Annotated in this window: 63 protein-coding genes, 5 pseudogenes, 1 riboswitch and 1 other annotated feature (1 of these 70 only partly in view); of the genes and pseudogenes, 44 read left to right on the plus strand and 24 right to left on the minus strand. The window is 43.8% G+C overall.

Translation table 11 applies throughout. The features are described from left to right. Positions 1–138 precede the first annotated feature (138 nt). A complete protein-coding gene (locus tag ABHN01_RS16415; protein WP_429876423.1) occupies positions 139–645 on the minus strand; it encodes a helix-turn-helix domain-containing protein in 507 nt (168 codons plus the stop codon). Positions 646–977: 332 nt separating this feature from the next. On the opposite strand from ABHN01_RS16415, the gene ABHN01_RS16420 reads away from it, so the two are divergent. Continuing rightward, entirely contained in the window at positions 978–1,751 is a 774-nt protein-coding gene (locus tag ABHN01_RS16420) for a GDSL-type esterase/lipase family protein (protein WP_290398354.1), read from the plus strand. 53 nt (positions 1,752–1,804) lie between these two features. Here the strand turns inward: ABHN01_RS16420 and ABHN01_RS16425 are convergent, their stop codons facing one another. From ABHN01_RS16425 to ABHN01_RS16450, 6 genes and pseudogenes are all read right to left on the minus strand, one after another. After that, positions 1,805–1,975, minus strand: coding sequence for a hypothetical protein (locus tag ABHN01_RS16425; protein ID WP_429876424.1), 171 nt, complete (start codon positions 1,973–1,975; stop codon positions 1,805–1,807). A gap of 268 nt (positions 1,976–2,243) precedes the next feature. Further along, positions 2,244–2,564, minus strand: coding sequence for a hypothetical protein (locus tag ABHN01_RS16430; RefSeq protein WP_429876425.1), 321 nt, complete (start codon positions 2,562–2,564; stop codon positions 2,244–2,246). A 15-nt stretch (positions 2,565–2,579) separates the two neighbouring features. Continuing rightward, positions 2,580–2,856 (minus strand): annotated as a pseudogene (locus tag ABHN01_RS16435) (PadR family transcriptional regulator). A 224-nt stretch (positions 2,857–3,080) separates the two neighbouring features. After that, the gene (locus ABHN01_RS16440) at positions 3,081–3,278 is read right to left on the minus strand and encodes a KGG domain-containing protein (RefSeq protein ID WP_290398355.1); all 198 of its coding nucleotides are present in this window, start codon (positions 3,276–3,278) and stop codon (positions 3,081–3,083) included. 133 nt (positions 3,279–3,411) lie between these two features. Next, positions 3,412–3,717 (minus strand): DUF3243 domain-containing protein, encoded by a 306-nt coding sequence (locus ABHN01_RS16445; RefSeq protein ID WP_429876426.1) that lies wholly within the window; start codon positions 3,715–3,717, stop codon positions 3,412–3,414. Between the two features lie 103 nt (positions 3,718–3,820). Next, a complete protein-coding gene (locus ABHN01_RS16450) occupies positions 3,821–4,561 on the minus strand; it encodes a TrkA C-terminal domain-containing protein (RefSeq protein ID WP_429876427.1) in 741 nt (246 codons plus the stop codon). 182 nt (positions 4,562–4,743) lie between these two features. Here ABHN01_RS16450 and ABHN01_RS16455 point away from each other — a divergent pair, with 182 nt between their 5' ends. After that, a complete protein-coding gene (locus ABHN01_RS16455) occupies positions 4,744–6,024 on the plus strand; it encodes an ArsB/NhaD family transporter (RefSeq protein WP_429876428.1) in 1,281 nt (426 codons plus the stop codon). A gap of 39 nt (positions 6,025–6,063) precedes the next feature. Here the strand turns inward: ABHN01_RS16455 and ABHN01_RS16460 are convergent, their stop codons facing one another. Beyond that, positions 6,064–6,729, minus strand: a complete 666-nt coding sequence (locus tag ABHN01_RS16460) for a L,D-transpeptidase (protein ID WP_429876429.1) — start codon at positions 6,727–6,729, stop codon at positions 6,064–6,066. Between the two features lie 221 nt (positions 6,730–6,950). Between ABHN01_RS16460 and ABHN01_RS16465 the strand changes: the two genes are divergently transcribed. The 6 genes from ABHN01_RS16465 (at position 6,951) to ABHN01_RS16490 (ending at position 9,788) form a co-directional block, all read left to right on the plus strand. After that, positions 6,951–8,102: an acyl-CoA dehydrogenase family protein gene (locus ABHN01_RS16465; RefSeq protein ID WP_429876430.1), complete on the plus strand. Its 1,152-nt coding sequence runs from the start codon at positions 6,951–6,953 to the stop codon at positions 8,100–8,102. A gap of 98 nt (positions 8,103–8,200) precedes the next feature. Next, positions 8,201–8,422 (plus strand): hypothetical protein, encoded by a 222-nt coding sequence (locus ABHN01_RS16470; RefSeq protein WP_290398360.1) that lies wholly within the window; start codon positions 8,201–8,203, stop codon positions 8,420–8,422. A 136-nt stretch (positions 8,423–8,558) separates the two neighbouring features. Beyond that, a complete protein-coding gene (locus ABHN01_RS16475; protein ID WP_425589552.1) occupies positions 8,559–8,876 on the plus strand; it encodes a metal-sensitive transcriptional regulator in 318 nt (105 codons plus the stop codon). A gap of 23 nt (positions 8,877–8,899) precedes the next feature. Further along, positions 8,900–9,106 (plus strand): copper chaperone CopZ, encoded by a 207-nt coding sequence (gene copZ, locus ABHN01_RS16480; protein WP_290399044.1) that lies wholly within the window; start codon positions 8,900–8,902, stop codon positions 9,104–9,106. Positions 9,107–9,139: 33 nt separating this feature from the next. Next, a complete protein-coding gene (locus ABHN01_RS16485) occupies positions 9,140–9,295 on the plus strand; it encodes a hypothetical protein (RefSeq protein WP_429876431.1) in 156 nt (51 codons plus the stop codon). Positions 9,296–9,470: 175 nt separating this feature from the next. Next, complete coding sequence (locus ABHN01_RS16490) at positions 9,471–9,788, plus strand: hypothetical protein (protein WP_429876432.1); 318 nt, start codon at positions 9,471–9,473, stop codon at positions 9,786–9,788. A 5-nt stretch (positions 9,789–9,793) separates the two neighbouring features. On the opposite strand, the gene ABHN01_RS16495 is transcribed toward ABHN01_RS16490, so the two are convergent. After that, positions 9,794–10,678, minus strand: a complete 885-nt coding sequence (locus tag ABHN01_RS16495) for a sulfite exporter TauE/SafE family protein (RefSeq protein WP_429876433.1) — start codon at positions 10,676–10,678, stop codon at positions 9,794–9,796. A 223-nt stretch (positions 10,679–10,901) separates the two neighbouring features. Then, a riboswitch (SAM riboswitch) is annotated at positions 10,902–11,010 on the plus strand. 203 nt (positions 11,011–11,213) lie between these two features. Here ABHN01_RS16495 and ABHN01_RS16500 point away from each other — a divergent pair. The 10 genes and pseudogenes from ABHN01_RS16500 (at position 11,214) to ABHN01_RS16545 (ending at position 18,753) form a co-directional block, all read left to right on the plus strand. Next, complete coding sequence (locus ABHN01_RS16500; protein WP_425589553.1) at positions 11,214–11,330, plus strand: YezD family protein; 117 nt, start codon at positions 11,214–11,216, stop codon at positions 11,328–11,330. Between the two features lie 95 nt (positions 11,331–11,425). After that, complete coding sequence (locus ABHN01_RS16505) at positions 11,426–12,127, plus strand: phosphoadenylyl-sulfate reductase (protein WP_429876434.1); 702 nt, start codon at positions 11,426–11,428, stop codon at positions 12,125–12,127. A 30-nt stretch (positions 12,128–12,157) separates the two neighbouring features. Next, complete coding sequence (gene sat / locus ABHN01_RS16510) at positions 12,158–13,306, plus strand: sulfate adenylyltransferase (RefSeq protein ID WP_429876435.1); 1,149 nt, start codon at positions 12,158–12,160, stop codon at positions 13,304–13,306. Between the two features lie 11 nt (positions 13,307–13,317). Next, entirely contained in the window at positions 13,318–13,917 is a 600-nt protein-coding gene (gene cysC, locus ABHN01_RS16515) for an adenylyl-sulfate kinase (RefSeq protein WP_290398367.1), read from the plus strand. Between the two features lie 16 nt (positions 13,918–13,933). Continuing rightward, positions 13,934–14,542: pseudogene (locus ABHN01_RS16520) on the plus strand (nitrite/sulfite reductase); the annotation flags it as partial. 21 nt (positions 14,543–14,563) lie between these two features. Continuing rightward, complete coding sequence (locus ABHN01_RS16525) at positions 14,564–14,785, plus strand: DUF3906 family protein (protein WP_429876436.1); 222 nt, start codon at positions 14,564–14,566, stop codon at positions 14,783–14,785. A 15-nt stretch (positions 14,786–14,800) separates the two neighbouring features. Beyond that, a complete protein-coding gene (gene cobA / locus ABHN01_RS16530; protein WP_429876437.1) occupies positions 14,801–15,583 on the plus strand; it encodes a uroporphyrinogen-III C-methyltransferase in 783 nt (260 codons plus the stop codon). After that, positions 15,584–16,330: a sirohydrochlorin chelatase gene (locus ABHN01_RS16535; protein WP_429876438.1), complete on the plus strand. Its 747-nt coding sequence runs from the start codon at positions 15,584–15,586 to the stop codon at positions 16,328–16,330. It begins immediately after the preceding gene. Between the two features lie 302 nt (positions 16,331–16,632). Next, entirely contained in the window at positions 16,633–17,169 is a 537-nt protein-coding gene (locus ABHN01_RS16540) for an NfeD family protein (RefSeq protein ID WP_429876439.1), read from the plus strand. Between the two features lie 23 nt (positions 17,170–17,192). Then, positions 17,193–18,753 (plus strand): annotated as a pseudogene (locus ABHN01_RS16545) (SPFH domain-containing protein). A gap of 44 nt (positions 18,754–18,797) precedes the next feature. On the opposite strand, the gene ABHN01_RS16550 reads toward ABHN01_RS16545, so the two are convergent. Together ABHN01_RS16550 and ABHN01_RS16555 are read right to left on the minus strand one after the other, a co-directional pair. Next, complete coding sequence (locus tag ABHN01_RS16550) at positions 18,798–19,124, minus strand: LysE family transporter (RefSeq protein ID WP_429876473.1); 327 nt, start codon at positions 19,122–19,124, stop codon at positions 18,798–18,800. Then, complete coding sequence (locus ABHN01_RS16555; protein ID WP_429876440.1) at positions 19,076–19,435, minus strand: LysE family translocator; 360 nt, start codon at positions 19,433–19,435, stop codon at positions 19,076–19,078. The genes ABHN01_RS16550 and ABHN01_RS16555 overlap by 49 nt, the downstream gene beginning before the upstream one ends. Before the next feature lie 102 nt (positions 19,436–19,537). On the opposite strand from ABHN01_RS16555, the gene ABHN01_RS16560 reads away from it, so the two are divergent. Beyond that, positions 19,538–20,152: a VOC family protein gene (locus ABHN01_RS16560; RefSeq protein ID WP_429876441.1), complete on the plus strand. Its 615-nt coding sequence runs from the start codon at positions 19,538–19,540 to the stop codon at positions 20,150–20,152. A gap of 180 nt (positions 20,153–20,332) precedes the next feature. On the opposite strand, the gene ABHN01_RS16565 is transcribed toward ABHN01_RS16560, so the two are convergent. Continuing rightward, positions 20,333–21,547, minus strand: a complete 1,215-nt coding sequence (locus ABHN01_RS16565) for a cytochrome P450 (protein WP_429876442.1) — start codon at positions 21,545–21,547, stop codon at positions 20,333–20,335. 207 nt (positions 21,548–21,754) lie between these two features. On the opposite strand from ABHN01_RS16565, the gene ABHN01_RS16570 reads away from it, so the two are divergent. The 4 genes from ABHN01_RS16570 (at position 21,755) to ABHN01_RS16585 (ending at position 24,826) form a co-directional block, all read left to right on the plus strand. Continuing rightward, on the plus strand, positions 21,755–22,522 hold the full coding sequence (locus ABHN01_RS16570; RefSeq protein WP_429876443.1) for a class I SAM-dependent methyltransferase: 768 nt from the start codon (positions 21,755–21,757) through the stop codon (positions 22,520–22,522). 252 nt (positions 22,523–22,774) lie between these two features. Then, positions 22,775–23,422: a hypothetical protein gene (locus tag ABHN01_RS16575; RefSeq protein WP_429876444.1), complete on the plus strand. Its 648-nt coding sequence runs from the start codon at positions 22,775–22,777 to the stop codon at positions 23,420–23,422. Beyond that, positions 23,398–24,189 carry a lipid II flippase Amj family protein gene (locus ABHN01_RS16580; protein ID WP_429876445.1) on the plus strand — a complete coding sequence of 264 codons (792 nt, stop codon included), beginning with the start codon at positions 23,398–23,400 and terminating at the stop codon, positions 24,187–24,189. Before ABHN01_RS16575 ends, ABHN01_RS16580 begins: the two co-directional genes overlap by 25 nt. 118 nt (positions 24,190–24,307) lie before the next feature. Further along, complete coding sequence (locus ABHN01_RS16585; RefSeq protein WP_429876446.1) at positions 24,308–24,826, plus strand: N-acetyltransferase family protein; 519 nt, start codon at positions 24,308–24,310, stop codon at positions 24,824–24,826. Here ABHN01_RS16585 and ABHN01_RS16590 read toward each other — a convergent pair. Both ABHN01_RS16590 and ABHN01_RS16595 read right to left on the minus strand, forming a co-directional pair. Continuing rightward, positions 24,821–24,994 carry a hypothetical protein gene (locus ABHN01_RS16590; RefSeq protein ID WP_290398380.1) on the minus strand — a complete coding sequence of 58 codons (174 nt, stop codon included), beginning with the start codon at positions 24,992–24,994 and terminating at the stop codon, positions 24,821–24,823. The genes ABHN01_RS16585 and ABHN01_RS16590 overlap by 6 nt on opposite strands. 146 nt (positions 24,995–25,140) lie before the next feature. Continuing rightward, on the minus strand, positions 25,141–26,079 hold the full coding sequence (locus ABHN01_RS16595; RefSeq protein ID WP_429876447.1) for an NADP-dependent oxidoreductase: 939 nt from the start codon (positions 26,077–26,079) through the stop codon (positions 25,141–25,143). A 240-nt stretch (positions 26,080–26,319) separates the two neighbouring features. Between ABHN01_RS16595 and trpE the strand changes: the two genes are divergently transcribed. The 4 genes from trpE (at position 26,320) to ABHN01_RS16615 (ending at position 30,515) form a co-directional block, all read left to right on the plus strand. Beyond that, entirely contained in the window at positions 26,320–27,825 is a 1,506-nt protein-coding gene (gene trpE / locus ABHN01_RS16600; RefSeq protein ID WP_429876448.1) for an anthranilate synthase component I, read from the plus strand. Positions 27,826–27,937: 112 nt separating this feature from the next. After that, on the plus strand, positions 27,938–28,996 hold the full coding sequence (locus ABHN01_RS16605) for a M42 family metallopeptidase (protein WP_429876449.1): 1,059 nt from the start codon (positions 27,938–27,940) through the stop codon (positions 28,994–28,996). Between the two features lie 80 nt (positions 28,997–29,076). Beyond that, entirely contained in the window at positions 29,077–29,889 is an 813-nt protein-coding gene (proC, locus tag ABHN01_RS16610; RefSeq protein WP_429876450.1) for a pyrroline-5-carboxylate reductase, read from the plus strand. Between the two features lie 29 nt (positions 29,890–29,918). Further along, on the plus strand, positions 29,919–30,515 hold the full coding sequence (locus ABHN01_RS16615; RefSeq protein WP_429876451.1) for a DedA family protein: 597 nt from the start codon (positions 29,919–29,921) through the stop codon (positions 30,513–30,515). A 38-nt stretch (positions 30,516–30,553) separates the two neighbouring features. On the opposite strand, the gene spoVB is transcribed toward ABHN01_RS16615, so the two are convergent. Beyond that, on the minus strand, positions 30,554–32,086 hold the full coding sequence (gene spoVB / locus ABHN01_RS16620; protein ID WP_429876452.1) for a stage V sporulation protein B: 1,533 nt from the start codon (positions 32,084–32,086) through the stop codon (positions 30,554–30,556). A gap of 187 nt (positions 32,087–32,273) precedes the next feature. On the opposite strand from spoVB, the gene ABHN01_RS16625 reads away from it, so the two are divergent. Beyond that, complete coding sequence (locus ABHN01_RS16625; protein ID WP_429876453.1) at positions 32,274–32,888, plus strand: DedA family protein; 615 nt, start codon at positions 32,274–32,276, stop codon at positions 32,886–32,888. 107 nt (positions 32,889–32,995) lie between these two features. On the opposite strand, the pseudogene ABHN01_RS16630 reads toward ABHN01_RS16625, so the two are convergent. From ABHN01_RS16630 to ABHN01_RS16640, 3 genes and pseudogenes are all read right to left on the minus strand, one after another. Then, positions 32,996–33,971: pseudogene (locus ABHN01_RS16630) on the minus strand (tryptophan--tRNA ligase). 42 nt (positions 33,972–34,013) lie between these two features. Further along, positions 34,014–34,257 (minus strand) — a binding site (T-box leader). A 50-nt stretch (positions 34,258–34,307) separates the two neighbouring features. Beyond that, positions 34,308–34,967, minus strand: a complete 660-nt coding sequence (locus ABHN01_RS16635) for an SOS response-associated peptidase (RefSeq protein WP_429876454.1) — start codon at positions 34,965–34,967, stop codon at positions 34,308–34,310. A gap of 197 nt (positions 34,968–35,164) precedes the next feature. Next, on the minus strand, positions 35,165–36,631 hold the full coding sequence (locus ABHN01_RS16640) for an NAD(P)/FAD-dependent oxidoreductase (RefSeq protein ID WP_429876455.1): 1,467 nt from the start codon (positions 36,629–36,631) through the stop codon (positions 35,165–35,167). Positions 36,632–36,997: 366 nt separating this feature from the next. Between ABHN01_RS16640 and ABHN01_RS16645 the strand changes: the two genes are divergently transcribed. The 3 genes from ABHN01_RS16645 to ABHN01_RS16655 are packed head-to-tail and all read left to right on the plus strand — an operon-like array spanning position 36,998 to position 39,159. After that, complete coding sequence (locus ABHN01_RS16645; RefSeq protein WP_429876474.1) at positions 36,998–37,912, plus strand: ring-cleaving dioxygenase; 915 nt, start codon at positions 36,998–37,000, stop codon at positions 37,910–37,912. After that, positions 37,909–38,526 (plus strand): alpha/beta hydrolase, encoded by a 618-nt coding sequence (locus tag ABHN01_RS16650; protein WP_429876456.1) that lies wholly within the window; start codon positions 37,909–37,911, stop codon positions 38,524–38,526. Before ABHN01_RS16645 ends, ABHN01_RS16650 begins: the two co-directional genes overlap by 4 nt. Positions 38,527–38,547: 21 nt before the next feature. Continuing rightward, positions 38,548–39,159: a flavin reductase family protein gene (locus tag ABHN01_RS16655; RefSeq protein WP_429876457.1), complete on the plus strand. Its 612-nt coding sequence runs from the start codon at positions 38,548–38,550 to the stop codon at positions 39,157–39,159. Between the two features lie 172 nt (positions 39,160–39,331). Here the strand turns inward: ABHN01_RS16655 and ABHN01_RS16660 are convergent, their stop codons facing one another. Beyond that, complete coding sequence (locus ABHN01_RS16660; RefSeq protein WP_429876458.1) at positions 39,332–39,475, minus strand: hypothetical protein; 144 nt, start codon at positions 39,473–39,475, stop codon at positions 39,332–39,334. 145 nt (positions 39,476–39,620) lie between these two features. Between ABHN01_RS16660 and ABHN01_RS16665 the strand changes: the two genes are divergently transcribed. The 5 genes from ABHN01_RS16665 (at position 39,621) to ABHN01_RS16685 (ending at position 46,579) form a co-directional block, all read left to right on the plus strand. Continuing rightward, positions 39,621–40,178, plus strand: coding sequence for a GNAT family N-acetyltransferase (locus tag ABHN01_RS16665; RefSeq protein ID WP_429876459.1), 558 nt, complete (start codon positions 39,621–39,623; stop codon positions 40,176–40,178). Between the two features lie 79 nt (positions 40,179–40,257). Next, complete coding sequence (locus ABHN01_RS16670; protein ID WP_429876460.1) at positions 40,258–42,285, plus strand: penicillin-binding transpeptidase domain-containing protein; 2,028 nt, start codon at positions 40,258–40,260, stop codon at positions 42,283–42,285. A 75-nt stretch (positions 42,286–42,360) separates the two neighbouring features. Beyond that, on the plus strand, positions 42,361–43,122 hold the full coding sequence (locus ABHN01_RS16675) for a DUF4931 domain-containing protein (RefSeq protein ID WP_429876461.1): 762 nt from the start codon (positions 42,361–42,363) through the stop codon (positions 43,120–43,122). Positions 43,123–43,524: 402 nt separating this feature from the next. Continuing rightward, positions 43,525–45,153 (plus strand): long-chain fatty acid--CoA ligase, encoded by a 1,629-nt coding sequence (locus ABHN01_RS16680; RefSeq protein WP_429876475.1) that lies wholly within the window; start codon positions 43,525–43,527, stop codon positions 45,151–45,153. Positions 45,154–45,211: 58 nt separating this feature from the next. Further along, positions 45,212–46,579, plus strand: coding sequence for a sigma-54 interaction domain-containing protein (locus ABHN01_RS16685; RefSeq protein ID WP_429876462.1), 1,368 nt, complete (start codon positions 45,212–45,214; stop codon positions 46,577–46,579). A 93-nt stretch (positions 46,580–46,672) separates the two neighbouring features. Here ABHN01_RS16685 and ABHN01_RS16690 read toward each other — a convergent pair whose 3' ends face one another. Beyond that, positions 46,673–48,121 (minus strand): PLP-dependent aminotransferase family protein, encoded by a 1,449-nt coding sequence (locus tag ABHN01_RS16690; protein ID WP_429876463.1) that lies wholly within the window; start codon positions 48,119–48,121, stop codon positions 46,673–46,675. Positions 48,122–48,246: 125 nt separating this feature from the next. On the opposite strand from ABHN01_RS16690, the gene ABHN01_RS16695 reads away from it, so the two are divergent. The 3 genes and pseudogenes from ABHN01_RS16695 to ABHN01_RS16705 all read left to right on the plus strand — a co-directional run bounded on the left by ABHN01_RS16695 (position 48,247) and on the right by ABHN01_RS16705 (position 49,517). Next, positions 48,247–48,858 (plus strand): LysE/ArgO family amino acid transporter, encoded by a 612-nt coding sequence (locus ABHN01_RS16695; RefSeq protein ID WP_429876464.1) that lies wholly within the window; start codon positions 48,247–48,249, stop codon positions 48,856–48,858. A gap of 94 nt (positions 48,859–48,952) precedes the next feature. Next, a pseudogene (locus ABHN01_RS16700) lies at positions 48,953–49,120 on the plus strand (sensor histidine kinase); the annotation flags it as partial. A gap of 13 nt (positions 49,121–49,133) precedes the next feature. Continuing rightward, positions 49,134–49,517 carry a hypothetical protein gene (locus ABHN01_RS16705; RefSeq protein ID WP_429876477.1) on the plus strand — a complete coding sequence of 128 codons (384 nt, stop codon included), beginning with the start codon at positions 49,134–49,136 and terminating at the stop codon, positions 49,515–49,517. Here the strand turns inward: ABHN01_RS16705 and ABHN01_RS16710 are convergent. Beyond that, positions 49,512–50,732 carry an ATP-binding protein gene (locus tag ABHN01_RS16710; RefSeq protein WP_429876465.1) on the minus strand — a complete coding sequence of 407 codons (1,221 nt, stop codon included), beginning with the start codon at positions 50,730–50,732 and terminating at the stop codon, positions 49,512–49,514. The two genes, ABHN01_RS16705 and ABHN01_RS16710, sit on opposite strands and share 6 nt — an antisense overlap. Before the next feature lie 456 nt (positions 50,733–51,188). Here ABHN01_RS16710 and ABHN01_RS16715 point away from each other — a divergent pair, with 456 nt between their 5' ends. Both ABHN01_RS16715 and ABHN01_RS16720 read left to right on the plus strand, forming a co-directional pair. Continuing rightward, complete coding sequence (locus ABHN01_RS16715) at positions 51,189–51,533, plus strand: hypothetical protein (protein WP_429876466.1); 345 nt, start codon at positions 51,189–51,191, stop codon at positions 51,531–51,533. Positions 51,534–51,558: 25 nt separating this feature from the next. Next, positions 51,559–51,906: a hypothetical protein gene (locus tag ABHN01_RS16720; RefSeq protein WP_429876476.1), complete on the plus strand. Its 348-nt coding sequence runs from the start codon at positions 51,559–51,561 to the stop codon at positions 51,904–51,906. On the opposite strand, the gene ABHN01_RS16725 is transcribed toward ABHN01_RS16720, so the two are convergent. Together ABHN01_RS16725 and ABHN01_RS16730 are read right to left on the minus strand one after the other, a co-directional pair. Continuing rightward, on the minus strand, positions 51,798–52,040 hold the full coding sequence (locus tag ABHN01_RS16725; RefSeq protein WP_429876467.1) for a hypothetical protein: 243 nt from the start codon (positions 52,038–52,040) through the stop codon (positions 51,798–51,800). The two genes, ABHN01_RS16720 and ABHN01_RS16725, sit on opposite strands and share 109 nt — an antisense overlap. A gap of 104 nt (positions 52,041–52,144) precedes the next feature. Continuing rightward, positions 52,145–52,990: a hypothetical protein gene (locus ABHN01_RS16730; RefSeq protein WP_429876468.1), complete on the minus strand. Its 846-nt coding sequence runs from the start codon at positions 52,988–52,990 to the stop codon at positions 52,145–52,147. Positions 52,991–53,163: 173 nt separating this feature from the next. Between ABHN01_RS16730 and ABHN01_RS16735 the strand changes: the two genes are divergently transcribed. Genes ABHN01_RS16735 through ABHN01_RS16745 form a run of 3 tightly spaced genes read left to right on the plus strand, consistent with a single transcriptional unit; the run spans position 53,164 to position 55,055 of the window. Continuing rightward, positions 53,164–54,018 carry a hypothetical protein gene (locus ABHN01_RS16735; protein ID WP_429876469.1) on the plus strand — a complete coding sequence of 285 codons (855 nt, stop codon included), beginning with the start codon at positions 53,164–53,166 and terminating at the stop codon, positions 54,016–54,018. After that, on the plus strand, positions 54,015–54,269 hold the full coding sequence (locus ABHN01_RS16740) for a hypothetical protein (protein ID WP_429876470.1): 255 nt from the start codon (positions 54,015–54,017) through the stop codon (positions 54,267–54,269). The genes ABHN01_RS16735 and ABHN01_RS16740 overlap by 4 nt, the downstream gene beginning before the upstream one ends. A 15-nt stretch (positions 54,270–54,284) precedes the next feature. Next, positions 54,285–55,055, plus strand: a complete 771-nt coding sequence (locus tag ABHN01_RS16745) for a protein-glutamine gamma-glutamyltransferase (RefSeq protein WP_429876471.1) — start codon at positions 54,285–54,287, stop codon at positions 55,053–55,055. 45 nt (positions 55,056–55,100) lie between these two features. Here the strand turns inward: ABHN01_RS16745 and ABHN01_RS16750 are convergent, their stop codons facing one another. Next, a protein-coding gene (locus ABHN01_RS16750) for a murein hydrolase activator EnvC family protein (protein ID WP_429876472.1) crosses the window boundary here: on the minus strand, positions 55,101–55,980 show its 3' portion. 446 nt of this gene lie beyond the right edge of the window; 880 of the gene's 1,326 nt are visible here — the last part of the coding sequence; its start codon lies off the right edge, out of view; its stop codon occupies positions 55,101–55,103.

The raw sequence follows: 55,980 nt of genomic DNA on the forward strand, positions 1-55,980 counted from the left end.
TCTTTTGGATGGTTTCTTTTGCGTTACTGTATTTGTCAGGACGATTCATTCGCTTTGCTCAATAGTAATAAGTGCTGCGAGGAATACGTGCGATTTTTACAAGGTCAATCACCTTGAATTGATGCCTTAACTCATGGATTACTTGCGACTTGATTTGTTCTGTCGTTTTTCCTTTTCTTGAATTAAGGCTTGTAACTTTTTTAAGTAGGCATTCTCCATTCGCAAACGCTCGTTTTCTTTGCGTAGTGCTTCTTCTGATCCTTCTATTGGCTTTTGTTTTTTCGATTTCTTCATAGGTGGACGCCCCCTTTTTTTAGCTCGGAGAGCGTCGACTCCACCTGTGTCAAATAAACGTTTCCAATTCCATACGGTGGAAACCGAAGGGATATTGAAAACGGAAGAAGTCTCGAAAGTGGACGCTCCTGTATCGTTCATAAAGTGAAGTACGTCCATTTTAAACTCGATTGGATAGTTTGTATATGACTTTTGAAAACCTTTCAGACCATGAATACGATATTTAGCTACCCATTCCTTTAATGAAGTACTGTCTACTCCATAACGTTTTGCCGTATCTTTGTAAGATTCTACTCCATTTAAATAAGCCTGAATGGCGGCTAATTGAGTGTCTAAAGAATAGTTAGTCACAAAAAACTGCACCTCCAATTGTTAGTTGTGTCTAACAATTGGGGTGCAGTTCACTGACTGCGGTTGTTTTTCGTTGATCACGTGTTGGCAGGAATGACAGATGTATGCTGTACGATGAATAACCAAGGATTTATGATCAACTAAGTACTTTGACATAAAATACCCCCGCATTACTCTGACATAACCCTATCCTAACATATTAATGTTGGGGGAATATTGCAAATATTGAAAACCGCCATAAGGTTTCTAAAAGTTTACTTTTATAGAGTGGGGGGAAATCATTTAAGCTATATCGTTAAATCGAACAGAAAATAGCATCCGGAGGCTTCATCATGATCAAAAACAAACTCATTATTGCATCCTGTTTGCTCTTATTCATTGCAGGCATTCTTTTTTCCATCATTAAGCTTAATCTTCCTTCTGTTCTTTCCTCAATGACCCATTCCGGAAAATCAGTCGTAAAAAACGAAGGCAAAGAATTTAATATCATTGCTTTGGGCGATTCATTATCCTATGGTGTAGGGGACGCTGGGAACAGCGGCTATATTGGGAAAGTGGAAGAACGGCTGGAAAATCACATGAAAAGTGAGATTACAGTCAAGGATTACGGAGTTCCCGATGATACAAGCGCCTTATTATTAAAACGTTTAAAGAATGAGCAGCTGCAGTCATCCATCGGCTCTGCCCATATGATTTTTTTAAATATTGGCATGAATGATTACTTAAACAGCCTGATCCTAACGAAGACCCAGCCGGATCGAAAAAAAGTAATCATGATGAAAGCACAGCTGAACTATCAAAACAATGTAAAAAAGGCGCTTACAGAAATGAGAAAAGAAAATCCAAAAGCAAAAATATACTTAGTAGGCATTTATAATCCATTTCCAAACCGCAAAGACCGGCTTCCTGAAAGCAGCCTGGTTCAGCAATGGAACAAAAGAGCGGAGAAAATAACGGCTGAACAGAAAAATGTGCGGTTTATTAATGTGGAGGGCGTCTTCACAGGTAAAAACAAAAAAGATTATTTCGCTGATGAAGTACATCCTAATAAAAACGGATACACCTTAATCAGTGATGAAGTGTATAAACATTTAGAATTAAGTTGAACCGGCATCACAGAAAAATTAATCGCTGCCATCTAAAACGGCAGCCTTATAGGTTAGTCGTTTCTGGTGTTGTTTGTTTGCCGTTTGAATTGAATGACAAGAAGAATCAAGATCACTAGATAACTGAAGAGAGTAGGTAAAATGATCTTCGTTTTATACTCTACAGGAAGGACTCGAATAGCGATTTCCGGGAGATAGACCGCAATGGGAATGATAATGGACACCCATGACTTGCTCCAGATCGAAATCCCAATAAAGATTCCGCATGCAAACGCCGCAGCTAGTCCTCTTCCGATGATACTATCAACCTCCCAAACGGGCTGGCCGACATGTCGATCTAATCATAAGATGGCAACAAAAGAAAGCGTCATGATTATGCTTAAACCTGCAAAGAGACTATACTCAACTTTTTTTGAAGGATTTTTCTTTGCAATAAAATGTAAACCGGTCATGCTGAAAAAAACATAATGAAATAGATCAGAGGATATCCGATTAAAGCATACATGGAGTAATGCATCGAGTTTTTAATGGCATCTCCGAGCAAAGACAAGCAAATGCTCCTGAGATCAAAACAGGAATGACTTTTGACCAACCAAAATAATCGACCTTCATTTCTTTTGCAATACTCTCCATGTATTGCTCAGGGGACTGACCGATGATGTGGGTGATCGATTTTCCATTCCTTTCAGCTTCTCTCAGATGATCTCCTAATTCTTCGGTGATCTCTTCAATTTCCGATTTTTTTCTGCCGCTTGAAAACAAATACAATCGTAAGTTTTGTAGAAACTCTTGGCTTTGTTTGGATAGTTCCAATTTAATTCCTCCTTTTTATTGATCGTTTAATAGTCTGGAAACACTGTCAGAAAGCATCCGCCATCGCTCATCGAAAGCTTTCAGTTCGGCAAGGCCCATAGTTGTTAACGAATAATACTTTCGTTTCGGTCCTGAGGGAGATGGTTTAATAGTGGTGGTAACAAGCGCCTCTTTTTTCATTCGAAGCAGGAGAGGATAAATCAATCATTTCATACCCGTATATTTCCCCTTTAGAGATCACGGCCAACAGGTAGCCTTCCAAAACACCTTTAAGCATTTGACTTGAGGACAAAATAACGCCTCCTAAATGAAGAGTATGTTGCAATGCAAGATAGTGGGTTGCAAAGTTGCTATTTTGTAATACTCAAAGCATAACAAAAATTATTTCATTTAATCTTTTTTTAAATTAAATGGGGAAAGGGCCGGGATGGGCAGCGGATTTCCTAAAGTCAGAACAGTTGTAAACAAAAAAAGATGGGGCTTTTTGCCCCATCTCACAATTTTACAGCTGATTTTTTAATCATTATGGCGTGCTTTTCCGCCTTTGCTTCCAATATCCTCATAAAATTCCCGATCGTGATTCTTGGAGGTGGCATTGCCTCCTTTTTTACCGATCTCTTGATAAAATTCTTTGCTGTGGCTGCGGGAAGTAGCTTCTCCGCCCTTCTTTCCTGCTTCTTCCCTAGACATATTGTGATTATTGTTCTTGGCCATTTGGAATCACTCCTTTGGTAGAATTAATTTTAATTTGGCCTTAGTTTTGTGTTCCCCCTAAGCGTATTTTTAAACATAGGGTGAATCAAAAAGAGCAATGGATAACGGTCCGCTGCTCTTTTATGGTTGACTGTTAAACTACCAGACGGACCAGTATATGAGCGAGTGCATGCTGCTGATCTTTGTCTCCCGTTTTCCATAATTCCTGAAGGAGTTTTTCTTCTGAGTTTCTAGGTTCTTCATGTTCAGCAAGATATCCCGCTACTTTTTCGGCGGCTTTCGCCAGCTGCTCTTCACCTAATCCTAACTTTTGGCCTTTGCTTACTTTGTCTGATAAATATCCTTTAAATTCCTCAAAATCTTGTAAAATTTGATCCTTCTTTTCAGAGTCCATATTTGCTACTTTCTCATCTACATTGCTCACATTTGTGTTAGCCATTGTACATTCCTCCTAAAAGTTGAGATATAGGAGCAGTACCCCGTTCTTCATAGAACGAACCTTGATTTTTATAAAAAGATATTACATAAATTAAACAAATATTTTACATGTCAATTTCATGGTGCTGTGTTTTTGGGGGACGTTCTTCTCTCCGGCTTTCCTTTTTATCAGGAAGCTTTTCATTTTCTTCTTGATTAAACTTATTCTTTATTATCCTCTCATTTCCATAAACAATCAGGCGGTCACCTTCCCGGATCTCTGTCTCATAAAGGTTCTCGCGCAATGGCAAGTCTCCGCGAATCAACAATATGACATGAATATCTTCACCGGGTTCAATCAATGCCTTAACTTCCTTTCCTATTAAGGAAAAGTCTTCTCTTACAAGGATCGCTGTAACAAAGTCTTCTTCGTCAAAATAGAGGACATCTTTGATTGGCAGTTCCGATAGAGGATAGCTATCTTTCGTTTCTTCTTCTACTGTTTGTGTAAAAAAGGTTTGAACGCTCGGAATCTTTAAGATAAGAAGCAGCACGAGCAGGGTGGTAGAGATGACCATCAGTTCGGTCGTCTTAAAATCGTCAGCGAGAATGCTGCTGATGGAGGATATGATTACGGCCAAGGAAAAAGCGCCAAATAGAATAAGAAAAGCACTGATCTTTCTCCGAAGCGGGTGGTCAATAATCAATTTAGATTCGTCGGTCGTAAAGCCGGTTCCGGTTAGCATGGAGATGACTTGATACCTGGATATTTTGCGGTCCAGCCCAGTATATACAAGAAGGGTTGAAGCGATCTCAATGACGAGCCCGACAATGATGAGATATAAAAAAATAAAAATGTAGCCCATACAATAGCCTCCATTCAGTAGGTCTATACAAATATTCCATTCTTTTGTGGATTTGAAACAAAAAGGTGGAGGGAAAAAAGACCATACCCATTGAACATTAGTTGAGCAATACAACGAAACCCATTTACCCGTTCATCGGTAATGAAGTATTATTTAGTTAAGAAAGATGGGGGAGATGAGATATGGGACAACAGGCAATCATAGCGCTCAGTATTTTTTTGATTACATACGGCATCATTATTTCTGAAAAAGTGCACCGTACCATTATTTCCATTCTTGGTGGAGCACTCATGGTCACGCTTGGGGTCATTGACCAGCAAACGGCCGTTCATCATATTGATTTTAATACAATCGGTCTTCTCGTCGGTATGATGGTGATTGTAACCATTACGGCGGAAACAGGATTATTCAAATTTATTGCGATATGGGCGGCAAAAAAAGTAAAAGGAGATCCAGTGAAGACTCTCATAACATTAGGTTTGATTACAGCTTTCGGTTCTGCCTTTCTTGATAATGTAACCACGGTTCTGCTTGTCGTACCGGTTACCTTCAGCGTAACAAGGAGGTTGAACCTGAATCCTATTCCGTTTTTAATGACTGAGATCTTTGCGTCCAATATCGGCGGTACAGCAACCATGATCGGCGATCCGCCCAACATTATGATCGGCAGTGCGGTAAAGGAGCTCACCTTCTTGTCCTTTATTGATAATCTGGCTTTGATCTGCGCTATCATTCTAGTGGTCACCATAGCCATCATGGCTGCCTTTTATAAAAAAGGGCTCAAAACAAAACCAGAGTTAGTAGAAAATTTGATGAGGCTCGATGAAAAGAAAGAAATTGTAGACTATAAACTGCTCCGTAAGTGCTTGTTCGCGCTTTTGGTAACCATTGGCGGGTTCTTCCTGCATCAGTTCATTCATGTGGAAACCGCTACCATCGCTTTGTTCGGCGCCTTTCTTCTTTTGCTTCTTGCCGGTGAAAAACACCTGGAGCACGCTCTTGAAAAGGTAGAATGGACGACTCTGTTTTTCTTTGTCGGATTGTTTGTCATTGTAGCCGGGCTGGTTGAGACAGGAATCATTGCGAGTGTGGCTAAACATGCGATGGAGTGGACAGGCGGAGATTTAAAGGCGGCAACTTTCTTGATTCTATGGATGAGTGCGATTGCTTCAGCTTTCGTGGATAACATTCCGTTTGTGGCTACGATGATTCCGATGATTAAAGAGATGGGTCATATGGGAATCAGCAATCTTGATCCTTTATGGTGGAGCCTTTCGCTAGGGGCATGCCTCGGAGGCAATGGAACGTTGATCGGAGCCAGTGCGAACCTTGTGGTTGCCGGACTTGCCGGTAAAGAAGGATATCATATTTCGTTTGTTAAATATTTGATCATCGGATTTCCCTTGATGATCCTATCCATACTCATATCAAGTGTGTATGTGTATATTCGGTATCTTATGTAATGGAAGAACCTCTCCCAAGCAAAGGAGAGGTCCTTTTCATTATTGCCTGGTGACGTATCCATATTGGCCGGCGATCACGGGGAAAGTTTTATCTGTTTTGGTGATAATGACGGTCGTTTGGACAGTAATCTGGTCATAAAGCCACCTTACCTCTTCATTATGCATCCTGATGCAGCCGGAGGAAACATGCTGGCCGATGGAGTTTTCATTGTTGTTTCCGTGAATTGCGTAGGAGATTTGAGGGTTTACGGATAACCCCATCCATCGGTCACCCAGTGGATTCTTTGGATCACCTCCAGCAATATGTTCTTTGTAATAGGGCCTGTTTTTGATTTTATTGGCAATTTTATAAATTCCTTGGGGAGTGGGGGTAGCAGGTTTACCGGATGCAATCGAAAAGGTTTTTACAAGCATTCCGTTTTTATAATAGGCGAGTTCATTGCTTTGAAGGTTAATGATCAAGAGAGGATAGGAAGAAGGAGTTTGTGCCTCTTGGTTCCTTTCCCTGTTTTTGTTTTGAGATGGTAAGGGTTTCACGGATTGTTTTGGAATGTTTATATGATTCTCATTCGGGTTAACAAGTGTCTGCTTGGCTGAAGGATGAACGGGTTTGGGCGAGCTTAATGGGGAGTGCGGATAAAAATGAAAAGAAAAAGCAAACAGTACAATGGCTAAAAATACAAGAATGCGGTGTCGGAGTTTCAACAGTTGATGTCCTTTCTATCGATGAAATAGAGGAATGGGTTTCTAACTTTAAAAAGATCCATCCCTATTTCATTAGACGTCTTTAGGAAAGGAAAGGTCTCTGTCCGACATAAAAATGAACAAAGGGCCTAAGATTAAAGCATGAAAGTTGCTATGTGTACATAAACGAAGTAGGGTAAATATAATAAAACATACTATTAAAAGGCAGTTGGTGAGACAAGATGGAATTTATCCACACTGAATTTCAGGCTCGCTGGATGAAGAAATTACGCGCGCTTAGCGAGGCATTTGCAGAACGTGCGCCCAAACATGACGAGCAAGGCACTTTTCCGTTTGAGAATTTCAAGGAATTGGGAGAAGCCGGCTACTTATCCTTGACGGTCCCTAAAAAATATGGAGGACAGGAGATCAGCCTTTATGACTATATCCTGTTTCAGGAACAAATTGCCCGCGGAGACGGTTCCACGGCATTATCGGTCGGTTGGCATCTTGGTGTGGTCATGGACTTGGCTGACAGGGAACCTTGGAATCCTCAAGTCTTTGAGAAGCTCTGCGAACGGATTGTTCATTCTCGAAGTTTGATCAACCGCGCTTCCACTGAACCGGCAACAGGAAGTCCGACACGAGGCGGGAAACCTCAAACGATTGCTGAACAAAAGGACGGTCAATGGATCTTAAACGGCAGAAAGTCGTTTACCTCCATGGCTCCTGCTCTTGACTATTCCATTGTGTCGGCGTCCGTTAAAGATTCAGACCAAGTATCATCGTTTCTCGTCTCTCATAAAGTTCCAGGTGTTTCCATTGAAGATAAATGGAATACGCTGGGGATGCGTGGGACTCGGAGCGATGATCTGATATTAAAAGATGTGGCCGTTGAACCGGATGACCTTGTAGAAACGGTGGATCAGGAGAACAATGAGCAGCTTCCAAAAGCCTGGCTGCTCCACATCCCGGCATGTTATCTTGGCATCGCCAGAGCTGCCCGAGACTATGCGGTTACCTTTGCAAAAGAGTATAAGCCTAACAGCTTGAAAGGACCGATTAGTGAAGTTCCCGAAGTGCAAAGAAAGATTGGCCTGATGGATTTGGAACTTTTAAAATCAAGACAGCTCATGTACGGAGTCATTCAACAGTGGGAAAGGTATCCGGAAAAACGACAGTCTCTCGGCAGTGCTCTGGCTGCGGTGAAGTATTCAGCGACAAACAGTGCAACCGATATAGTGGATCTGGCCATGAGGATTGTTGGAGCACACAGTCTGTTTCAGGATAATCCGCTGCAAAGGTACTACCGCGATGTGCGAGCAGGTCTTCATAATCCGCCGATGGATGATGCGGTTATTGCCATGTTTGCGAGAAAGGCTTTGAACGACTAACAGTTATGGGAAATTTTGTTTTATCCTGAAGAAAGGATAATGACAATAAAGCGCAGAATATGTTGTATACAGGAACATCTTGAAAAGGGGTGGACAGGATGGAACGTTATTCTGCAAATGAAGCAGCTAACCTTATAGGTGATGCAGCCGTACAAATGCTGCACAGTAAGGGGCTTCTGGTTGTCAGTGAAGAGGAATGGTCAACTCTTCAACAGGAAATGAATACTTCTGAGCTTGAGATCAGAAGGCTGAAGAAGGAATTGCTTCGTTATGCAAGAAAAATAGCAACCTGGAAAACCTTCGGGAAATCGTGCAGTTAAGAAACGGTTTGTCCGGATAAGAGTATGCATACAAGAAACGGGGAATAATAAACGTGATTTATTGTTCCCTGAATTCCGCCCCTTTGCATAGGGTAGGGGGGTATGGTAAAATAAGTTTGAAAAAGGAGGATGGTTGATTTTGGATAGACAAGAACGGGAGTCGCATTGTTCAACAGAAAGAAAGAGCCACCATTCGGATAAAATGAAAAGCAATCTGGTAACCCGGTTAAATCGTATCGAAGGACAAATCAGGGGAGTTAAGGGTATGATTGAACGCGACACATACTGCGATGATGTTCTGACCCAGCTATCAGCCATTCAATCAGCGCTAAACAGTGTCGGCAAACTTCTCCTGGAAGGCCATATGAGAAGCTGTGTTGTGGAAAGAATCCAGGAAGGCGAGCTGGAAGTGATCGATGAACTCCTGGTTACTGTGAAGAGGTTAATGAAATAAAACATCATCTGGGAGGTTTTATGATGGAGAAAATCATGCTAAATGTTAAAGGGATGTCATGCGGACATTGCGTCAATGCCGTCGAAGGAAGTGTAGGAAAACTTAACGGTGTCCATCATGTTAAAGTGCAATTGGAGGAAGGAACCGTTGAAGTTGAGTTTGATTCCAGCAAAGTAAATCTTGAAAAAATTAAAGAAACCATCGATGATCAAGGGTATGATATTGCCTAATACAAGGAGCCGTGCTTCAGCTATGAAGATGGTGTGATTTCGGTTCAATTAAAAGACAAAAAGGGGATGCCGTTTGATGAGCTGGAGGTAAATCACGAAAAGCTGATGCACTTTATTCTGATCAGTGAAGATTTAAAACAGTATATCATCTTCATCCTGAAAAGACAGGTAAAGGCTCGTTTGAAGTAAAGCACGTACTTCAGCCTGGAATTTACAAGGCATTTGTTGACATCAAGCCAAAAAATAAAGCTTATGCTGTCGTTCCGCTGAAAATTGATGCAGGAGGCCCAGGTATCATACTCACCAGCCCGAATTGAGGGCTGATACCACGTTTGCAAAAACGGTGGGTGGATATAGGGTTACGATGACGCCGGCAGCATTTAATGCTGGCAAACCTGTTACGCTTCAATTTGGTTTTGATGACGCGAAACCAGAACCTTATTTTGGTGCGAGGGCCATGTTGTGGTCTTCAGGAGAGAAAAATGTTCACGTTCATCCTTCCTGCCCTGACAAAACGGCATTTGTGACAGAGTTTGAGGAGCCGGGCCTTTATAAATTGTGGGCTGAGTTTAAGATCAATGGGAAAGTGATCACGTATCCGTTCGTAATACCACAAAAGCTGACTCCATGGAGTCAGCTTTTGTTGATATCAATATGTGACAGCACCACTCAGTGGAGATGATGGTTTCAGCTCGCGCGCCCCGCTGAGAAAGAATGCTTTTTATTTTTCCTTATGCTGAAGAAAATGGCTGCCAGCCAAACGACGACCAAAACGGTATACACCGATTGTAATGCAGCACCAGAAATTCCAGCGGTCTGAAGCAGTGTCCGGGCGTTTGTTACAATAATCAATCCTCCGACTGCCACTCCTAAAATGTGAGAGGGAATGATACGTATAAGCCATGCTGCGATTGGTGCAGCGATTAATCCACCTGCCATAAGAGCAATGACCCACATCCAATTGACCTGCTCCCATCCTAGGGAGATGAGGAAACCGACCGTGGCAGAAAGCGCAACAGCAAATTCACTTGTATCTACGGATCCAATGACCTTTCTCGTTGATGTGCCGTTTTTGGCTAACAAGACAGGTGTGGCTACTGGACCCCAGCCGCCTCCTCCAGTGGCATCGAGGAAGCCCGCAGCAAGTCCGAGCGGAATAAGCTGCTTTCGGCTGAATGCTTTTTCATGATCCACGGGCTTAGTGTTCTTTTTAAACAAAAACCGGTACAGAATAAAGAAACCAAGAAACAGCAGGAAAAAGGAAATATAGGGTTTCACTGCGTCGCCGGGAAGATTGGATAAAAAGCATGCTCCGGTAAAAGCGCCAATCGAGCCCGGAATAATGAGACGGAATATGATTTTACGGTCCACATTACCAAACCTGATGTGTGATGCACCTGAGGCGGCTGTCGTAACAACCTCTGCAAAGTGGACCGAAGCCGAAGCAACCGCCGGGGCGATTCCGAAGGCAAGCAGCAGGGACGTTGAAGTCAGTCCGTAAGCCATACCGAGAGACCCATCGATGAGTTGTGCAATGAGTCCGATCAGGGCAAGGGTGATCAGTTTTTTCATATTTCTCCTCCTAAAAATAAAAGACCCTTAACAGTATAGTTAAGAGCCTTCGGTTTTTCCGATCAGCAGTGTATCTCTTTTCGAATTTAGTATCTACTATATTCAATGGAATCGAAGTCTGTCAATAAAATTTTTGGATATTTCAATAAATATTTTTTAATCCGATAAGAATAATGGGGTTTCCGAAAGCGTAAATGTGTGTTATTATTTAAAAAAATAAAAAAACTTATCCAGAGCGGTGAAGGGAACTGGCCCGATGAAACCCGGCAACCTGCAGTTATTGCAAGGTGCTAACTCCAGCAGAATGTTTATTACATTTTGGAAGATAAGGTAATGTGTTTACCTCGTCAGTCTTTCCGAAATGGAAAGGTTTTTTTATTGCCCAGGTTTTTTATGAAATAAAAAAACTAGTTCGGGTTAAATCAAAAAAACCAAGTTTTTTATTGGGATAAAGAGTATTGTTATTCCTAAAAAACCAACAAAACTTATTGAACAAGGAGGTTCTGATGTGGTAAACGGAAAAAGCCAGGATGAAATCTTTGAACACCTAAAAGAGATGCTAAGCAGCATTAAATATGGGTCCATTACATTAATTGTTCAGGATGGTAAGCTGATTCAGCTGGAAAAAAACGAAAAGGTACGCTTTAAATAATATTCGCTGACTAGAAAACTAGAGGCGGTTTTAACTGAGCAGAATAGATGCTTATGGTTAAAGCTGTCTTTTTTTATATTGGAGAGGTGGTCAATATGCTCAAGTTTGACACATGGGAAGAGCAAGAGTTTGCGTTTCCGGAGGACAGTGAAACAAAGGGGGCACTCGAAGTACTGAAATGGGGCTATGGACAATATGGAGATGAGCTCGTTTATGCATGCAGTTTCGGTATAGAAGGCAGCGTTCTGGTGGATCTCGTCTCTCAGGTGAAGCCGAATGCCAGAGTGGTCTTCCTCGATACAGGGCTTCATTTCAAGGAAACCTACGAGGTGATCGAAAAAGCGAAGAAAAGATATCCAGCCATGAAGATTGAATTGAAAAAACCGTCACTGACACTGGCTGAACAGGCGGAAAAGCATGGCGGCGAGTTATGGAAAAGGGAGCCGAACCTTTGCTGTTATATACGAAAGGTAGCACCTCTCGAGGAAACGCTGAATGGAGCTCCGGCATGGCTTTCGGGTCTCAGGAGAGAGCAGTCGGCTGGAAGGAGCAATGTCCAGTACATTAATAAGGACGACCGTTTTAAATCAGTGAAAATCTGTCCGTTGATCCATTGGACATGGAAGGAAATTTGGAGATACGCATACAAACATGATCTTCCCTACAACCCGCTTCACGATCAGGGGTATCCGAGCATCGGCTGTGAGCCATGTACGCTTCCGGCTGACGGATCGGGGGATTCCCGCTCAGGGCGCTGGTCAGGTCATGGAAAAACAGAATGCGGACTTCATCAATAATTAACTACACTTTAGGAGGAACTAAATAACATGACTACGATTTTACCGCATGGAGGAAAGCTGATTAACCGTTATGAACCAAATTTATCTGTAGACCATATTCAAAAGGAGATTGAACTGGATGCTACATCTTTAAGTGATCTTGAACTGATCGGTGTAGGTGCCTACAGTCCGATTACAGGGTTTCTGCATGAAGAAGATTATCAATCTGTGGTTGACTCCCTTCGACTTGCTGATGGTACGGTTTGGAGCATTCCGATCGTTCTGCCGGTTCACGAAAAGCAAGCAAGGACTCTGTCATCAGGAGATCAGGCGAGGCTCGTGTTTGAGGGAGTAACGTACGGAATCATAGAAGTGGAAGATCTTTATCGTCCGGACATCAAACATGAAGCAGAGCAAGTCTATCAAACTGCAGATATTGAGCATCCTGGAGTGAAGAAGCTGATCGAACGGCCTTCTTACTATGTAGGCGGTCCTATTACTCTCGTAAAGAGGCCGCACAAACAGCGTTTTATAGAGTATCGGCTGGATCCGGCTGAAACCCGCCAAGTTTTCAGGGAGAGGGGATGGAATACGGTCGTAGGATTTCAGACAAGAAACCCTGTACATCGAGCTCATGAATATATTCAAAAAACAGCACTTGAAACCGTTGATGGACTATTTCTGAATCCGCTTGTAGGGGAGACAAAATCAGATGATATTCCCGCTGACGTAAGGATGGAGAGCTATGAGATCCTGCTGGATAACTATTATCCGAAAGACCGGGTGTTCTTGGCCGTATTCCCGGCAGCCATGAGATATGCAGGACCGAGGGAAGCCATTTTTCATGCGATGGTCCGCAAGAACTTCGGATGTACACATTTTATCGTCGGAAGGGATCATGCAGGTGTAGGCAACTATTATGGAACGTATGATGCGCAAAAAATCTTCTCCAGGTTTACGCCGGAAGAACTGGGTATCACACCGATGTTCTTTGAGCACAGTTTTTACTGTACAAAATGTGAAGGGATGGCATCATCAAAAACTTGTCCTCATGACAAAGAAGATCATGTGATCTTGTCAGGTACGAAGGTGAGGGAGCTGCTTAGAAACGGAGAGCTTCCGCCGGCTACCTTCAGCCGAAAAGAGGTCGTTGAGGTACTGATCAAAGGGCTGCAAGAAAAAACAGTGACAGCATAAGGAGGAACACGATGAGCCAGACAAACAATATTACATGGCACGATGCGGCCATTTCAAAAGAAGACAGAAGAACGCAAAATTCCCATCACAGTTTTGTCCTATGGCTGACAGGGCTATCGGGTTCCGGGAAATCCACTCTTGCCAATGAGGTGGCAAAAGAACTTTTTCGAAGGCAGGTGAAAAGCTATGTGCTGGATGGTGACAACATCCGCCATGGCTTAAATAAAGACCTTGGATTTTCAGATGAGGACAGGAAAGAAAACATTCGGCGGATCGGAGAAGTATCCAAACTTTTTGTAGACAGCGGAACGGTTGTGCTGACGGCGTTCATCTCACCTTTTAAAGAAGATCGGGAACAGGCGAGAAAGATGTTGGGAAGTGATGAATTCCTTGAAGTCTTCGTGAAATGCCCGCTCGAAGAATGTGAGAACCGGGATCCGAAAGGACTCTACCAGAAAGCAAGAAAGGGAGAGATCAAATCCTTTACTGGGATCGATTCCCCATATGAGGAACCGGAATCTCCGGATTTTACAGTGGATACGAACGCCTCAACGATTGAGGAATGCACCGCTGAAGTTATCTCTTTTCTTGAAAATAAAAAACTGATCTAAAGGAGAAAGTAATCGTAGAATCTCAAAAATGTATCGCAATGGTGAGATCCGAACCTGTAATTCACAGAACCTGATCATTCCGAATGTACCGGATGAAAGAGTAGACCAACTGCTTCAAGAGCCGATTTTTTTCCGCATTACGGTTCATCCGCGTTCGTTTATCGGCTACTCTGTCTCATGTACCGGGATTGAGTATTGCAACCTGGCACTTGTTGAAACAAAGGAGAGAATGCGCCGTATCGCAGAATTTCTTGATGGGCAGGTGGCGCTGGACGTCCCAGTCAGGCTGCATATGGTCGGATGCCCCAATTCCTGCGGACAACGGCAGATTGCTGACATTGGACTTCAGGGCGTACTGATGAAGACGAAAGATAAAAAAATGGTTGAAGCATTCGAAATATATGTAGGAGGAACATTGGATAACGGCGGAAAATTCAACGACAAACTGAAAGGCAAGTTTGAAGGAGGAACACTGCCCTCTGTGCTGCATGAGTTTTTAACCTACTTTAAAGAACATAAAGAAGCCGGCGAATCCTTCTTTGATTTCGTACAGCGTGTTGGCCTCGAGCCGCTTCAGGAAGAGCTGGATGCCATATCCGGGAGAGTCGGCCAGCTCGTTTCATGATTCGACAACGAGGAGGTACTTATGAATCTATACCGTTTTGAAGTGGCGACGAAGTCAGAGGTAATCGATGTTGTAATTGCCGCCTCCGATGATGAACAGGCTTTTCACTTAGTGGATGTTGAGCTTGAAAAATATTTTTTGAAAGTACCTGAAGTTGAAGACATCACTCTATATGAAAAGAAAAAAATCAGGGACGGCAACGGCTTTGTGATCTATGAACGGGGAACGATACTAAACAGCTGAGGCAGGTGATTGAAATTGAGCAAAGTGTATATAGTAGGTGCTGGACCTGGAGACGCGGAGTTGATTACCGTCAAAGGAGCAAGGTGCATTCAGGAAGCTGATGTTATTCTTTATGACCGGCTGGTGAACAAAGATCTGCTGGATTATGCAAAACCAGGTGCAGACTTGATCTATTGCGGAAAACTCCCTGATCTTCATACGATGCAGCAGGAGACGATCAATCGTTTTCTGGTGAAGTATGCAAAGAAAGGAAAAATTGTAACCCGGCTCAAGGGCGGTGACCCGTTTGTCTTCGGCCGGGGAGGTGAAGAAGCCGAAGCTTTAGTAAAAAACCATGTGGAATTTGAAGTGGTTCCGGGTATTACATCTGGCATCGCTGCGCCGGCTTATGCTGGTATACCGGTTACTCATCGAGACTTTGGAGCCAGCTTTGCCATTGTCACCGGCCACCGCAGAGAAGGAGAGGACGAGAAAGAGAGATGGGAAAGCCTTGCTAAAGGAATTGATACACTTGCGATCTATATGGGTGTCAAGAATCTTCCATACATCTGTGAAAGCCTCATAAAGTATGGAAAGAGCAAAGAAACACCTGCAGCTTTGATCCAGTGGGGTACTTTTGGAGAGCAGCGGACGGTTACAGGAACTTTGGAAACGATTGAAAAAGCAGCCAAAAATGAAGGAATTCAAAATCCAAGCATGATCATTATTGGGGAAGTAGTCAAGCTTCGCGATAAAATCAGCTGGTTTGAGCGGACGCTGATCGAAAAGGAATCTTCTATTATAAGTGAGGCGTTATAAATGAGAGCGCTACTCCTCATCTGCCATGGCAGCAGAACAAAAGCAGGCACGGAAAAAGCATTGGATTTCGCGAAACGGTGCATGGGAGCCAGCGAATATCCCATTAAGGAAGTCTGTTTTCTCGAACTGTCCCCACCTGATATATCCAAAGGGGTCGAAGCATGTGTCCGTCAAGGAGCGACCTCCATCTGTGCTATACCGGTCCTTTTATTAACAGCTGCTCATGCGAAAAAGGATATCCCCGAAGAATTAAAGCTGCAGCAAGAACGCTATACAAATGTAGAAATATCGTATGGGAAACCATTTGGAGTGCATGAATCTCTCTCTCATCTCTTATGGGAAAGGATCACAGAGTCTGTCGATGCGTTTCATAAGGATGCGGTGATCCTTCTTGTTGGAAGAGGCAGCAGTGACCCTGATGTGAAAAGAGACCTCAATGCGATTGCTGCGGACTTGGAAAAGAAATATGATGTCCCACGGGTTGAAACGTGTTTTTTAACAGCTGCCCAGCCTAGCTTTGAGGAGATGCTTAGGCTCTCGGGATGGGGATATCAGCAGATTATTGTTGTTCCCTACCTGCTTTTCCCCGGCATATTGCTCAGCGAGATGAAAAAAGCGATCGCACAACAACAAAAACAGAGTAATCAAAACTTTATCTTATGTGAGGCACTTGGATACCATCCTGTCCTTCAGGACGTGCTCCTCACAAGAATTGAAGAAGCAGAAACCAAAACAGCGGTTGTGTAGACTTTACACAATCATGCTGAATCTCACAAGTCTTAAAGAAAGAGTCTCCATTTATGGAGGCTTTTTTTGTATCGTGAACAATAAATCGCTTCAAATTATTCTTTCAAATGTTAAACTTTTCCATTCGATTCCCGTTTATACAGTTAGAAAAACATGGGAATTTGTGAAAGTTCGACAAATTTTACCAATTATTTCAAACTGTATATGCTACGATGTTCCCAGACAGGGAGAGGGGGAAGGTGGATGGCTGATTACATTCTGTGGTGGTTAAAACCTCATTAAGAAAAGGAGGAGGATGCGTTATGGAGATCATGGGGTATCCGATGGAAACCGTCTATTTAACCGGATTGATTGTATTTGGTTGTATCACCTTTCTGTTTGTTTTGGTGAGTGATCTCATCCACGGAGCATTTGAGGTCTTTTCCCACATACTTAGCCCGACACTCGTGCTTTCCTTCTTTACGATATGGAGTGCAGGCGGATATTTATTGGAGACGATGACGTCAGTAAACAGCTTCCTCGTCTCAGGGATATCTGCAGGATCGGCTTTAATTCTTGTGTCCTTGCTGAATATTTTTGTGCTGATCCTGCTTGCCTCTGCAGAAGCTTCGCTTAATTACGCTGAGGAGGATTTACGGGGGAGAATCGGTAAAGTGATTACTTCCATCCCATCCAATGGCTTTGGTGAAGTGTTTATTGAGGGGATCAGCGGCAATATTGCCAAGATCGCGGTCAGCCATGATAATGAGCCGATCGGGCAAGGATCCAAGATTTTAATCGTGGAAGTTAAAAGCGGGGTTGTTCATGTTATGCCGTATGAACAAACGGCCTTATTGTAACTAAAGAATTGGAGGAATAAGATATGACACCTATTTTTATCGCTGCAGGAATTGTGTTGTTTGTTGTGATTGCACGGTCTCTGTATTTGTTACAAAATATAAGACGGCTGGCCATGATGAAGCACTGATCGTAACGGGCAGTTTCCTTGGCAGCAAGAACGTGAACATCGACGAATCTGGAAACAAGATCAAGATCGTTCGTGGAGGAGGTACTTTTGTATTCCCGGTCTTCCAGCAGTCCGAGCCGCTGAGCCTGCTTTCCAGCAAGCTGGAAGTCCAAACACCGGAAGTGTACACGGAACAAGGGGTTCCAGTTACGGCGGATGGTACGGCCATCATCAAAATCGGAAGTTCAATCGGAGAAATCGAACAGCTGCTGAACAGTTCCTTGGAAAAACCAAGCAGGATCGCGAGCTGGAAGCAAGAGAAGTATTGGAAGGCCATCTCCGGTCCATTCTTGGCTCCATGACAGTTGAAGAAATCTATAAAAACCGCGATAAGTTCTCTCAGGAAGTACAGCGCATTGCTTCTCAGTATCTGGCAAAAATGGGCCTAGTAATCGTTTCTTTTACGATTAAAGATGTAAGGGATAAGAATGGATACCTTGATGCGCTCGGTAAGCCGCGAATCGCTCAGGTAAAACGCGATGCTGATATCGCAACGGCCGAAGCTGAAAAAGAAACGCGCATCAAAAGGGCGGAAGCAAATAAAGAAGCACAGAAATCCGAGCTTGAGCGTGCGACAGAGGTTGCCGAAGCTGAAAAGATCAATCAGCTGAAGATTGCTGAATTCCGCAGGGAGCAGGATATCAAAAGCAAAAGCGGACCAGGCATACCACTTGGAGGAAGCACGAGCCAAACAGGAAGTTACGGAACAGCAGATGCAGATCAAGATCATTGAGCGCCAAAAACAGATTGAATTGGAAGAAAAAGAAATTGCGAGACGTGAGAAGCAATACGATTCCGAAGTAAAGAAAAAAGGGGATGCAGACCGTTATGCGGTAGAGCAGGCGGCGGAAGCGGAAAAGCGAAACAGCTAGCTGAGGCGGATGCCAATAAATACAGAATTGAGGCAATGGCAACGGCTGAGGCTGAAAAAGTACGCCTTGAAGGGATTTCCAAAGCGGAAGCCGAACGAGCAAAAGGGGAAACAGAAGCAGAAGTCATCCGTCTAAAAGGTTTGGCCGAAGCAGAAGCGAAGCAAAAAATTGCAGAAGCCTTTGAAATGTTCGGCCAGGCAGCTATCCTCGATATGATCGTGTACATGCTCCCTGCATATGCAAAAGAAGTGGCTAGCCCGCTTTCCAACATTGATAAGATTACGGTTGTGGATACAGGCAGCAACGGTGAAAACGGCGGAGCCAATAAAGTAACCGGCTATGCGACAAATCTTATGGCATCTCTTCAGGAAACACTCATGGCCTCATTTGGAATTGATGTGAAAGAGCTGATCGAAAATTTTTCAGGCAAAGGCAATGTGAGACAGAGCCTCGATGGACTGCGTTATGAACTTGCTCAAAAAAACAATGAACCAGCCCCGTTTGACCGCAGTGAAGATCCATTGCCGGTAGAATATAACAACTGAGATCCTCCTGTGATTGATAGGGGGATCTTCCTTGTTCCAGAACGTTATAAAGGCAGGTAACGCAAAAGGATCTCTAGATCTTCAATGATCATCTTCCCCCCGTAACCTAAAAAAAGAAGACCGAATAAAAGATCCAAAATCGCTTGGAATCGGGCAATTCCTTCCCGGATAAGCTGCATGCCTATGATAGGGAGAACAGTCAGATACCAGGAGGAATTGCCAGCCAAAAATATAAGTGCGCTGCCGAATGGTTGTGAAGCGATATGCTCTGCGGTCACAAACTGAGGGAAGATACTAAGAAAAAAAAGACTTACCTTTGGATTCAGCAGATTGCTCCAAAAGCCCCGCTGATACGCGAGCGGGTTGATAATGCCATGGACGTAAGGCTAGCTGGGTGGGCAGATTGAGGTGAAATTCTTCGAATCATATTATTGCAGCCTAAATAAATTAAATAAGCCGCTCCCGCCATACGGATAAACAAGTATAATAGAGCTGATTCTTTCAATATGACTGACAGTCCGAGAACGGCGAGAGTGAGATGCAGGATGAAGCTAGTACGATTTCCTAAAAAAGTAGCGTAGCCCATCCGTGTGCCATGGCTTAATGTATGTTTGGTCATTAATAAAAAATCAGGGCCTGGAGAGGCTGCAAGAGCGAGGCCGAGCAAAAATAAAACGAGCATGTTTTGCCTCCAATTGTGATGGCTTGTATACTCTCACTATATGATTGTCTGTAAGGATTCAGACACAGAAAGAATAATTTAGAAGACCCGGGAGTTGGAACTTTGAAACTATTTCATTATCATTTTTGGACAGATAGAGTAGAAGAGACAGAAACTTTTTATCGGCGACTGGGCTTTCGTGTAGAAGGCAGATACGCAATGGAAAGGGGAACGGTAACTCCTTACCATCCTCCATTGGAATGGGATGACTTTCGTGAAAATGCTCTAATCTTCCGCATTATTGAAGTCAGAAAAGGAAATATCAATATAACGTTTGGAGCGGGTAAAAAGCCAATCTTTGACCACATCGGATATTTAGTAAGCGATGAAGAACTGAAGCAGCTTTGCAATCGTGCGGATGTGATGGGATGGAAAACAGAAGTGGGGGCCCGCAGAACATTTATTTATACTCCCTACAGGTTTAAGATAGAGCTGCAAACCCGCAAAGATGCAGTAGACGAGGGAGATGCTTATCTGGCCAGACTGGTAATGGAAAGCCCTGATGAATCATTTGAAAGAGAACTGGAAAGGCTGTTTCACCGGGGAAAGGTGGAAATCAGCTTTGTTTCGGGAGCACAGCTTCACCTTCGGGAGGTTTTTATGAATGGTTTAGAAGGGAGCAGCAAAGATCCGAATAAGGTCATTGTGACGGGTTTAAATGATGAGAAGAGGCACTGATACATCAGTGCCTCCTTTTTTATCATTTTTTTGTTAAGACTTAATGCAGATTTAAGATCAGAGAAACATCTCATACGAAAGGCTGAAACGGATATCTTTATTCTTACAGCAAGGATGGGATCGCTGTCGATTTTATGAGCCAGCTGGTTTGTGAAACAAATGAAGTGCTATCATTTCCAGCTAAAGGACGGTCAGCTTGAACTCCTTTAGTCCGTAAACAAACGTGCTCTGGATCGGTTCAAGCGTAAAATCATCGCTTCTTTTAAATGCAGGGTAGCGTTTTATCCATTCCTGCAGAGCAATCTCCGCTTCAAGACGGGCGAGCGGTGCTCCAAGGCAGAAGTGGATACCTTTTCCGAAGGCGAGATGAGGGTTTGGTTTTCTTTTAATATTGAATCGCCCGGCATCTTTAAACTGCTGCTCGTCCCGATTGGCTGACCCCATCCATGCTACTACGATGTCTCCGGCTTTAATCCGGGCTTCACCAAGCAGGGTATCTTCTTTAGCCACACGGCTCATGGCCTGAACCGGAGACCGATACCGAAGCACTTCCTCAATGGCCAGTGGCAGCGTCCCCTCGGTATCTTTAATTATTTCCTCAAAAACTTCCGGGAATTCTGTAAAGCAGTAAAAGGCATTGCTGATCAAATTCGTCGTTGTTTCATTTCCTGCAACGAGAAGCAGGATGCAGAATCCGATAATCTCCTCTTCTGTGAGCACGGCGCCCTGTGCTTTTGCACCAAGCAAAACAGAGATAATATCTTCTCCAGGGGTCTCCCTTTTATTTCTGACAATCTCTTTAAAATAGACATACAGCTCATGGTACGTTCTTTGCTGATTTTCTTCCAGAAGCCTGATTGCTTCGGGGCTGTTATCCTTTGGCCCTGCAACTACCCAATTCGACCATTCTTTGAATCTGGATTGGTCCTGGAGCGGGACTCCAAGTATTTCAGCGATAACCATGACTGGTAACGGGTAGGATAATTGTTTTACAACATCAATGTCAGCTGCCGGATCGATGTTATCCAGCAGCTGTTTTGCGATGCGTTCGACGCGGGGGCGCCAGTCTTTCATCACTTTAGGTGTAAAGGCCTTGTTTACGAGAGAGCGCATTTGCGTATGTTTTGGCGGGTCAATGCTGATCAGGCTTAATTCGATCGGTGACTTCTGTTGATCATCTTGTTTTTTCGAACGGTTGGAGGAAAAAAATTCTTTTGTTTCGAGAACATACTTTACACTTTGATAGTCAAAGACGTCCCATGCTCCGCGTTTTTCGTCTTTACGGACAGGGCTTTCTTTCCGCATTTGTTCATACCAGGAAAAAGGTTCATATCTTTCTTCTTTCGTCGAGATTTCCTCTACTTGCCGAAAGGCTGTTTGAGTAGAATTTTCCATGGTTCATCCCCTCCAATTTTGGTGGTAGCTACATTTAAAGAATACGGGGTATGAATATAAAGTACAAATAATTTCCATTTAAATTTTTAGTGTTTTAACATTCTGTTCTTATCATTAGTTTTACTTATGGGATTAGCATGTTTATTAGTAATTTTCTTACATATGGCTTATGCATATGATGAAATGGAGAGGAAGGAGAGAGGAAAGATGGATATTAAAGCGAGGGTACAGGAGCAGTTTGGAAAAAATGCTGAAAAATATGTGAGCAGTCCCATTAATGCAAAGGGCAAGGATTTGGAACAAATGGCGAAGATCTCAAATGCTGGTGCGAACGACCGGCTGCTCGACATTGCCACTGGAGGCGGTCATACTGCTAATCTGTTTGCGCCTCTAGTGAAGGAAGTGACGGCATTGGATTTGACGAGCGAAATCTTGGAAGCTGCCAAAACATTTATTGAAGGAAACGGATATCAAAATGTCTCTTTTATAAAAGGGGATGCGGAAAACCTTCCTTTTCCAAAGGAATCTTTTGAGGCAGTTACATGCAGGATAGCACCTCATCATTTTCCAGATCTTCAAGCTTTTATTTCTGAATCGTATCGTGTGCTGGCCCAGGGAGGAACCCTGTTGATCATAGATAACACAGCACCCGAAAAGCAGGAATATGATGAGTTTTATAATGACATAGAAAAACGAAGAGATCATAGCCATTTTCGGGCATGGAAGAAATCAGAGTGGCTGAAATTCTTGGAAGAAGCGGGATTTAAGATTGAGCAGATGCACGTTTTTAAAAAGACATTTTCATTTGACAGCTGGTGCAGCCGGATGCAGATGAAAATAGAGGAAAAAGATCAGCTGATAAGAAAAATGCTGGAGTCGCCGTCTCATTTAAAAAGGTATTTTGGTGTACGGGAGCAGAGTGGGAAAATTCAGGAATTCAGCGGAGAGGCCGTTCTGATCAAAGCGATCAAATAAGGAGCTTACCATTATGACTATTGATTTTCATGCGGCTCCTATGCCTCCAGAACGGCCGCAGCGGGCTGGAAGCAGCTGATCGAGCAACATATCACCCTGAAGGATCGCCTGGCGGTTGATATTGGCTGTGGCGGCGGAATTATACAAAAGCCATGATCGAAATGGGTGCCAGACACGTGACTGCTGTCGATTTTTCCGAGAAAATGCTGGAGGCTGCCGTCTTATTCTGCCGATATGTTGCTGGAACGGGCGGTGATTCATCACTTAAACGGGCTGGAAGGATGTACTGCGGAAGCTTTTCGCTTGTTAAAGCCGGGTGGAACATTCATCGTTCAGGACAGAACACCTGAAGACTGTCTTCTTCCAGGAACAGACACACACATCCGGGTATATTTTTTTGAAAAAGCACCAAAATTGATAGAGAAAGAAATTAAAAGGCGGTTTTCAAGTGAGAAGGTGATCGAAGCTATTGAAAATGCGGGGTTTTCTCATGTGGAAGAGGTAAAGCTATGGGAGATGAGGAAACATTATTCTTCGGTAGGAGAACTTTCAGAAGACCTTAGAAAACGCACTGGACGCTCCATTCTTTTTGAAATGAACAATGAAAAATTGGAGCAGCTGATTTCTTATATTGAAACCAGATTGAGAGCAGATCAGGAAATAAAGCGAGCGGGACAGATGGACCCTCTGGTTTGCCAAAAAAGAGAATGGATAAAAGAAGGAAGGGCAGCGTTAGCCGTCCTTTTTTTTGATTCCAAGAGAGAAGGAATGCTTGTTAAAAGTACGAAATTTATAATAAGATGTATTTCAAATTACGGCAATTTCCGGGGAAATGAAAAAGGAATCGAATTTTGCGTCAGAGGGGTGATCAAGGGATGGAGCATGTATTGCTACAGTTAATTTTGCTGACATTTGTTATTCATATCATTGATACTCTAGGCTATTCTGTAAGACTTAATTCAGTAAAAACGGGGCAAGTGGCATTATCTTTTTCCATTTTTAACCTGTTTGTGCTTGTTTCCAGAACGGCAAATATGTTTCAGGCACCTTTGATCGGGAAAATCATCGGATTTAGCATCGTGAAAAATATTGATCCGCTCAACGATATGAGGTTTGTTATTGCCGCGGCTACAGCTGGTACGCTCGCAGGTTTTTTTGTCATTCCTACCTTTTTGAAAATTTTTCAAATAGGGGTAAAGAAAATTTCTTTGTCAGGGTCTGTTCCCTCTCTCGTGTTTGAAGCATTGCACGCAAACAATCTGAAGAGGATCGTTAAAAAAGCGACCGTTCCCCAAAAGAAGATGCTCCATAAATTGCGTTTTCGAGAAATTCCTAAACGATTTTTGCTTCTTCATGCGGTGGTAACGGGTATCTATACAATAGGAGTACTTGCTGCCAACTATTCTTCATTACTGGTTCCGTCAGAAAACCAGCTGGCAGCGGCCGCTTCATCCGGTATGATTAACGGCGCAGCAACGATCATGCTTACCTTCTTCATCGATCCAAAGTCAGCAATTATTACCGATCAGGCGATCAGAGGGAAGCGGCCGTATGGTGATGTCAAAGCTCTCGTTATTTTGCTCATCACAACTAAGCTGATTGGTACGATGCTTGGGCAGCTGCTTTTTTTGCCGGCTGCAAAAATCATTGCCAGTTTTTATCAGTGAATGAAGAAATATTGAAATGCCTGTTGATAGAAGACGGGCACTGGAGGCCTGGACTATAAAAAGGCTTTCTGTCTTCGGTCTCCTAAAAGTGACATTTACAAGAGAGGAAGTGGGTTCGTTGGAGATAAGAAGAGCCATTCCAGGAGACGAAAAGGGGATTTCCTTTGTACAGGTTGAAAGCTGGAGGACGACGTATAAAGGAATCATTGATGACGATTATTTATACAAGATGAGGGCTGAAGACCGGGAGGATATGTGGATGAACATCATCCAAAAGCCAATGGAGAAGAGTTTTTTATATGTTGCCTGTATTAATCAACAGATTATCGGCTTTTGCTCTGGCGGGCCAAACCGCTCAGGGCGCTTTCCATATGAGACGGAGCTGTATGCGATCTATCTTTTGCATGAATACCAGCGCAGAAGTATAGGCACTAGTCTAATACGCCATCTTGCTCAAACCCACTATGATTTCGGCTATCGGACGATGCTCGCCTGGGTTTTAAAGGACAACCCATCTAAAGCGGCATATGAAAAGCTGGGCGGCATCAAACTGGGGGAGGAAAACATCCAAATCGGGGAGCAGCTGTTGACAGAGGAAGCTTTAGGCTTCGATCTTGTGAAATTGCTGCAATTATAATTCATTTCTCCTCTGAAGTTTATGGCGTATGAAAATTCTCTCCATCAAGGCAATGAGCTGGTTTTCATAGTTCGTCTTTTCCTTTAGGCAATCCGTCTCGTTTATTTTTCTTTTCAGCTGCTTCACCTTTTCTTTTTCTTCAGGTGTTAATTGATGGGAAAGAATCATAATTTTCCTCCTTATTGAAAAGAAAGTGTACGTTTACCTTATCACGTGCTTTGAGAAGCATTCTACTTTTCTGTCAGATATTGTGACACATAAAAAGCCTGGCGAACGTGAACTAATATCGTTCCAGACTTTACTGCGTTTATCATCTAGGATTTCACTTGAATAATGATTTTTCCTTTTGCATGATGAGATTCACTTAATTCGTGAGCTTTTCTGACACCCTCCTGGTTAAGAGGAAAAGTTTCTCCGACAAAAGGTTTAATTTGGCCACTTTCTATCAACTTTCCAATCTCAGCAAGCTGTGCGCCATCCGGCTCCAAAAAAACAAATCCGGCTTTGACAGAATGATTGGTCGCATCTTTCTGTATAGGCGGACTGACAATGGAAACGAGGATTCCACCTGGTTTGATCACTTTATAGCTGTTGTGCTGAACTTCTCCACCGATCGTATCAAACACGATGTCTACAGGATCGATCGCTTCTGTAAAAACTTTTTCTTTATAATTAATAAATTCGTCTGCGCCAGATTCTTTGATGATCTCTTCTGAATCTCCACTGCCCGTAGATATGACATAAGCTCCTTTTGCTTTTGCGAGCTGAATGGCAAAGCTTCCTACTCCTCCTCCGCCCGCGTGGATAAGGATTCTATGGCCTTCCTGAATGTTTGCGAACTCAACAAGGCATTGCCATGCCGTAAGGCCAACGAGAGGAATAGAGGCGGCTTCTTCAAACGTCAGGTTTTTGGGTTTGAACGCAACTAATTCTTCATCTGCAGCAAGCAGTTCAGCATAGGTGCCGTCCCGTTCTGTTGCAGGTCTTGTAAAAACTTCGTCTCCCGGTTTGAACTTGGTGACAGAAGAACCTGCTTCTTTCACGATCCCCGCTGCATCCCAGCCAAGGACGACAGGAAAATTGAAGGATAGGCGGTCTCTTAAGTAACCTTCACGGATTTTCCAATCGACAGGATTTACAGAGGAAGCATGGATTTCAATGAGAACATCTTTCGGGCCTGGCTTAGGATCGGCTATTTTTTTCTCCACAAGCTGATCTCTGCTTCCGTATTCATGGATAACGATGGCTTTCATTCCTTTTCACCTCATTTTAAGTAAACTGCATCACTGGTAACCTTCCCTTTTGAAATAAGGTTGAATCCGCAAAGTAACGGTTGACAGTTTGCCTAATGCATTATATAGTGATTTTTAATCGCCTGAGGCAGTTGAGAAGAGTTGAGAGTTGAGTGAGAACAAAAGAATAGAGCAGAGCCGAGCTGAGATTAGCGGTTATGGTTGCTAATCTTCGTCTCTCGTAAAGAAGGGATGATAGCCATGATACAACCATCATTGGAAGAAGTAAAACAAATGGCAGGAAACTATAATTTAATTCCTGTGAGCATTGAGTTATTCGCAGATGTACATACAGTCATAGAACTGTATCAAACGTATTATAAGGAAGATTATTCTTTCTTGCTTGAAAGTGTAGAAGGCGGCCAGCAATGGGCCCGGTATTCGTATATCGGAAAAAATCCCTTCATGGTGGTCTCGTGCAAGAAGGGTAAAACCATCATCAAGAAAAAAGGCCAGGATGAAACCTTTACTGGGCATCCTATTGATATTTTAAAAACACTCCTCAACCAATTCAAAAGTCCCTCACATAAGAACCTGCCACAATTTACAGGCGGTGCCGTCGGTTATTTCGGCTATGATATTCTGCAATATTTTGAAAACATTCCACCTCACAGCAAAGATATAATCCACACCGATGATATGAAATTTTTATTCGTAGACGAATTGATCGTATTTGATCATTTAAAACAATCCATACAAATTGTCTGCAATCTCCATGTTCCGAAGAACCATACCCAGCAGCAACTCGAAGAAGCATACAAGAAAGCGGAACAGTCCATCCAGAAAACGATGGAACAGCTAGAAAAGAATGTGAGTCATCCTGTTCCCGCCTTTCGATATCTTCCTCAACAGGACGTGGATATAAGCGGTGTACAATCCAACCTGACAAAAGAAGAGTTTTGCAGGATGGTGGAACAGGCAAAAGAATACATTACTGCTGGCGATATCTTTCAGGTTGTGCTGTCACAGTGCTTTGAAAGTGAAGCGAAAGCCGATCCACTAACCGTTTACAGGATACTGCGGATCGTAAATCCTTCTGCTTACATGTATCTCTTGAAAATGCCCGATGAAATGATCGTCGGCTCATCCCCAGAGCTCCTGGTCAAAGTAGAGGGGCAGCAAGTAAGAACCCGTCCCATTGCCGGAACCCGCCCGCGTGGAAAAGATATGGAGGAAGACCAGCACTTAGCGGAAGAATTGCTGGCTGATGAAAAAGAAGTGGCTGAGCATATCATGCTTGTCGACTTAGGAAGGAATGACATCGGCAGGGTTTCCGAGTATGGAAGTGTTGAAGTGTCGTCTTTTATGGAGATTGAAAGGTACTCTCATGTCATGCATATCGTATCGGACGTCACAGGCCGTCTAAGAGAGGATAAAGACTTCTTTGATGCTCTCATCTCCTGCCTGCCAGCTGGAACGCTGTCCGGGGCTCCAAAAATCAGGGCCATGCAGATCATATCCGAGCTTGAGACGCAAGCAAGAGGAACCTATGCGGGAGCCATCGGCTACCTGTCTTTTTCCGGGAATATGGATTCGTGCATCACCATTCGCACCATCCTTTTTAAAAATCAAAAAGCTTATATTCAAGCTGGGGCAGGCATCGTCGCTGACTCTGTTCCGGAGAACGAATACGAAGAGACATTCAATAAAGCGAAAGCCTTGCTGAAAGCCATTCAGGTGGCGGAAGCGATGGAACTCCATGTGTAAAAATGAAAATAATTAAAACGCAAAGGTTTTAATCGTCCGCTCCTTTTTTCATTTACTTTGTAATAAAACCTTCTCATTTTTACCATTCTATAGTTATAGGATGGTGATAGAGTTGGATCTTTTAAAAGAATTAACAGAAACCAATGGTGCTCCAGGCTTTGAAAACCAAATACGAAAAATTATGAAGCGTGAGATCGAAAAGGCCGGTGCACCGCTTGTTTATGATCACATGGGAAGTGTGTTTGGCGAGAAAAAAGGGTCGGCGGATGGCCCTAAAATCATGCTTGCCGGCCACATGGATGAAGTAGCTTTCATGATCAGCGAGATCACGAAGGATGGCTTCTTGAGATTCGTTCCACTCGGGGGCTGGTGGGATCAGGTCATCCTCTCCCAGCGTGTTCATGTGATTACCAATAAGAAAACGTTCACAGGTGTGGTAGGTTCAAAGCCACCGCATATATTGACTCCGGAAGAACGCAAGAAAGTCTATCCGATGCGTGAAATGTTCATTGATATCGGGGCAAATGATAAAGAACAGGTAAAAGCATGGGGGATTAAGGTCGGTGATCCGATTATGCCAATCTGTCCGTTTGAACTCTTGCCTGATAACGATACGATCCTGGCCAAAGCTTTGGATAATCGTGCGGGATGCTATCTGGCGCTGGAAGTGTTAAAGGAGCTGAAAGACAGTGACCATCCGAACACCATTTATTGTGGTGCTACCGTCCAGGAAGAAGTTGGCTTAAGGGGGGCTGCAACGGCACCTTATATTATGGAGCCAGATCTTGCAATTGCCATGGATGTAGGAATCGCACAGGATGGACCGGGAGACAACTCCAACAAAGCCAAGCTGGGAGCAGGACCGCTCATTACATTCCTCGACTCCTCCATGGTCCCGCACGTCCCATTGCGAAACATGGTGATTGAGATTGCCGAGAAACATAACATTCCTTATCAAGTCGATGTCATGCTTGGCGGAGGAACGGATGCCGGCAGATTACATTTATTTAAAAAGGGTATTCCTTCTCTCGTTATCGGAGTGGCCTCGCGCTATATCCACAGCCATGTTTCGATGGTCAGCAAGAGCGATCTGGAGAACACGGTAAAACTATTGGCTGCAGTCGTTAAAACCGTGGATCAGAAGAAAATGGAGTCCCTGATAGATTTTTAAATAAAATAAGCTACAATAGAGAAAAGGTGTTCTTTTTGAACACCTTTTGTTTTTGAAACTTGTTTAGAAGGAGATCAGCCATGAGTACAACATTTCTTTTTATTGGTGCGGGCCGTATGGCAGAGTCAATGATTAAAGGACTTCAGTCTTCCAAAGACGAAAATATATCCATCATTGCAGGAAATCAGGGTAATACTGAAAGGCTTCAGCAGCTTTTTTCGCTATATGGTGTAGAAACAACGACAGACTGGATTCACCATGCCAGGGAGAGTTCTGTGATTGTCCTTGCGGTTCCGCCTGATGCCCATGATTCAGTCCTTGAAAAACTGTCCACCGTGATTAGCGGGCAGCTTGTCATCTCGGTAGCGGCTGGAATTGGATTGAAAAAACTGGAGGATAACCTTCCTGCCGGTACTCCGGTAGCCTGGGTCATGCCCAATACGGCATCAGAGGCTGGGGAATCTATTTCGATTTATACACATGGTGAGACGTTGGATGAAGGCCAGGTAAAGCTATTAAAGCTGTTATTAGACAGTATTGGCTCCTCTGAAAAATGCACTGAAGAACAGATACATAAACTTACCGCTGTTACCGGAAGCGCTCCTGCTTTTCTTTATGAGTTTGCTTCTGCTCTTATTGATGCTGCAGCAAGCTATGGGATCTCAGAAGGCCAGGCACGGAAACTGGTTTCGCAGATGATCTACGGCTCGGCGGTTATGTTAAAAAGCGGTTTGTCCCCGATTGACCTTAGGGAAGCAGTCACGACTCCAGGCGGTGCAACAGCGGCAGGGCTGGAGATTTTAGCAGAAGCTGATTTTGGACATCTGGTGCAAAAAGCAGTTCATGCAACGAACGACCGGGCGGCCGAGCTTGGCAGGGCTATGAAAGATTGACAGAGATCAAAACCGTATAGGGGTAATCTATGAGTAAAGCGATTTTGGATTTTATTATTCACTATGAATATGCAGGTATCTTTCTGGCTCTTGCCTTTGGCTTAATCGGATTGCCGGTTCCAGATGAAATTTTACTCACCTTTACTGGCTACCTCGTCTATTTAGGGAAGACAGGATTTGTCTTGACCTTGATGTCTGCCTTTTTAGGAGCGATGTCTGGTATCTCAGTGAGTTATTTTTTAGGCTACAAACTTGGTTTGCCGTTTCTTAAACGAATTGGACCTAAAATAGGGATCACGGAAAAGAAAATAGAAAAAACGCGGTGGTATTTTCAAAAGTACGGCAACCTGATGATCATCATCGGTTATTTTATTCCGGGGATCCGCCACATTTCTGCTTATCTTGCCGGCATTTCGGCCATGAATATTAAACGGTTTGCTCTGTACGCTTATTCAGGAGGTTTCATTTGGAGTATTACGTTTATCATGCTTGGAAAAGGGCTCGGCCGAAAATGGAGAGTGGTTGAACAGTATTTCCACAACCTGGGACTCTATGCTATTCTTACAGCTGGAGCAGTCGTGCTGCTGATTTGGCTGATTTATAAAATGAAAATAAGAAGAGCATAAAACCGGACCTGATGAGCGATCATCGGGTCCGGTTTTTGTTACTTTTCAGGTTTCATCCATAAGCGGCCAATTCCGGTTTGCACGAGCCGGAGCAGGAACAGTGTACCATAGTAAAAAGAGAAGACGACAAGCAGCAGAAGAGTGATCGACAGGTGATTTTCGTAATGAGTGGTATGCATGAGTTCGCACAGGAAGATGGTTGCAGCTCCCGATGCCAGAAACGTAAAGTACTCTGCAATTTTAGGCTTGAACTTCACTTCTTCAACAATGGTGTGATAATGCAGGAAGCAGAGCAGAACGCCGCTGAAGTTCACTGCTATAATGACACCGTGGATGCCAAATGATGATCGGGAGGCAAGAGAGAGAATGAGCAGGATGGACAGTATATTAACCCATATGGTTTGCGAAAACACATCCCTTGCACGCCCGAGGCCAAACAGGATGGCCTGAAGCGGTGCAAGCAAATAATGAAACAGAATAAATGGGGACAACAGCATCAGGAACTGGCCGGCCTGAGGAGAATGATAGAAAAGTACGGTCAGTTCGTCAGCAAAAAAATACATGACGATCGAACATGGGATCCCATACAGGAACGTAATATGAAAAGCTTGGTGAATCCTTTGATGAAGTCCTATTTCATCCTGTCTTGATCGGGCCTCGGAAATGGAGGGAACGAGTGAAACATACAGCGAATATCCAATAAACCCGGGGAAATAGCCGATTGTCATCGCAAATGCTGTCAGCATGCCATACTGTTTTGTGGCGATGGAGGCCGTAATGCCGGCAAACATTAAACTTTGTGTGATTAAAATCGGATTTACTGCAGCCGTTAAAGCGTTCATCATGCGGACCCCTGTCGTGGGGAGGCTGACTTGGAAAAGCTTTTTTAAGATGCTCCTGCGCGGCACAGAAGCCATTTCAGATTGAGACGTGTCTTTTAAATTTCTCTGCCCCAATAAAAAGGATGTTGAAAAGAAAAACAAGGAAACGAGCTCACCGGCCCCAATTCCCAATACAGCAGCAACTACACGATATTCCAGAGGGAGCCCCTTCATATATTGAAGCACATAAAAAATAAAACTCAACTGCGCCGTTTTTTCCAAAAGCTGAGCGATCGCAATGGGTTTCATTTTCTGAAGACCGCTGAAATAGCCTTTCAGGATGGAAGTTGTTCCTATGACCGGAACGATCGGAATGAGAGCAAGTAAAGGATAGCCAAGCCTTGTATCGATCGTCTTCCATTTTAAAAGCAATACGGTAATCGCGGCACTGATCAAGACCAGCAGAAGGCTCAATCCCATGATGACGTAAAAAGAAACTTTAACGATCTGCAGCCTCTGTTTTTCATTCTGGTGTACTTCCTCTTCCGCCAATACTTTGGATAGAGCGGTCGGAAATTCAAGAGCCGCAATGGTGATCAGCAATCCGATCACCGGCAGTGCCATCATGTAAAATCCCATACCCTCGCTTCCCAATGACCGTGCGAGAAGGATGCTGACTACAAATTCCACGACTTTTGTATAGAGCATTGCCAAAGATAGGATAAGCGTTCCTTTTAGAAATTTTCCCATGATTTCACCCTTTGTCCAATTCATCTCTCTAACATGTATATGATCGGGGTGGGGAAAAAGAAGAGCCTTTTAAAATGTCGAAAAAAGGCAGCTTTTGGGCTGGAAAATAAAAGAATTGTAAAAAAACGATACAAAATTGTATATTTTCGGTAAAATAGAATTACTATCCTAAACTAGTTGGTGTTGTATGGAGATCTTTTTACAAAATCTTTTTCATCATTACGGGTATTTGGCACTATATTTCCTTCTCGCGCTAGGTGTTATAGGACTCCCGGTGCCTGATGAATTTCTGCTGACATTTGCCGGCTATATCGTTTATACAGGTGAAGTCTCATTTGCTATGACCCTGTTTGCCGCTTTTGCAGGATCAGCGACCGGAATCACGATAAACTATTGGCTCGGCAGAAGCTTTGGTTTACCCTTGTTGCTTAAATACGGACCGAAAATTCATTTATCGACACATAAAATACATACCTCACAATCTTACTTTCAACGATTGGGAAAACCGCTCATCATGTTCGGCTACTTTATTCCAGGAATCCGCCACCTCACAGCCTATTTTGCAGGGATGTCCTCATTGCCATACCGTGTATTCACTTTTTATGCGTATACCGGTGCGTTTATCTGGAGCTTTCTGTTCATTATGATCGGCAGAATTGTAGGGGCAAAATGGTACCTCGTAACCCAATTTGTTCATAAAGCAAGCCTTCTGGGCCTCGCCGTTTTCATCATCGTTATTGCTGTAGCTGTTTATTCTTTTAAAATAAAAGGAAGAAAATCAGAGCGATATGACATCTCTTGAGAAAGTATGACATCCCTTGGTAAAGAGTGTAAGAATAGGAAAAAAGCCGCCCTTGAAAGCGGCTTTTTTGTTGGTTTGAGGTTTGTGAAAGGCTTCCATCCCCCAGTTCAGCACCCAATCTTCTCCTTAATCTCTTCCAGAAACGGCCTCGCTCGCTTGCGTGCTTTTTCAGCTCCGTACAGGAGAATATCATCCATTTTCTTCGGATTGTTCATAAGTTCTATATATCGCTGCCTTGGCTCTTCCAGATAGGCGTTCATAACGTTAAACAATTCTTTTTTAACTTCTCCCCAGCCAATGCCAGCTTCATAACGTTCACGCATCATCTTCACCTGCGTTTCAGATGCAAATTCTTTATAGATTAAGTACAAAGAAGAGAGAAATGGATCTTTTGGTTCCTCAGGCGGTGTCGAATCGGTTGTTATCCGCTTGATCAGCTTTTCCAACTCTTTCTCCTCGGTAAAGAGCGGAATGGTATTGTTATAACTTTTGCTCATCTTTTTCCCATCAAGCCCCGGTATAACAGATGTTTCTTCATCCACTTTGTATTCTGGCATCTTGAATGTCCTGCCATATATATGGTTAAAGTGCCCTGCGATGTCTCTGGCAATTTCTACGTGCTGAATCTGATCTTTGCCGACAGGGACAATATCAGACTGAAATAACAAGATATCAGCAGCACACCCCCATGTTGATGGCGGCGTCCTGTTCGAGGCCGTTCTGCCGGTTTTGCTCGGCCAGTCCTTTATAGGCATGCGCACGGTTCATCAAACCCTTTGGTGTGAGACAGGAGAGAATCCAGGTGAGCTCCATAAGTTAAGGAACATCTGTCTGGCGGTAAAAGGTCGAATTGTCAGGATCAAGCCCGAGTGCAAGCCAGGTTGCCGCTATGCCATATACATAATCCTTGAATTGTTTTGCATCTCGGACGGTCGTTAATGAGTGGTAGTCTGCAATAAAATAATAGGGTGAATAGGCATCGTTTTCAGCCAGCTGGAGAGCTGGTTTAATGGCTCCGATATAATTTCCGATGTGGGGCCTTCCGGTGGATTTGATCCCTGTTAATACGATTTTTTTCTCCATTTTTTCTCCTCCTGTCCAATAAAAAAGGGGCTCCTCATCCTGATAAAGGACGAGAAACCCCGTGGTGCCACCTTGATGAACCGCTCTGCCGCAGTCCGCTTTAACAGTATCCAAAGACCGAATACCTGTCTCCTTCTAACGGCGAGACCCTCCGTCAAAGCCTACTCCCAGCGGTTTCGGTTTGAAGCTCAGAAGCCCATTCAATCGCATTTCCACACCGGCTCTCACCAACCGCCGGTTCTCTGAAGTGTACGTGCCATCTACTTTCCTTCCTCATAGCCATGTATCGTTTCCATAATGTTAAATGATGGAAAGAGAGAAATCAAGATAAAACTTTTATAAAGGTACAACGCAGTCTTTGACGTCATTCCTTGGTGAATTGACAACCGGCGATACTTCAAAGGCTTCCATTTGTTCACTTTCAAAAGGAACAAGGAGTGACTTCAAATACTCCTTATCCTGAATGGATGGGTCCAGCCAGCTTTCTTCTGCTTCTTTTGTGAGGATGACGGGCATCCGATCGTGCAGATTTTTCATCAATGCATTGGGTTGGGTCGTAATATGAGTACAGGAAGTAATCACTTCTCCGTCTTGTTCCCATTGATCCCAAAGGCCGGCAAAAGCAAATGGTTTGCGGTTTTTCAAGCGGATATGAAACGGCTGTTTTTGTTTATCTTCTCTTTTCCACTCATAAAAGCCATCAGCGATCACGAGACAGCGCTTGTATTTCAATGGCCCTCTAAAAGAGGCTTTCTCATCTACCGTTTCTGCCCGGGCGTTGATCATCTTGTAGCCGATCTTAGGGTCTTTTGCCCAAAAGGGGATCAGCCCCCAGCGATGCATCTCGGCATTTCGTGTTCTGCCATCCGAGGTAACAACAAGTACGTTTTGAGATGGTGCGATGTTATAACGCTGTGGCATCGTGCCGGGTATCTCAATATCAAATTCTTCCTGAATAAAATGCATATCAGTATACAAAGAATATCTGCCGCACATATGAAACAGCTCCTTTGATAGATTCTACTCCTAGTGTAACGCAAGGGAGCTCACTCTCAAACATTTAAATAAAAAAGGCTGTTTTCGTCATCGTTGCTGCCCTTGGGAGTGGTTGATTTCCGTTTCAGGATGCTCGCTTTCCACGGGGCAGACGTAAAAAAAGAGGACCACAGTGAATGCGGTCCTCCTGTCTGGCATTAACCGATCACTGCCAGTTCTTTTTCTTTTGTGGTTAATTTATCAGCGATGTCACGTGCGATCCATACTCCGCAAGCACTCGCCTGTGCCAGTCCCCGAGTGATTCCCGCTCCGTCGCCCCCGACATAAAGGCCGGAGATCTCTGATTCAAACCGGTCGTTCAGCTTTGGACGCGCAGAATAGAATTTGGCTTCTACTCCATAGAACAGCGTATGTTCTGAAGCGATACCAGGCGTTACCTCGTTCAGGGCCTCTGTCATTTCAATCAGGCTTTTCATTGTATTGTAGGGAAGTACTAGACCGAGATCACCAGGAACGGCTTCTTTTAACGTCGGATTAAGGAACCCTTCCTTGATCCGTTTCTCAGTGGAACGCCGTCCTTTTTTAATATCACCGTACTTTTGAACAACCAAGCCGCCAGAAGACAACTGATTAGCGAGTCTCGAAACCTCATGGGCATACTCGGTAGGCTCATCGAACGGATCGTCAAATTTATGGGACACAAGGAGTGCAAAGTTGGTGTTCGGGCTTCCGAGAGCAGGGTCTTTGTAAGCATGCCCGTTTGCCAGCATAATGCCTGAATGGTTCTCGACCACTACGTGTCCTGACGGATTGCTGCAGAACGTTCGGACTCTTGTGCCGACAGACGTGTTGAACACAAACTTTCCTTCGTACAAATGCTCGTTGATTTCTTCCATGACCACGTTCGATGTTTCAACTCGAACACCGATGTCGACTTGGTTGGCCGCCATCTTTAAACGGCGCTTTTTCAAAATTTTAGTCAGCCAGGAAGAGCCGTCGCGCCCTGGGACGATAACGATTTTATCCGTAGAAAGCACCGTTCCGTCCTTTAGTTCCACGCCGGTAGCTTTGTGCGTGCCATCCACTTTTTCTGTAACAAGATCCAATACTTCTGCTTTATAGCGCATTTCGATTTTTTCTTTTAAGTACTCGTAGATGCTGGTCAGGATCGACAGGTTCTGTTCTGTTCCAAGGTGGCGGACTTGAGCGCGAAGCAGCTTCAATCCAGCAGCATACGCACGTTTTTCAATATCCCTTACTTCATCTGTCAGAGGATCGGTAATCGTTTCAGTCGCTCCGTGTTCAAGGTTAATGCTGTCTACATATTTTATTAGTTCAATGACCGTTTCATCGGGCAGGTAATCAGTCATCCAGCCTCCGAATTCACTTGTAATATTAAACTTTCCATCAGAATAGGCCCCTGCTCCTCCAAAGCCGTTTGTAATGGAACAAGCTGGTAGGCAGCCGGCAAATTCTTTTCGTCCGGCAGCAGGTGGGCATTTTTGAATTTTCTTTTGAAGGATCGGGCAGTTTCTGGAATAGATATCGTGGCCTTTATCGATTAATAGGATATTGGCATCCGGCATTTTGCGTGTTAATTCATAGCATGAAAATATTCCGGCCGGACCGGCGCCAACAACAATGACATCGTATTTGTTATTCATAAAAAGAACCTCCCGAGTTCTAGCTTTTGCGATTTGTTTCAATCAACCTTAGTAACTATATCAAAATCCTTTCTTAAAAACAATAACATTTACGAACCTTTAAATAAAAATTAATTTTAATGTTCGGATTTAGCTTTTATAAATGGAATAACTTACTTCTTTATCCGCTTTCAATTCAGAAATCCATTTTAAAAGCTTTTTTGGTAATAAGCCTTCATCCCCACATGGTGATCGCTTGACATAAGTAAGTTACATTTGATATTATACTTACTATAAGTAAGTTAAATAATCATTTGTAAAAGGGAATAGTAAACAGGTAGATATGAAGGGAGATAGAATTGTGGAAAAAAGGACTAGCGGAATTCTATTGTGGGTAATCCTCAAGAAAACGTTGATTTCTACGCTGGAGTCTTAGGGCTTCGTCTCGTAAAGAAAACCGTAAACTTTGATGATCCAGGTACGTACCATCTCTATTTTGGAGACGAGGAAGGTTCACCAGGAACCATCATGACGTTCTTTCCTTGGCCTGGAGCATACAGCGGCCGGACAGGAGCGGGTCAGGTAGGCGTCACGACTTTTGTGGTGCCTGAAGGAGCATTAAGCTTTTGGGAAAAGAGGCTTGGAAATTTCCGGGTTCCATTCGAAAAAACAAAACGCTTTGGTGAGCAGTACTTAGCTTTTGACGATCCTCATGGCCTTCATCTGGAACTGGTGAGCCGCAGGGAAGGGAAAGATAGTAGATGGTCATTTGGCGGTGTATCTGCCGAGGTTGCCATTAAAGGATTCGGGGGTGCTGTTCTGCTTTCAGGTGCTCCCTTAAAAACGATGAAACTGCTCACTGATGTGATGGGTATGGAGAAAGCAGGGGAGGATGGAGATTTTGTAAGGATCAGAGCGTCTTCCGATTTGGGAAATATCATTGACATTAAGATGTCAGCAGTCGGAAGGGGATCGATGGGTGCGGGCACGGTTCATCATATTGCATGGCGTGCTGCCGATTATGAAGACCACGAAAGCTGGCGGTCCCATGTTGGCGAGAATGGATTTGAAGTAACACCCGTCATCGACCGGCAATATTTTAATGCGATCTATTTTCGTGAATCAGGCGGCATTCTTTTTGAGATTGCGACGGATCCGCCGGGATTTGCCCGTGATGAGCCTAAAGATGTTATGGGGAAAAACCTTCTTCTTCCTCCTTGGCTGGAACCCGAGCGGGAAAAGATTGAATCGGTGCTCATGCCGGCAGAGGCACGTGTCTTAAAGGAGGATGAAGCAGAATGAAGCATATATTCATAAAAGGAAAAAACGAAGAGGCTCCAGTATTGCTGTTGCTCCACGGAACAGGGGGAACAGAACAAGATCTTTTGCCGCTGGGCTCCATGATCTCACCGGAGTCCTCCATCCTCAGTGTCAGGGGAAATGTCTCTGAAAACGGAATGCCGCGCTTTTTCAGGAGATTAGCTGAAGGAATCTTTGACAAAGAGGACTTGAAATTTCGAACAAAAGAACTGCATGACTTTTTGGATCATGCAGCTGAGCAATATGGTTTTAACAGGAACAATGTCGTGGCAATTGGCTATTCGAACGGCGCAAACATAGCCGGCAGCCTATTGTTCCATTTTGAAGGTGAGCTGCGTGGAGCCGTCCTTCATCATCCGATGGTGCCATTAAGAGGAATGGGCCTGCCAGATCTTAAAGGAAGTGAAATCTTTATCGGTGCAGGGAAAAATGATCCGATCTGTCCGCCGCAGGAAACTGAAGAGCTGGAAAACCTGCTGCGAGGAGCCGGAGCGAATGTTGAGACGTATTGGGGAAATTACGGCCATCAGCTGACCCAGCAGGAGGCAGAAGCTGCGGCAGCCTGGTTTCAGCAGCATTATTCTTCTAAAAATTGATCACCAGGAAGGAGAACCTGCATGAAAGTAATCGACCCAAAACGTTTGTCCGCTAAAGAAAACTATAAGTTTTTGACAGGAAGCATCATTCCCAGGCCAGTAGCTTTTGTCACGAGCACAACAAGAGAGGGTATATTGAATGCGGCCCCCTTCAGTTATTTTAATATTGTCAGTTCATCCCCTCCCCTTATCTCGGTTTCTGTTCAAAGAGTGAACGGCCAGCTGAAGGATACGGCGAGGAATGTGATGGATGCTGGTGAATTTGTCGTTCATATCTCGGATGAAAACTATATAGAATCGATCAATCAGACAGCAGCAAGCCTGCCGCCGGATGAAAGCGAGGTTGAGCTTGCAGGGCTCACACCAATTAAGAGTACAAAAGTGGCCGTTCCGGGATTAAAAGAAGCAAGTATTCGTTTGGAGTGTGTTCTCGAGCAGGCTATCCCTCTCGGTGGAAACAGCGAGAATCCGGTATGCGATCTGCTCATCGGTGAGGTCGTCTGCTACCATATTAAAGAGGATCTATACAATGAAGGACGCATCGATGCTGCAGGTTTAAAGCCAGTCAGCCGGCTGGCGGGCAGCAGTTATTCTAAACTTGGTGAAATTTTCACGCTGGAACGTCCAAAATAGGCCGCTTGAATATGAATAAAAAATCCCCACATCACCTCGTCGGGTAAGTGTAGCCGAATGCTAAAGACCTTCATCTTTCATAAAAAGATGAAGGTCTTTTTTCGGGGCAGCTGTAGCGCTTAAATGACAGGCATATGAGAGACAAGAGTAATTAACGGTATGTTTTGGAAACTTATTTGAAAAAGATAAAAAGAATCATAACAACCGTGGGCACTCCATAAATCAGTGACTGCTGAATGGTCATTTCCCTGTCAAAACGTTCTTTCCACGTTTTATAATTGGCACGTTTCTCTACATACCAGTTACCGCTGTTCATCAGATGGACACCTCTTTGCTTTGAATTTGATAGTTTGTGTTTTCCCGTTTTACCAGATTGATTAACAAGTTCATCCCAAAAAGTCATACTTTCTGTTCAGTGTGTGGTAGCATGTCAGAAAAGAGCAATTAAGGGAGGAAATGGAATGAAGGGAGCGGCAGCTCATCCACTCGTTACGGACCGTCTAATACTAAGAATGTTTGATGCGGAGCGGGATGGAGAATCATATGCCCAAGTACTGGGCCAGGACGAAGTAGGCAGGTGTTTGCCGAAAAAAGGAGCCTATACTCCTGATGAATCAAGGCGCATGATGGATTTTTTTATTAGAGGGTGGCAGAACCATGGATTCGGTACGTTTGCCGTTCAAACGAAGGATGGAGAACTGATCGGGCATTGCGGATTAAATTATGTAAAGGATTTGGATGAGGTCGAACTGTTATATGCGTTCAGCAAGGAGACCTGGGGCAAGGGCTATGCGACGGAAGCCGCACAAGCCTGTGTGAAGGATGCGTTTAAAAGGCTGCATCTCAACCGGCTGATCGGGCTGATCATGCCTGCAAACCAAGATTCAGGAAAGGTTCTAAAAAAAGTGGGGATGGTCTGGGAAAAGGATATAAGCCTATGGAATATGGAACTTCAGTATTTTAGTATGAGCGCTGAAATGGATGGGCGTTCACAAAAAGATTTCAAATACGAAAGCTGAAGTGAGGGGTTATCACTTCGATTATTTTTTTAAATGGATTAAAATAGGAATGAGAGAAGCAGTCAGGAGGGAATATCTTTTGAAATATAAGATAGTTATATTTTTTATCGTGCTGGTGCTCATGATTATCGCCGGCTGTTCAGATGGTCCCAAGCCGGAACCGAGAATAAAAGACTACATGAAAAACTGGCAGTCTATGAAGTTCGATAAAATGTACAGCATGCTTTCAGATGAAAGCAAGAAAGAGATCTCCAAGGATGAGTTTGTGAAGAAATACACAGCGATATATGGTGGCATACAAGCCCAAAACATTTCCATTAAACCCGTTATTCCGAAAGAAGAGCCTGAAGAGGACAAGAACGGGAACGTCACCTATACATATCAAGTGAAAATGGATACACTCGCAGGCCCCGTCCAATATAAGCATAAAATCAAGATGAAAGAGCAGGAAAAGAAAGATCAAAAGGATTGGTATATCAATTGGGACTACTCACAGATCTTCCCGGGAATGGCAAAGGGAGACAAGGTAAGGGTCCACACCAATAAAGCGAAGCGGGGAGAAATTCTTGACCGCAATGGGAACGGAATAGCAGTCAACGGAATGGCAGCACAGATTGGAATTGTTCCTCAAAACCTTTCTGAAAACAAAGAGGCGAGCAAGGCGCAGCTCGCAAAGATACTCGGAATCGATAAAAAGACAATCGACAACGCGCTCAACGCTTCTTGGGTACAGCCAGGATTCTTTGTCCCGATAAAAACGATTCCCGAAAAGGATCCCCGTCTTTCAAAAATCCAGAAAATCAAAGGGGTCAGCACGAAGTCCATTGAGACGAGGGTGTATCCGTATAAAGAAGCGGCATCCCATCTTACGGGATTTGTGCAGCCGATTAAAGCGGAGGAACTTGAAAAATTAAAGTCTGAAGGCTATGAATCTACGGATGTGATCGGAAGAAGAGGCCTTGAGAAATTTTATGAAAAGCAGCTTCGCGGGAAAAACGGTGGAGTAATCAGGATCGTTGATTCTGGAGAAAACGAAAAACGAACCGTAGCGAAAAAAGAAGCAGTGGACGGAAAGTCAGTAACATTGAACATCGATATGTATTTGCAGAGCGACCTCTACAATCAGATGAAAAAGGATGTCGGCACTGCTTCAGCCATCAACCCGGTGACGGGAGAAGTACTGGCTCTAGTCAACAGTCCTGGATTTGATCCGAATGACTTTGTATTGGGCATCACTGCTCCACAGTATCAGAAGCTTGAAAAAGATCCGAAGCAGCCGATGTTAAACCGCTTTGCCTATACGTATGCCCCTGGCTCAACGTTTAAGCCCATCACGGCCTCTATCGGTTTAGAGACGAATAAATTGAATCCAAACAAGGAAGTTGCCATCTCGGGGAAAAAGTGGCAGAAAAAAGGCTGGAATAATAAATTTGTAACGAGGGTTTCTGCGGTGCCATCTGTTAATCTGCAGAAAGCGCTCATGTATTCCGATAACATTTACTTTGCCCAAACGGCGCTGGCCATTGGAAAAGAAGATATGGTGAAAGGTGTGGAAAAATTTGGTTTTAATGAAGGCATGCCGTTTGACCTGGATTTTGAAAATTCTTCCCTGAAGACGGAAGAAATTGATTCAGAAGGTATGCTTGCTGATACCGGATATGGTCAGGGAAGAGTAGAAATGAACATCCTGCATCTGGGGCTTGCCTATACACCTTTTATCAATAACGGAAATTTGATTGCACCACAGTTGGTTAAAGCAGACAATCCAAAAGCGAAAGTGTGGAAGAGTAACGTCATTTCCCCGGAAACGGCCTCTAGAATCAGGAGCGATCTGGTAAAGGTGGTCGAAGATAAGAGAGGAACTGGATACAAGCCGCCATTGAAAAATATGGTGCTTGCCGGTAAGACCGGAACGGCGGAGCTGAAATCCAAAATAGGTGAAAAAGGCCAGGAAAATGGATATTTCGTAGCGTTCAACCAAGAACAGCCAAGCCTTCTCGTCTCCATGATGATTGAAAATGTTCAGGATAAAGGCGGCAGCCATTATGTGGTGCCAAAAGTAAAGAATACATTTAAATCCTATATGAAAGAAAAGCCTCTTCGTTAAGAAGAGGTTTTTCTTGCCTGAGAGTAGAAAGATAACTATGATTGCTTTCATAACACTGTACAAAGGGTGATCTCCGTGCAAACACATCTTCTGTTTAATATGAATATCGGAACACAAAAACCGGAAAGCATACGGAACACAGAAACAAAATGCCCATTTTGTGAAAGGGAAAGCCTGGCAGGAATTATTGAAGAAAAAGGAGATATCATCTGGCTTAAGAACAAGTACCCTGTACTTGCCAATGCGTTCCAGACCGTTATCATTGAAACGAAGGAGTGCTACTCCGAGCTGTCTCAGTATACAAAAGACAATCTGTATGATCTCTTTGAATTTGGCCTTTCTGCATGGGAAAAGACCATCCGCAGCGGTGAATACCAATCCGTGATCTTCTTTAAAAACCATGGGCCGTATTCTGGCGGAACGCTCCGCCACCCGCATATGCAAATCATTGGATTTAAAGAAGCTGATTATCATCAGAATATCCATCCTTCACAATTTGAAGGAATCATCATTGAAAAGCAGCCGGGCATGGAATTCAATATATCTACAAAGCCGAAAATGGGATTCTATGAACTCAACATTCTGCTTGAAGACCGGAGCAAAGTGAAGGAGCTCGCTGATTACATTCAACTCTCCGCACACTTCCTGCTGAACGGCTTCAGCAAGACATGCAACAGCTATAATCTTTTCTTTTATCAATGGGAAGAAAAAATCATTGCCAAGGTCGTTCCGCGATTTGCCGCTTCACCGCTGTATGTTGGTTATTCCTTCCCGCAGGTGGCAAGCAATATCGATGCTGTAGCTGAAAAGATCAAACAAATGTATCTGCAGATGTAGAGATGAAAGGGAATAATAAGGCCACAAGACCTTGAGCAAAGCGTTTCGTTCGTGCGAGCGCTTTTTTTGTTGCTTTTTCCTGAAACATTGTGCAGAAAAATGGCCTGCTGCCCTTGCCCGACAAAAATTCCAAAAAGAAATGGATGAAACCTGCCCCTGTTCCTGTTAAACCCATCCCGGTTCCAACACCGTGCCGTATTTAAAAAAATAGTGTGAAAAACCAAAAGGCGATTCATGTTTTTTGGTTTTTTTTGTGGGCATTTACTCCCATAGAAGACTTTTCCAAAAAAGAAACAAGGGATTTTTGCAAGTGTGGTGAAGTAGTAAACTAGGTACAAATGAGGACTGCAGCAGCAGAATCAGGGGATCGAATCTATTATTTTCTAAGGGAGGAATTTAATGATGATGAATGTGCCTTTAAGAGTGACAGCCATGATGGAGCATGCGGAAGCATTTTTTCCAAAGAAGACAGTGGTCAGCCGGACAGCTTCCGGGATCAGAACGTTTACGTACCGTGAAATCGCAAACAGGACGAGAAGACTGAGCAGTGCGCTTAAAAAGATTGGCGTTCAAAAGGGGGACAAAGTGGGGACGCTGGCCTGGAACCATCACCGCCACTTGGAGGCCTATTTTGCCATCCCAGGGGCCGAGGCCATTCTTCATACCATTAATATCCGCCTTTCTCCCGCTCACATCGCATACATCATTAATCATGCCGAAGATAAGGTTCTACTCATTGATCAGGACATCCTGCCGCTGATTGAAAAGTTAAAAGATGAAATCGCCGTTGTTAAAGCGTTTATCTTGATGACAGATGAGCAGGAGCTGCCGGCTTCATCGCTTGAACCGCTGTATCATTATGAAAAACTGCTGGAAGAAGGAGAACCATCATTTACTTTTAATCCGGATATTGATGAAAACGAACCGGCAGGGATGTGTTATACGTCAGCCACGACCGGAAATCCAAAGGGAGTCATCTATACTCACCGAGGGATCGTTCTGCACAGCATGGCACTCGGGCTTGCAGATGGCGGCAGTGTATCTGAGTCAGACATCTGCATGCCGGTTGTTCCCATGTTCCATGTGAACGCGTGGGGGCTTCCCTTTGCGGCGGTCTGGTTCGGAACGACTCAGGTGCTTCCTGGGCCGCAGTTTACGCCAAAGCTGCTTGCACAACTGATCGAACGGGAAAAAGTGACGATCACCGCAGGAGTTCCAACCATCTGGCTTGGCCTTTTAAAAGAACTGGATGAAGGGAACTATGATACAGGAAGCCTCCGATCTATTTTATGCGGCGGTTCCGCAGCACCTAAAGGAATGATCAAAGCGTTTGAAACAAGGCACAATATTCCGTTTGCCCATGCATACGGGATGACAGAAACAAGCCCGCTTGTTATTTTTTCACGGATTAAAAGTTATCAGCAGGACTTGGACTATGAAGAAAAGCTTAACATTCGGGCCAAGCAGGGTTACCTTGTTCCCGGTGTGGAGATGAGAGTGAAAGGTGCATCTGGAGACGTCAAATGGGATGGGAACGAGATGGGTGAACTGCTCCTGCGGGGCAACTGGATCGCCGATGAATATTACGGTGATGAAAACCGTTCGGCCTTTGAAGAGGGATGGCTGCATACAGGAGATGTTGTCACCGTCGATGAGGAAGGAACGATAAAAATCGTCGACCGTACGAAAGATTTAATAAAGAGCGGAGGCGAATGGATCTCTTCTGTCGATCTTGAAAACGCTCTCATTGCGCATGACGATATTTATGAAGCGGCAGTGGTTGCTGTACCCAATCCGCAATGGCAGGAAAGGCCGGTTGCCTGTGTCGTACTAAAAGATAAAGCAAAAGGCAAAGTAACAAAGGAAGATATCAAAGAATACTTACAACCTCAATTTGCAAAATGGTGGATACCCGACGATGTACTGTTTATGGATGAAATACCAAAAACGTCTGTCGGCAAGTTTCTAAAAAGAGCGTTGAGGGACCAGGTGAAAGACCATTATGCCGGGGCTCAAACATTGGAAAAATAAGTGGAGAGCCGCCTTGTTCCGATAAGGCGGCTTCTTTCTTAAAGAAGAGGTGTCAGGGTTGCTGCTTACTGAAAATCAATTTAAGGATGAACTGCTTGAAACCATACTTGATAATGCCTTCCATTGTGTCGTTGTTGTGGATGTAGATGGCGTCATCACGTATATCAATAAAGCCTATTGTGATTTTATAAAAGTAGATCAAATGGAATCGATCGGGAAGCATGTTACAGATGTCATTGAAAATACCCGTATGCATATCGTCGCCAGAACAGGTAAAGAAGAGATCGCCGATCTGCAACACATTGAAGGAAACTATATGATTGCAGACCGCATCCCGATCTTTCGGAACGGACAGACTGTCGGAGCGGTGGGAACGGTTACTTTCCGGGATACCGAAGAATGGCGAACGATGAATTCCCACATTAAAAATCTCTTAACGGAGCTGGAGTACTACCGAAATGTGCAGGAGGAAAATACAGGCGCCAAGTACTCCCTGCATGATATTGTGGGGAAATCCGCACCGATCATCGTACTGAAGGAGCGCATCAAAAAAATTGCTACCAGTGAAGTATCCGTGCTGATACGAGGGGAGAGCGGCACCGGCAAGGAATTATTTGCCCATAGCATCCATCAGCTCAGTGAACGAAGCAATAAGCCGTTCATTAAAGTAAACTGCGGGGCCATACCGGAGCATTTGCTCGAATCAGAACTTTTTGGGTACGAAGAAGGAGCTTTTACCGGTGCAAAAAAAGGCGGAAAGCTCGGGAAGTTTCAGTTGGCAGACGGGGGGACGCTTTTACTGGATGAGATCGGTGATATGCCGATGCACATGCAGGTCAAGCTGCTTCGTGTCCTTCAGGAAAAAGAAGTAGAGGCGGTTGGCGGTGTAAAACCGGTTAAAGTCGATGTCCGCGTGCTAGCGGCGACAAACAAACCTTTAGAAAAGATGGTAGAGGAACAGCGGTTTCGTGAAGATTTATTTTACCGGATCAATGTCATCCAGATCAATATTCCTTCACTTCGCGAGCGGCCGGAAGACATCGAACAGCTGTCACAGCATTTTCTTCAAAAAATCAATAAGCGGACAGGCAGAAGAATCCTCGGGATGCATAAGGACGTCACCCGCCTTTTCGCTAAACATAACTGGCCAGGCAATGCCCGCGAACTTGAGAACGTCATGGAAGCGGCAGTCCACCTATGCCAAAGAGAGTGGATTACAAACGACGCTCTCCCTGATTACATGAAAGAAGATTCGACCATGGAACTGGGGACGAAAAGTCTGAAGGAAATACTCGAAGACACCGAAAAAAGAGTGCTGCAGGCCGCATTAAGGGAACATCACGGCGACAAGCTTCAAGCCGCGAAGAGCCTCGGGATCGGGAAAACGAGCCTGTATGACAAGCTGAAGAAGTATGGAATGGTGTAATCCAAAGGTGACGCTAGCTGACATACTCGGTGTTGACAGTATTTTTGAATGCTCCCGCAAAGGGGGTTGATCGGGCTGATCCCCGATTGAGTTTTATGACAAATCTCTAATAAGCTCTGCGATCCTTTTTAGTCCTTTTTCTAATTGATGGAGGGAGGCGAATGAATAAGAGATCCGGATGTGCTTATGGTCATTGCGGTCATAAATATAGCCAGGGTTTAATAAGATTCCTTCCTTTAGAGCCTTTTTAAATAGTTTCTCAGTTGAAATCTGAGGATTGATCTTGAGCCAGACGTAATAACCCCCTTCAGGGAAATCCCAAGTGGCCAGATCCATAAAATGTTTATTCAGGATCTGAACCGTAAAGTCTCTCCGGTATTTTAAATCTTTTCGAATTTTTTGCAAGTATGCTGTATATCGTTCGTTTGACAGCCATTCGGCCACCGTGAATTGTGACAGAGAAGATGACCCATAATCCGTTTGCATTTTGATATCGGATAATCGATTGATCACGGGCTCGGGACCTACAACCCATCCGATTCGAAAACCAGGACCTAATGTTTTAGACATGCTTCCCATATATAAGACAAGCCCTTGATTATCTAATGATTTTAAGGGGTTAGGGGGCGGGTTCTCAAACCACAAATCACCATATACATCATCCTCAATAATGGGGATTTGTTCATTCTGGCATATTTTCAGCAATTCCATTCTACGTCGTGCTGACATGACTCTCCCTGTTGGGTTTTGAAAAGAGGGAATCGTATACAGCAAAGCTCCATTAAAGCTCTTTTTTAACCGGCCGATCGAATGCGTCACCATTCCTTCGCGATCCATGGGAATACTCAGCAGATTCATGCCAGCTGATTGAAAGACATGGACTGAATTCAGGTACGAAGGCGATTCTTGAAAAATAGCTGAACCTCGGTGCAGCAAACCAAGAGAGATTAATTGCAGCCCCTTAAGGCCTCCAGAAACAATCAAGATAGAGGAGGGAGAAGCATCGATCCCTTTTGATTGTAAATGTAAACTAATCATCTCTCTTAGAAAGAAGTTTCCCTTTGGTTCCGAATAACCGAGAGTAAAGTGACTGGACTGTTTACTTTGAAACAGTTCTTTTGTTTGTTCTGTTGGTAATAACTCCGGAGAGAGCTCTCCGGTCCCCAAACGAATGGTGTCCGGCTTGGATTCCGCAATATTAATATACTGGATGGTTTGTATATTAGGGTAATAGGCTCCAGACTCCACATAACTGCTCCAATTGGGAGGAGGGGCTGAAGTGAGTAAACTCCATGTATTATTGATGACAAACGTTCCTTTTCCCACTCTTGACTCAATCAATCCATCTGCTGCGAGTTCATCAAGAGCAAATACAATTGTACTGCGGTTCACGTTGAATCTTGAAGCAAGGTCACGCTGGGGTGGAATCTTTGTTCCAACCGTCCATTCTCCGTTTTCTATTTTTTGTTTGATAAATTCATATATTTGACGGTGAAGGGGAGTGGCAGAAACTTTGCTTGGTACCCATTCATTTTCAGACATGATGGACCTCTTCTTTTTTCTATTATTATAATGGATTGGTTGGGTAGGTATCCATCCAATTGGTTGGAGACGAATCCATTCTCATGAATTACACTCGGTGTAACGTGGTTTTAGGAGGAGAAGGAATGTTTGAAGCAATTATTCATGGTTGTATATTATCTTTGGGCCTGATCCTGCCGCTAGGGATGCAAAATATATTCATATTCAATCAGGGTGCAGCTCAACCAAGATTTTTATGGGTACTTCCAGCAATCATTACGGCGTCTGTATGTGACTCGGTCCTGATTGCACTGGCGGTGTTAGGCGTTTCCGTGGTTGTTCTTGGTTCGTTCTGGATAAAGGTTACTCTGCTGTCCGCCGGGGTCCTCTTTTTAGTTTATATGGGTTTTGTTACTTGGAGAAGCAATCCTAGTGTGAAGCAAGATGAAACCCTATTATATCAACCCAAAAAGCAGATTGCTTTTGCCTTGTCTGTGTCATTGCTAAACCCGCATGCCATTCTGGATACAGTAGGTGTAATTGGAACCAGTTCCTTACGTTTTTCCGGTACGGAAAAAATAGCTTTTGCTCTGGCGTGTATAGTCATTTCATGGATTTGGTTTACGGGTTTGGGTATTGCAGGGGGAATCATCGGAAAGGTGGATAGTACAGGACATTTTATTAAGGTCTTAAACAAACTATCAGCCATTGTGATGTGGAGTACTGCTGTCTATATTGGTTCTTCCATTTTAAAATGAATGCGATAAAAAAGCGCTTAGAAGATTCCTAAGCGTTTTATCTTTTGCTTTCATCCATTAATGGTATGTATTGTTCAGAGACGGTAAAATAAAAATGCCGTATTCGGTCTACAAGGAATTGTTCGAGCATTTAAGGCTGCTTGGAAACACACTGCACAAAAACGAAAAGGATCTGCAGAATTCTGAAAGAGCAAAACGGGAATGGATTCAAGGGATTTCACACGATTTAAAAACACCTTTAACCTATATATCCGGTTATTCGACGATGCTGATCAATGCCGAGTATCGGTGGAGTAAAGAGGAACAGAGGGAATTCAGCAGTGCCCCTTGGGCAGCGATGGATTCCCTTTTTGGCTGGAAAACGTGTCCCCACTGCTTTGGCCGTTGTTCCTGCTGCAGTTGTCTCTGTTATGTTGACCACTACTGGTACTCGAATCGTCCTCGATTTCTTTGTCAGCGGTGATTATACAAATTGGGGGGCATCCACCCCGCTCCTGCTGTCCAATATGGGGGACTGCAATAGGTTCCGCGACGATCCTCTATTATTACAGGAGAAAAGGGATTTGCAATCAATGCGGACAATAGATGGAAGGACTCCAAATCTGTTGGCGATCGGCTGGGCTGTTGTTTATACAGCTCTCTTTTTCATTCCGTCATAATAATGTACTTAATTGCTTTTTATAATGTTTGTTAGAATACGGTATCTTGATTTCTATCGTTGTTCCCTCCAGGACTTTGCTCTTGATTGTTAAAAGACCATTATGGTTTTCGATAATTTTGCAGCAAATCATTAATCCCAGGCCGGTTCCTTTTTCCTTGGTTGTATAAAATGGTTCTCCAAGAGTAGGGATTCTTTCCTCAGGAATCCCTATGCCTTCATCAATAATTTTAATAGAAACCATTTCTCCTTCTTTTTTTAACTTAACCATAATCACACCACCATCAGGCATGGCTTCTATAGCATTCATAAGCAGATTAAGAAAAACTTGTTTTATTTGATTTTTATCGCAATGCGATAGTGGAAGATCAGGCTCGTATTCTTCTAATATCATAATGTTGCTTGCATCAGCTTGGGTTTGGATCATGGTAATGACTTCTTTTAGTACAAGCATCATATTTTGCTCAATAAATACAAGATCCCTGGGTTTTGCAAGGACAAGAAGATCGCCAACAATACCATTGATTCTATCAATCTCATCCAAAACAATGGAAACATACTCTTCTTCTCGCTGGTTAACTTTGATGAGTTGAATAAATCCCTTGACAGAAGTCAATGGATTCCTTATCTCATGTGCAATTCCGGCTGCCATTTGGCCCAGCAAAGCCAGCTTCTCTGATTTTTGCAGAAGACGATTCGTTTCCTCCTGTCTTGCCGTAACATCTTTTATGACGGAAAGGATGGCCTTATTTTTGCCAAACACAATCTTGAGCGAGGAAAGTTCCAAGAATGAGATAACACCTTGATTTTCGACTTTGACTTCAAAAGTATTTAAAGGCTGATTTTCTGTATCTTTTAATAAACGTTCCACATGTTCGGGTGCGACAAAGTCATATAGGGATTTCCCTATAACATCTTCCTTTCTGCCCGCTCCCCACATTTGAGCCGCGGCTTGATTGATGTAAATCATGGCTGTGTTTCGATGAATAATCACTGCCTCAGGCAATGCATCGATCAAGGTTTTATAACTCTCTTCATTTGCCCGAGCGTTTTTACTATTTTCTCTAGCAGTATCATACTGCCATCCAACGAGCCATGCAATCACTGTGAAGATCATAAAATCAAAGGTGAAAAAAGGCTCATCGCTCAAAACTTTTTGATAGGCAGTAAAAGCGATCGAAAGGCAAACTAAGGTTACTTGTCCGACTTTTTTCATCCCAGGCTCTCCATTTACGCATTTTATTTTTATTTTATCATATCGTCAGAAAATTTCGTAAAATAAGGTCTATTAAAAAGACGTGCTGCCATCGCACGTCTTATTTCTATCCGATAACTTTTATGGATTTTGACTCATCAGGATTCCACATTCCAGCTACGGCTGCATTTGGCAGGGTCATGAATTTTTTTTAAAATCAGCCTTGCACAAGAGAAGCCCGGGGAGATATTCCCCGGGCTTCTTCTTATATATCATGCTCCTATCTCGCATTCCTTTGCCATGGAAAGTGTGTACTAAAACAGTTTCACCATTAATAGGATTTTATAGATGCAAAGGGGGGGATCGTATGGATCCGTATCGTGTCATAGGAAAAAGTGTGCCAAAGAAAGAAAGCTGGGATAAAGTCTCCGGCAGAGTAAAGTATGTGGATGACAATCAAGAGGTGGTACATTGCATGTGAAGCTGCTGACGAGTCACTATGCGCATGCGTATATAAAGAAGGTTGACACAGAGGAGGCGCGGAAGGTACAGGGAGTGCATGCGATTGTGACGGGTAAAGACTATCCGCTTTTAATTGGGACCACAATCAAGGACCGTCCATTGCTGGCTTTTGACAAGGTAAGGTATTATGGGGAGCCGATTGCAATGGTGATCGCAGATACGGAAGCCATAGCCATTCAGGCTGTCACATTAATACAAGTAAAATATGAACTGCTGCCTGTCGTAAACTCTTCTCTGCAAGCGTATCAAAAGGGCGCTCCTCTTGTTCATGAACGATTAAGCGTGTGTAAGGATAGCTGACCGTACATCACGGAACCAGATCACGCTGGGAGGAAACCTTGCCAGTGACATCATCTACCGCGAAGCCGTACTCCCCTTGCTGCTCACTGATGCTACGATTGTGATCGCAGGCATTGACGGAATTCGCCACGTACCCATTCATCAAATATTCAACGAAACGCTGTGCTTAAACCCGGGAGAATTTGTCGTACAAATTATAGCGGATTCACAATATACAAAGATGCCTTTTGTGATCGAGAAAAAAAGAAAGAGCGAGAGGGTAGATTATCCGCTTCTCACTCTGGCCGTATTAAAAACGGATAGCTCCATTCGGGCTGGGTTTAGTGGTTTGTGTGCTTTTCCATTCCGTTCTTCTGCCATGGAGATTGTATAAATTGGAATAGTACCTATAGGCGTAATTTGCTTTGGGGTTGGATCCAGCACAACAGGAACAGGAGGAAGATGGGTAGGTACCACTCCATTGCTTCTTCCATCGATTCGATTACTTTTATATTTTTTAGAAGCCATTTCATCACTCCTGACATAAAAGGTGGTAATATTCAATATATACAGGAGTGATGAATTGGTTTGGACATTCATCTACATTCACTTCAGAGAGGCTTGATTCTTTTCTATTGCCCCTTCTCTACCTCACTGATCTTCCACGAAGACCATGGAGATAACCTCACTATTGTAATGTTCAGCTTCACTTTTTCTGCTCCCTCATTCTTTCTATAAATGATGGCTTTTACCGGGACGACGGTTTTGACGGTCAGATGCTTATCTGATTTCTTTCCTCGAATATCGTAATGAATAGCTGTAATCCCGCGTGCCGATTTCAGAAGATTCATGCGTACTCTTCCTTTCTCAGGCAGAACAGGCTTCATCAAATCTGTATCGTTCTCTTTCAGTGACAGTAAATACATTTCAGCCACCTGATGTGGATTGGCATGATGAGCGTAGTCGTCCAGCTTGCCGCCAGCTTTTAAAATCATCATTTTATGGGATGGATCAGCGTTCCTCGTTCGATGTGTGGTGCTGCCCGCAAAGTGAATGCAAAAATGCCCTGGGAAACCATTTTGCAGGGCCCCGTGTCCATGTGGCATACCATGCATGGAAGCCGCCAGCATTTTTCCTTTTACAGGGATCAGGATCGCTCTTCTTCGCCAGCTCCATTTTCCGTTATAAAGATGTTTCAATACCGCTGTATCCTTATAGGTTAAGGGCTGGACATCAGCGTGCTTGTTTCCTGCACGCCGCTGAACGGAAAAATAGAAGCCGGTTTCCAAATCAATCACTTTAAATTTGCTTCCTCTAGGGAGGAGTTTATCCACCTTTGTCCATCTCATGATTTTTCCTTTATCTGGAACAGGGTAGACTGTGAATGGAAACTCACCCGAGGCTGCCGAATGGATGGGCATCGTTAACAACACAATGATTAGAACTAGCAAAGCTGCACTGTATTTTTGTTTGAACATGCTATTCTCTCCTTGGAATGATCATCTTCTTTTAATATGTCAAGGAATGTTAAAAATAAACGAAATTTAACATTATTGGCGATAATTTTTAAGAACCGTGCAAAAGTCCTAAATTTGTAACAATTCTGAACTAAATATCGTCCATTCTTTTTAAAGGAAAAAGGGGGGATAGAATGGCGATTTTACGAAAAATGTTGATACAATTTTTGCTGACTGTGGTTTCCATCGTCTTGATCAGTGGCTTACCGGATCTTTTTCTTACAAAGAACGTGTCCTCTTATTGGGAAAAGATAAAAGACGTGAGTGTGTCTTTGCTTCATCCAGGACATCTACAATACATACCGTTTAAGCAGCCAAGACCTTTATTCCGGGATTTTTTGGATCCATATTTTTATTCAATAACCATTCTTCTCACTGCATTTCTTCTGGCATTTTTTCTTGCTCAGGTGCTGGCATGGATGACGATGACGCTGCCAGAGCGGGTGAGGGCTGTGATAAAAAATTTACTGACGCTATTGGAGTCTCTTCCTGATCTGCTCGTCTTTGCGCTCGTACAAATGTTTATCGTGTTCTTTTATAAGCAGACGAGCATTCTTTTGTCTGATGTTGCTTCACTCGGTGAACAGCGGATTTATGTTATTCCAATCATGTGCCTTATGATCCTGCCGTTTATTTATTTTTATAAAATGATGGTCCTGCTGTCAGAGGAAGAAAGCAAAATGCCCTATTTCGATTTCAGCCGGGCGAAAGGACTGCGAAGAACGTACGTGTTGTTATTTCACGTGACACGGAATACATATGAAACCCTTTTTCATTTTTCAAAGACCGTCCTGTGGTTTATGATCTCCAATCTGCTTCTTGTGGAATGGATTTTTAATATTGATGGGATCACATATTACCTTTATTCCGATTTCAGGCCTGAGATCATGGCTGTTATCTTGGTTTTTCTTGCTATTCCGTTTTTCGTTTTCTTCGGATTCCTTGAGTTTTTGTTGTCCATTCGCTTGAGGCGGGAGGCGGGGGCATGATCAGAAGCATAAAGTTTTGGGCTGGGTGCATTGTGCTGGCTGCTCTTGTCGGTTCCAGTCTGGTTCATCAGATGGTTTTTGACAGCAAAATTAAAAAGGTGCCGGTTTTATCCCGGCTGGCGCTGAACAATTTACATTTATTAATGAAAAAGGGGCATAGCGCCTCTTTTTGTTTTTTCGGGCTTATCGCACTGGGCCAAGTAATCACCTTTCTCCATACGTCCCCATATCTTGTATATTATCCTGTGTGAACAGGGGGGCTAAAGTTGATCTATGTAAAAAGAACGCAGATTCATTCAATAGAGGAAATACCGGGGTCAGGACAGTTTTCAGAGGCCCAAAGGGGAACGGCCCTTAAGCTTGTGAACGGCAGGGAGTCCTTTTTTTACGATAATCCCCGCCAGCTTCAGTTTGAGATTACCTACCGCGCCAACATTGTATCATCAGCTTATGCATTGAAAAACAGCGGAGCAAGGTTTGCGACGTTTACAACAGCTAAGGCCAACCGAAACTTCTGGATTCTGACCGCGTATGGCGGATTTCTCATCAGGCCTGATGTCACACCAGCGGATGCCATTACCGATATATTCGTCCAGGGGCGAAAATATGGTTTTGAGTGTACGACTGCCATGATGATCATTCTTTATAAGGCGCTGCTTGAAACGATCGGCCCGTCGACATTCAACCAGCTGTTCAGGGGGCTTCTGTTATGGAGTACCGAGCATGATGAAGACCTTCAGCTAACATCAGTCTACCAAGGAGATTCTCTGCCTGGGGATATCCGTTATATCCAGAACCCCGAGTTCCACCCGGCGACACCGCAGTGGCAGGGTGAGAATCTTATTGACCTGGGAAACGGCATGTTTTTTGGGCACGGGATTGGAACAGGGATGATCGGGGAGTTTATTGAAGTCCTCAACCAAAGAAGAAGGCCAGGCGCAACGACTTCTGCCTTCCTCACGAAACAGATCATCCGCCCAAATTTCAGAAGAATGGCAGAATATACGGGCCATCCGCTTCGCCGTTTGCTCGTATAAAAAGAACTGGCAGAATTCATTCAGCCAGTTCTTTTTTGCATGTTGTTATTGAATGTAAGGAAGTGGATTAACTGCATTGGTCTTGTTGATATTCCATGGCCCTTTGTGAAGCTCAAAGTGGAGATGCTGGCCATAAGAATGTCCGGTGTTACCCATATGTCCAAGGGTTTGCCCCTGAGAGACGGTTTGTCCTGTGCTGACTGCACGGTCTCTCATATGTGCATAAACCGTTGTATAAAGCTGTCCATCGATGTAATGGGACAGGAATACCACGTTGCCATACGTAGACGATGTGTATGAGCGTGCTACCGTTCCAGATGCAGAAGCATGAATCGGAACATAGCCAGCCTTGGCGATATCAATGCCTGCATGAAACTTATTCCATCTTGAACCGAGCTGAGAAGTGACATAGCCAGCTGATGGGAAGATGAAAGCTCTGGCTGCACTTGGTGCTTCATAGGAAGGCTCAGGCTTTGGTGCTGGAGCAGGTGCCGGAGACGAATGATGGGAAGGCTGTTTTGCTCTTTCCCTTGCCGCCCGTTCAGCGGCCGCTTTTTGTTCGGCTGCACGTTTTGCGGCGGCTGCCTTCTCTGCTGCTTCACGGCGTGCGCGTTCAGCTGCTTCTTTTTTAGCGCGGGCAATCTCAGCTTTAATCGCTTTCTCCTGATCCGCTAGAAGTGCGTCTTTCTCTTCTAGTTTACCAATGTCATCATGAAGATGCGCCTCTTCACTTTTAAGGCTCTTCATAATTTTGTTTTTCTTCACTTTCTGGGCTTTTAACTGGCTGTTAAGAGAATTTAATTCTGATAGTTTGCTGTTTAATGAGGCAAGCTGTGTTTCTACCTGCCCCTTCTTTTTCTCTACTTCTGCTTTATCGCGTTTATGTTCTTCTAGAATCGTCTTGTCCTGTTCAGCGATGATGTTC

Origin of the sequence: Fictibacillus sp. NRS-1165 (genome assembly GCF_050468105.1) — a bacterium.
Taxonomy (GTDB): Bacteria; Bacillota; Bacilli; order Bacillales; family Fictibacillaceae; genus Fictibacillus_C; species Fictibacillus_C terrinigri.

Excerpts from the sequence above, each read along its gene's own strand:
- ABHN01_RS16730 (WP_429876468.1), bottom strand. The coding sequence starts at position 52,990 with ATGTTCAAACAAAAATACAGTGCAGCTTTGCTAGTTCTAATCATTGTG.
- ABHN01_RS16470 (WP_290398360.1), top strand. The coding sequence starts at position 8,201 with ATGGAACGTTATTCTGCAAATGAAGCAGCTAACCTTATAGGTGATGCA.
- ABHN01_RS16535 (WP_429876438.1), top strand. The coding sequence starts at position 15,584 with ATGAGAGCGCTACTCCTCATCTGCCATGGCAGCAGAACAAAAGCAGGC.
- ABHN01_RS16740 (WP_429876470.1), top strand. The coding sequence starts at position 54,015 with ATGATCAGAAGCATAAAGTTTTGGGCTGGGTGCATTGTGCTGGCTGCT.
- ABHN01_RS16660 (WP_429876458.1), bottom strand. The coding sequence starts at position 39,475 with ATGAACAGCGGTAACTGGTATGTAGAGAAACGTGCCAATTATAAAACG.
- cysC (WP_290398367.1), top strand. The coding sequence starts at position 13,318 with ATGAGCCAGACAAACAATATTACATGGCACGATGCGGCCATTTCAAAA.
- proC (WP_429876450.1), top strand. The coding sequence starts at position 29,077 with ATGAGTACAACATTTCTTTTTATTGGTGCGGGCCGTATGGCAGAGTCA.
- ABHN01_RS16595 (WP_429876447.1), bottom strand. The coding sequence starts at position 26,079 with ATGAAAGCCATCGTTATCCATGAATACGGAAGCAGAGATCAGCTTGTG.
- ABHN01_RS16565 (WP_429876442.1), bottom strand. The coding sequence starts at position 21,547 with ATGGAAAATTCTACTCAAACAGCCTTTCGGCAAGTAGAGGAAATCTCG.
- ABHN01_RS16540 (WP_429876439.1), top strand. The coding sequence starts at position 16,633 with ATGGAGATCATGGGGTATCCGATGGAAACCGTCTATTTAACCGGATTG.
- ABHN01_RS16710 (WP_429876465.1), bottom strand. The coding sequence starts at position 50,732 with ATGAAAAAAGTCGGACAAGTAACCTTAGTTTGCCTTTCGATCGCTTTT.
- ABHN01_RS16525 (WP_429876436.1), top strand. The coding sequence starts at position 14,564 with ATGAATCTATACCGTTTTGAAGTGGCGACGAAGTCAGAGGTAATCGAT.
- ABHN01_RS16655 (WP_429876457.1), top strand. The coding sequence starts at position 38,548 with ATGAAAGTAATCGACCCAAAACGTTTGTCCGCTAAAGAAAACTATAAG.
- copZ (WP_290399044.1), top strand. The coding sequence starts at position 8,900 with ATGGAGAAAATCATGCTAAATGTTAAAGGGATGTCATGCGGACATTGC.
- ABHN01_RS16615 (WP_429876451.1), top strand. The coding sequence starts at position 29,919 with ATGAGTAAAGCGATTTTGGATTTTATTATTCACTATGAATATGCAGGT.
- ABHN01_RS16455 (WP_429876428.1), top strand. The coding sequence starts at position 4,744 with ATGGGACAACAGGCAATCATAGCGCTCAGTATTTTTTTGATTACATAC.
- ABHN01_RS16690 (WP_429876463.1), bottom strand. The coding sequence starts at position 48,121 with ATGTCTGAAAATGAATGGGTACCAAGCAAAGTTTCTGCCACTCCCCTT.
- sat (WP_429876435.1), top strand. The coding sequence starts at position 12,158 with ATGACTACGATTTTACCGCATGGAGGAAAGCTGATTAACCGTTATGAA.
- ABHN01_RS16555 (WP_429876440.1), bottom strand. The coding sequence starts at position 19,435 with ATGCTCGTTTTATTTTTGCTCGGCCTCGCTCTTGCAGCCTCTCCAGGC.
- spoVB (WP_429876452.1), bottom strand. The coding sequence starts at position 32,086 with ATGGGAAAATTTCTAAAAGGAACGCTTATCCTATCTTTGGCAATGCTC.
- ABHN01_RS16445 (WP_429876426.1), bottom strand. The coding sequence starts at position 3,717 with ATGGCTAACACAAATGTGAGCAATGTAGATGAGAAAGTAGCAAATATG.
- ABHN01_RS16665 (WP_429876459.1), top strand. The coding sequence starts at position 39,621 with ATGAAGGGAGCGGCAGCTCATCCACTCGTTACGGACCGTCTAATACTA.
- ABHN01_RS16640 (WP_429876455.1), bottom strand. The coding sequence starts at position 36,631 with ATGAATAACAAATACGATGTCATTGTTGTTGGCGCCGGTCCGGCCGGA.
- ABHN01_RS16495 (WP_429876433.1), bottom strand. The coding sequence starts at position 10,678 with ATGAAAAAACTGATCACCCTTGCCCTGATCGGACTCATTGCACAACTC.
- ABHN01_RS16580 (WP_429876445.1), top strand. The coding sequence starts at position 23,398 with ATGGAGCATGTATTGCTACAGTTAATTTTGCTGACATTTGTTATTCAT.
- ABHN01_RS16440 (WP_290398355.1), bottom strand. The coding sequence starts at position 3,278 with ATGGCCAAGAACAATAATCACAATATGTCTAGGGAAGAAGCAGGAAAG.
- ABHN01_RS16650 (WP_429876456.1), top strand. The coding sequence starts at position 37,909 with ATGAAGCATATATTCATAAAAGGAAAAAACGAAGAGGCTCCAGTATTG.
- ABHN01_RS16680 (WP_429876475.1), top strand. The coding sequence starts at position 43,525 with ATGATGAATGTGCCTTTAAGAGTGACAGCCATGATGGAGCATGCGGAA.
- ABHN01_RS16695 (WP_429876464.1), top strand. The coding sequence starts at position 48,247 with ATGTTTGAAGCAATTATTCATGGTTGTATATTATCTTTGGGCCTGATC.
- ABHN01_RS16705 (WP_429876477.1), top strand. The coding sequence starts at position 49,134 with ATGCCGAGTATCGGTGGAGTAAAGAGGAACAGAGGGAATTCAGCAGTG.
- ABHN01_RS16590 (WP_290398380.1), bottom strand. The coding sequence starts at position 24,994 with ATGATTCTTTCCCATCAATTAACACCTGAAGAAAAAGAAAAGGTGAAG.
- trpE (WP_429876448.1), top strand. The coding sequence starts at position 26,320 with ATGATACAACCATCATTGGAAGAAGTAAAACAAATGGCAGGAAACTAT.
- ABHN01_RS16570 (WP_429876443.1), top strand. The coding sequence starts at position 21,755 with ATGGATATTAAAGCGAGGGTACAGGAGCAGTTTGGAAAAAATGCTGAA.
- ABHN01_RS16420 (WP_290398354.1), top strand. The coding sequence starts at position 978 with ATGATCAAAAACAAACTCATTATTGCATCCTGTTTGCTCTTATTCATT.
- ABHN01_RS16735 (WP_429876469.1), top strand. The coding sequence starts at position 53,164 with ATGGCGATTTTACGAAAAATGTTGATACAATTTTTGCTGACTGTGGTT.
- ABHN01_RS16490 (WP_429876432.1), top strand. The coding sequence starts at position 9,471 with ATGACGCCGGCAGCATTTAATGCTGGCAAACCTGTTACGCTTCAATTT.
- ABHN01_RS16635 (WP_429876454.1), bottom strand. The coding sequence starts at position 34,967 with ATGTGCGGCAGATATTCTTTGTATACTGATATGCATTTTATTCAGGAA.
- ABHN01_RS16450 (WP_429876427.1), bottom strand. The coding sequence starts at position 4,561 with ATGGGCTACATTTTTATTTTTTTATATCTCATCATTGTCGGGCTCGTC.
- ABHN01_RS16465 (WP_429876430.1), top strand. The coding sequence starts at position 6,951 with ATGGAATTTATCCACACTGAATTTCAGGCTCGCTGGATGAAGAAATTA.
- ABHN01_RS16505 (WP_429876434.1), top strand. The coding sequence starts at position 11,426 with ATGCTCAAGTTTGACACATGGGAAGAGCAAGAGTTTGCGTTTCCGGAG.
- ABHN01_RS16725 (WP_429876467.1), bottom strand. The coding sequence starts at position 52,040 with ATGGCTTCTAAAAAATATAAAAGTAATCGAATCGATGGAAGAAGCAAT.
- ABHN01_RS16625 (WP_429876453.1), top strand. The coding sequence starts at position 32,274 with ATGGAGATCTTTTTACAAAATCTTTTTCATCATTACGGGTATTTGGCA.